This window comes from Glutamicibacter sp. BW77, assembly GCF_002332285.1.
GTDB lineage: Bacteria > Actinomycetota > Actinomycetes > Actinomycetales > Micrococcaceae > Glutamicibacter > Glutamicibacter bergerei.
The window spans coordinates 1-40,837 of the sequence record NZ_NRGT01000084.1 but is presented as its reverse complement, the minus strand read 5'-3'; the positions used below and the strand labels follow the sequence as shown (position 1 = coordinate 40,837).

At 55.3% G+C, this 40,837-nt stretch carries 34 protein-coding genes; 20 read left to right on the top strand and 14 right to left on the bottom strand.

All coding sequences use genetic code 11. From position 1 onward, the window contains the following. Positions 1-1,121 (bottom strand): hypothetical protein (locus CIK74_RS16950; RefSeq protein WP_096257552.1); only part of this gene is annotated, 1,121 nt, incomplete at its 3' end. 179 nt (positions 1,122-1,300) lie between these two features. Between CIK74_RS16950 and CIK74_RS16945 the strand changes: the two genes are divergently transcribed. Continuing rightward, the gene (locus CIK74_RS16945; RefSeq protein ID WP_096257551.1) at positions 1,301-3,148 is read left to right on the top strand and encodes a calcineurin-like phosphoesterase family protein; all 1,848 of its coding nucleotides are present in this window, start codon (positions 1,301-1,303) and stop codon (positions 3,146-3,148) included. Positions 3,149-3,259: 111 nt separating this feature from the next. Then, positions 3,260-4,234, top strand: coding sequence for a D-2-hydroxyacid dehydrogenase family protein (locus tag CIK74_RS16940; RefSeq protein ID WP_096257550.1), 975 nt, complete (start codon positions 3,260-3,262; stop codon positions 4,232-4,234). Here CIK74_RS16940 and CIK74_RS16935 read toward each other — a convergent pair. Continuing rightward, on the bottom strand, positions 4,200-4,916 hold the full coding sequence (locus CIK74_RS16935; RefSeq protein ID WP_170947927.1) for a phosphatase PAP2 family protein: 717 nt from the start codon (positions 4,914-4,916) through the stop codon (positions 4,200-4,202). The genes CIK74_RS16940 and CIK74_RS16935 overlap by 35 nt on opposite strands. Before the next feature lie 66 nt (positions 4,917-4,982). Here CIK74_RS16935 and CIK74_RS16930 point away from each other — a divergent pair, with 66 nt between their 5' ends. From CIK74_RS16930 to CIK74_RS16895, 8 genes are all read left to right on the top strand, one after another. Then, on the top strand, positions 4,983-5,441 hold the full coding sequence (locus CIK74_RS16930; protein WP_170947926.1) for a 23S rRNA (pseudouridine(1915)-N(3))-methyltransferase RlmH: 459 nt from the start codon (positions 4,983-4,985) through the stop codon (positions 5,439-5,441). A 63-nt stretch (positions 5,442-5,504) separates the two neighbouring features. Further along, a complete protein-coding gene (locus tag CIK74_RS16925) occupies positions 5,505-5,969 on the top strand; it encodes a hypothetical protein (protein WP_096257548.1) in 465 nt (154 codons plus the stop codon). A gap of 58 nt (positions 5,970-6,027) precedes the next feature. Beyond that, positions 6,028-6,492, top strand: coding sequence for a hypothetical protein (locus CIK74_RS16920; protein ID WP_141392984.1), 465 nt, complete (start codon positions 6,028-6,030; stop codon positions 6,490-6,492). After that, positions 6,476-6,778, top strand: a complete 303-nt coding sequence (locus CIK74_RS16915; protein ID WP_096257546.1) for a transcriptional regulator — start codon at positions 6,476-6,478, stop codon at positions 6,776-6,778. Before CIK74_RS16920 ends, CIK74_RS16915 begins: the two co-directional genes overlap by 17 nt. Positions 6,779-6,818: 40 nt before the next feature. Beyond that, positions 6,819-11,483 carry an ATP-dependent helicase gene (locus tag CIK74_RS16910; protein WP_096257545.1) on the top strand — a complete coding sequence of 1,555 codons (4,665 nt, stop codon included), beginning with the start codon at positions 6,819-6,821 and terminating at the stop codon, positions 11,481-11,483. A gap of 23 nt (positions 11,484-11,506) precedes the next feature. Next, positions 11,507-12,322, top strand: coding sequence for a DNA-formamidopyrimidine glycosylase family protein (locus CIK74_RS16905; RefSeq protein ID WP_096257544.1), 816 nt, complete (start codon positions 11,507-11,509; stop codon positions 12,320-12,322). A gap of 11 nt (positions 12,323-12,333) precedes the next feature. Next, the gene (locus CIK74_RS16900; RefSeq protein ID WP_096257554.1) at positions 12,334-13,341 is read left to right on the top strand and encodes a pseudouridine synthase; all 1,008 of its coding nucleotides are present in this window, start codon (positions 12,334-12,336) and stop codon (positions 13,339-13,341) included. A gap of 103 nt (positions 13,342-13,444) precedes the next feature. Further along, on the top strand, positions 13,445-14,344 hold the full coding sequence (locus CIK74_RS16895; protein WP_096257543.1) for a hypothetical protein: 900 nt from the start codon (positions 13,445-13,447) through the stop codon (positions 14,342-14,344). On the opposite strand, the gene CIK74_RS16890 is transcribed toward CIK74_RS16895, so the two are convergent. From CIK74_RS16890 to CIK74_RS16880, 3 genes are all read right to left on the bottom strand, one after another. Further along, a complete protein-coding gene (locus CIK74_RS16890) occupies positions 14,341-15,117 on the bottom strand; it encodes an SDR family NAD(P)-dependent oxidoreductase (protein WP_096257542.1) in 777 nt (258 codons plus the stop codon). The two genes, CIK74_RS16895 and CIK74_RS16890, sit on opposite strands and share 4 nt — an antisense overlap. Positions 15,118-15,336: 219 nt before the next feature. Continuing rightward, a complete protein-coding gene (locus CIK74_RS16885; RefSeq protein WP_096257541.1) occupies positions 15,337-15,795 on the bottom strand; it encodes a GatB/YqeY domain-containing protein in 459 nt (152 codons plus the stop codon). A 281-nt stretch (positions 15,796-16,076) separates the two neighbouring features. Then, positions 16,077-17,525, bottom strand: a complete 1,449-nt coding sequence (locus tag CIK74_RS16880; RefSeq protein ID WP_096257540.1) for a DHA2 family efflux MFS transporter permease subunit — start codon at positions 17,523-17,525, stop codon at positions 16,077-16,079. A 182-nt stretch (positions 17,526-17,707) separates the two neighbouring features. Between CIK74_RS16880 and CIK74_RS16875 the strand changes: the two genes are divergently transcribed. Next, entirely contained in the window at positions 17,708-18,247 is a 540-nt protein-coding gene (locus tag CIK74_RS16875) for an NUDIX hydrolase family protein (RefSeq protein ID WP_096257539.1), read from the top strand. Between the two features lie 11 nt (positions 18,248-18,258). Here CIK74_RS16875 and CIK74_RS16870 read toward each other — a convergent pair whose 3' ends face one another. Further along, on the bottom strand, positions 18,259-19,344 hold the full coding sequence (locus CIK74_RS16870; protein WP_240520579.1) for an FUSC family protein: 1,086 nt from the start codon (positions 19,342-19,344) through the stop codon (positions 18,259-18,261). 134 nt (positions 19,345-19,478) lie between these two features. Here CIK74_RS16870 and tgt point away from each other — a divergent pair, with 134 nt between their 5' ends. Then, positions 19,479-20,771: a tRNA guanosine(34) transglycosylase Tgt gene (tgt, locus tag CIK74_RS16865; RefSeq protein WP_096257538.1), complete on the top strand. Its 1,293-nt coding sequence runs from the start codon at positions 19,479-19,481 to the stop codon at positions 20,769-20,771. Positions 20,772-20,843: 72 nt separating this feature from the next. On the opposite strand, the gene CIK74_RS16860 is transcribed toward tgt, so the two are convergent. The 3 genes from CIK74_RS16860 to CIK74_RS16850 form a co-directional block, all read right to left on the bottom strand. Next, the gene (locus tag CIK74_RS16860) at positions 20,844-22,463 is read right to left on the bottom strand and encodes a hypothetical protein (RefSeq protein WP_096257537.1); all 1,620 of its coding nucleotides are present in this window, start codon (positions 22,461-22,463) and stop codon (positions 20,844-20,846) included. Continuing rightward, entirely contained in the window at positions 22,453-23,139 is a 687-nt protein-coding gene (locus CIK74_RS16855; protein WP_096257536.1) for an ABC transporter ATP-binding protein, read from the bottom strand. The genes CIK74_RS16860 and CIK74_RS16855 overlap by 11 nt, the downstream gene beginning before the upstream one ends. 64 nt (positions 23,140-23,203) lie before the next feature. Continuing rightward, positions 23,204-23,914: a queuosine precursor transporter gene (locus CIK74_RS16850; protein WP_096257535.1), complete on the bottom strand. Its 711-nt coding sequence runs from the start codon at positions 23,912-23,914 to the stop codon at positions 23,204-23,206. A gap of 341 nt (positions 23,915-24,255) precedes the next feature. Between CIK74_RS16850 and CIK74_RS16845 the strand changes: the two genes are divergently transcribed. The 5 genes from CIK74_RS16845 (at position 24,256) to CIK74_RS16825 (ending at position 31,265) form a co-directional block, all read left to right on the top strand. After that, positions 24,256-25,002: a TetR/AcrR family transcriptional regulator gene (locus tag CIK74_RS16845; RefSeq protein ID WP_096257534.1), complete on the top strand. Its 747-nt coding sequence runs from the start codon at positions 24,256-24,258 to the stop codon at positions 25,000-25,002. A 186-nt stretch (positions 25,003-25,188) separates the two neighbouring features. Beyond that, positions 25,189-25,803 carry a hypothetical protein gene (locus CIK74_RS16840; RefSeq protein WP_096257533.1) on the top strand — a complete coding sequence of 205 codons (615 nt, stop codon included), beginning with the start codon at positions 25,189-25,191 and terminating at the stop codon, positions 25,801-25,803. Between the two features lie 36 nt (positions 25,804-25,839). Beyond that, on the top strand, positions 25,840-26,664 hold the full coding sequence (locus tag CIK74_RS16835; protein ID WP_096257532.1) for a hydroxymethylpyrimidine/phosphomethylpyrimidine kinase: 825 nt from the start codon (positions 25,840-25,842) through the stop codon (positions 26,662-26,664). A 339-nt stretch (positions 26,665-27,003) separates the two neighbouring features. Next, positions 27,004-27,492: an FBP domain-containing protein gene (locus tag CIK74_RS16830; protein ID WP_096257531.1), complete on the top strand. Its 489-nt coding sequence runs from the start codon at positions 27,004-27,006 to the stop codon at positions 27,490-27,492. Between the two features lie 455 nt (positions 27,493-27,947). Then, positions 27,948-31,265 carry a S8 family serine peptidase gene (locus CIK74_RS16825; protein WP_096257529.1) on the top strand — a complete coding sequence of 1,106 codons (3,318 nt, stop codon included), beginning with the start codon at positions 27,948-27,950 and terminating at the stop codon, positions 31,263-31,265. 136 nt (positions 31,266-31,401) lie between these two features. Here CIK74_RS16825 and CIK74_RS16820 read toward each other — a convergent pair whose 3' ends face one another. The 4 genes from CIK74_RS16820 to CIK74_RS16805 all read right to left on the bottom strand — a co-directional run bounded on the left by CIK74_RS16820 (position 31,402) and on the right by CIK74_RS16805 (position 35,645). Next, positions 31,402-32,664: a glycoside hydrolase family 3 N-terminal domain-containing protein gene (locus tag CIK74_RS16820; protein ID WP_096257527.1), complete on the bottom strand. Its 1,263-nt coding sequence runs from the start codon at positions 32,662-32,664 to the stop codon at positions 31,402-31,404. Positions 32,665-32,689: 25 nt separating this feature from the next. Beyond that, the gene (locus CIK74_RS16815; protein ID WP_096257525.1) at positions 32,690-34,009 is read right to left on the bottom strand and encodes a Y-family DNA polymerase; all 1,320 of its coding nucleotides are present in this window, start codon (positions 34,007-34,009) and stop codon (positions 32,690-32,692) included. Next, a complete protein-coding gene (gene umuD, locus CIK74_RS16810; RefSeq protein ID WP_096257523.1) occupies positions 33,999-34,415 on the bottom strand; it encodes a translesion error-prone DNA polymerase V autoproteolytic subunit in 417 nt (138 codons plus the stop codon). The genes CIK74_RS16815 and umuD overlap by 11 nt, the downstream gene beginning before the upstream one ends. Positions 34,416-34,487: 72 nt before the next feature. Continuing rightward, the gene (locus CIK74_RS16805; protein WP_096257521.1) at positions 34,488-35,645 is read right to left on the bottom strand and encodes a glycosyltransferase 87 family protein; all 1,158 of its coding nucleotides are present in this window, start codon (positions 35,643-35,645) and stop codon (positions 34,488-34,490) included. Between the two features lie 290 nt (positions 35,646-35,935). Here CIK74_RS16805 and CIK74_RS16800 point away from each other — a divergent pair, with 290 nt between their 5' ends. Both CIK74_RS16800 and CIK74_RS16795 read left to right on the top strand, forming a co-directional pair. Next, the gene (locus CIK74_RS16800; protein WP_096257519.1) at positions 35,936-36,793 is read left to right on the top strand and encodes an NAD(P)H-binding protein; all 858 of its coding nucleotides are present in this window, start codon (positions 35,936-35,938) and stop codon (positions 36,791-36,793) included. A 67-nt stretch (positions 36,794-36,860) separates the two neighbouring features. Then, positions 36,861-37,805, top strand: coding sequence for an aminoglycoside phosphotransferase family protein (locus CIK74_RS16795; protein ID WP_096257517.1), 945 nt, complete (start codon positions 36,861-36,863; stop codon positions 37,803-37,805). 209 nt (positions 37,806-38,014) lie between these two features. Here the strand turns inward: CIK74_RS16795 and CIK74_RS16790 are convergent, their stop codons facing one another. Then, positions 38,015-39,292 (bottom strand): FAD-dependent oxidoreductase, encoded by a 1,278-nt coding sequence (locus CIK74_RS16790; RefSeq protein ID WP_096257515.1) that lies wholly within the window; start codon positions 39,290-39,292, stop codon positions 38,015-38,017. Between the two features lie 310 nt (positions 39,293-39,602). Here CIK74_RS16790 and CIK74_RS16785 point away from each other — a divergent pair, with 310 nt between their 5' ends. Further along, positions 39,603-40,799 carry a hypothetical protein gene (locus CIK74_RS16785; RefSeq protein ID WP_096257513.1) on the top strand — a complete coding sequence of 399 codons (1,197 nt, stop codon included), beginning with the start codon at positions 39,603-39,605 and terminating at the stop codon, positions 40,797-40,799. Positions 40,800-40,837 lie beyond the last annotated feature (38 nt).

Here is a 40,837-nt window from a genome sequence, read left to right as displayed (position 1 = left end):
TTGACTTGAAAATTTCCGCAACGACAATCTTCGTTGTAAGCGTCAAGACAGTTCCAAATGTCCGGCTCCGCATAAAATCTCAGCTCATCGGTGAACCAGTAGGTTTGATCGGGATCCCATCCGGCAATCAGGGTGGCAAAGTTTTCGTCTACGACCAAGCATTCTCCGGCGAGCGCCAAGTAACCGGCAATGCTCAGATGTACACCGTCATAGTCTTTGGATACCGCAAACCAGTCGGGCATCACCCACGCTCCGTCTCGTCCGGTGGTCCGATACCATTCGTGGCGTTTATGGGCGGTGACCTCGATGCCGTAGTCCCGGCATAGTTGCACCCAATCGTTGGCTGTGGAGATTTCTAGAACTTTGACAGAAGGAGGAACGCTAGCTTTCCGTGTGACTGCTTGCTCCCAGGTGAAGGCATCTTCAACGCAGCTCATTCCTATTGGTTGCTGGTTAGTGAACACCCCTGTAGTGGCCCGCAAGTCCCAACTAGGCCTGGACCACCATTCACCTCCAATCATGGCGGTGACCGGTGTTGGCTTTTCTGCGCGCGCACGTGCCTCGGTGAGGATCAAGTTCTCTTTCCATCGCAGCAGCTTGTCAAAGACGCTTGACCCGGTGCTCGTCATCGAGCCGGCGGGATCAGGCTGGTCAAATTCCACATGAAACTGTGTGCGCAGATCAACCGGGGCTAACCACTGCTGCGTGAGACCAGAGGCCACAATATACTCGGCGACCCGACACAAGGCGTTGCGCAGCGCGGGCGCAGCTAACAAGGTGTCCTCCCCATCTGGTTCTTGCCAGTATCTGGCATGGACAACAGAACTTTCCAGCGACTTTTGCAAGATCTGATCGGTGACCGGCAACAGCATGGTGGCGCTTATCAGCTTGGCAAGTTCCTCCACGCTCACGGTGACGGTGCGTCCTTCGTCCGCACCCGGACCAAACATGATGACCGAATCACCACGGCATGCCTCTACTTGGTACGACGCATAATACATTGCCGAATGCAGCGGGTGATCAGCGAATTCAGACAGCGCCTGGGCTTCACTGGCCAACACAAATTCCCAAAGCACACGCCGCCCCCGCCGACCACTAAGCAACAGCTCGACGATATCCATGGCTTACTCCTGCAATCGGCGAATCAAAACGATAAATCTTCCCAAGACACCGGGTTAGTTTTTACGAGATCGATTATTAGACATTACCCCAGAGCTCACTGCTATTTACCTCCGGCTGACAACGTTGGCTCTGGCTGGTCAACAGACTGACCGAATGTCACCACCCCGGAGGAACGTTCGTGAAATCATTCGCTCAACCCGGCAAGACCAATCGTTGCACCCCACTTCGGATCACCGCAGGTTCACTTGTCCTTCTCGCAACCTCGGCCGCCCTCACCGCGGCGAATTCCGCACCCGTTCCAGAACAAGCCAGTACTTCCGCCGCCAGCTGGAAAAGCACCGCCTACCGTGGCAGCGTCCAAGTGGTTCCCGCCAACGCTGAGCAGACGAATATCACTCCCGAGTCCATCGATGGCGTGGTGTTTGATGACCGTAACAAGAACTCCGCACGGGATGTTAACGAACCAGGCAGACCAGGTGTCACGGTGTCCAACGGACGCGAGGTGACCACCGCCGATGGCCAAGGCCGCTATGAACTTCCTGCATTTGAGAACATGACCATATTCGTTACCCAGCCTCGTGGCTATCAGGTCCCAGTCGATGAACATAACGTCGCGCAGTTCTTCTATACTCATCTTCCCCAAGGGTCACCGGAGCTCAAATACGGTGGGATCGCGCCAACCGGCCACCTGCCTGAAGCCGTCAACTTCCCGCTCACCCAAAGCTCCGCCACCCAAAACCCAGAACAGAGCTGCCTGATCGGCGCGGACGTGCAAACCTACAATCAAAGGGAAGTTGAGTTCGCTCGCAATGGTGTGTTCACCGATCTGGCGCAGCGCACCGACTACACCGGATGCGGGGCACTGTTCATCGGCGACTTGGTGGGCGACGAGCTGTCCTTGTTCACCGCGACGCGCGAACTAACTTCCATGCTCAACGGGCCGGCGCGTTTCCTTCCCGGGAATCACGACATCGACTATGACTCCTTGGATGGGGACCATGAATTCGATAGCTTCCGCGCCCAGTTCGGGCCGGAGTACTACTCCTATGATGCTGGGAAAACGCACGTAGTCGCGCTGAGCACCATCGCCTACCCCACCAAGGTCCCAGCCAAGAAGGGCGACTACACCTATGATCTTGGCGAAGAGCAACTGGGTTGGTTGCGTGCCGATATCGCTAAAGTTCCTCAGAACAAGGCCATCGTCTTAGCCGGGCATAGCCCGCTGCTGGAATTCTTCTACAGTGATGACCACACCACCAAGCAGATCAAAGAAATCTACAAGATCCTCGAAGGACGCGAAGTCATTTCCTTGGGCGGGCACACGCACATGTCGGAGAATCTGCGGGCCGGAGACATGCTGGCCGGATGGCAAGATGAAGTGGGCGAGGACGGTTTGCCCTTCACCCATCTGACGGTGCCAGCGGTTTCCGGACAGTGGTACGGCGGGCGGGTCACCGACAATGGATATCCAACGTCCATCCAGCGTGACGGTACCCCACCGGGAGTCTTGACCCTAGATATCAAAAACACCAAGGTCACCGAACACTTCACGATTACCGGAGGCGATACATCAAAACAAATGTCGCTGGGACTTAACACCCCGCTCTACCGCACGTGGTACGAGCAAAACATCACCAAGCCACGTGGCACCGTGAGCGCACTGGAAGATCCGCTAACGGTCAGCCAAGCAGATCTGTCCAAGGACACGTGGCTCACCACAAACTTCTGGATGGGAAGTACCGGCTCAAAAGTTGAGGTGAGCCTTGATGGCGCAACATCAGCCACTGCTAAACGTACCCAGCAATTGAACGGTGAACGTCCACGCGTAGGCGCCGAGTTCTCCGATTCGGTAGCTATCGCCGAACAGTTCGTGCATGGTGGCGGTCTGGCCGAGAAGACCACCCACCTGTGGCGGTTTGAAGTACCTTCGGATCTTGCGGTGGGGTCGCACATGGCAACGGTGAAAGCCACCGACGTCCACGGACGTACCTTCACCGACCAACTGACCTTTGAAGTCACTTCGTAAGCGAGCGTAGGTCTTCGCGGTGCCAGCTTAGGTCAGCTGGGCACCGCCATATTCATGACTCATAGGCTCCCTATCGGGCCCTAAGGGCCATGGGACGCATAGGATGAGACCATGCGTATTGCTATCTTGGATGACTATCAGAACGCGGCTCGCGACTTCGCAGATTTTGATGCACTGGCTGCAGAGCTCAACGCCGATCTCACGGTGTTCAACGAACACCTCGGCCACGAAGACGATGTGGTCTGCGCGGCGCTAGAACCCTTCGATGTCATCGTGGCGATGCGCGAACGCACCCCGTTCACCCGGGCACGTTTCGAAAAGCTGCCCAACCTGAAAATGCTTGTTTCTACCGGGCGACGCAACGGTTCGATCGATTTGGCCTCCGCAGGACTGCATAATGTGGTGGTTTCACATACTGGCTATTCACCAACCGACGCCGTGGAACACACCTGGGCGCTCATCCTGGCTGCCGCGCGCAGGCTTGACGTGGAGCTGTTCTCTGCACAGTCTCCACGTGGTGAGGCAGAGCCTTGGCAGTCAACCTTCGGCATGGGTTTGGCAGGCAAAACCCTCGGCGTTTACGGCCTAGGTAATCTTGGGTCGCGCGTGGCCAAGGTCGGTCTTGCCTTCGGTATGCGGGTTATTGCTTACAGCCAGAATCTGACCAAAGCTCGGGCTACAGAGGTGGGTGTCGAGCTGGTCTCGGAAGCTGAGCTCTTCGCAACTAGCGACGTATTGACCATCCACCTGAAGCTTTCCGATCGGAGCACCGGAGTGGTCAGTGCCAAGCAACTGTCTTGGATGAAACCCGAGGCCATTTTGGTGAACACCTCACGTAGCCGCATTGTGGAAACCCCGGCGTTGATCACCGCACTGGAGAACCGGTTGCTGCGTTTGGCTGCGGTGGATGTCTTTGACGTGGAGCCATTGCCGGTGCTTGATCAGCTGTCCCGTACCCGCGGGCTGATCGCGACACCGCATATTGGTTATGTAACTGCCGAACAGTTTGAAATGTTCTATCAGGATTCGGCTGAGAATATTCGTGCGTGGGCTAAGGGTTCACCGATCCGCGTGATGGGTCTCTAACCACGGGTTTCCGAGGCACAAAGTAGAAGTGCAAGATTGCGACTACCGCGGCCCAAGCGGCACCGATCAGCAGTCCTACCACTACGTCTGACACCCAGTGGTGCCCAATGTAGATGCGTGATGCGCCCATGGCGAGTATAAAGAGCGCCGCGATGATGCTGATCAGGTATGCGTATCTTTGCAGACCGTAAACAATGGCCAGGTAGCTGGCAATACCAATTAGCGCGGCCGCGTTGAGTGTATGGCCGCTGGGAAATGAAAACGATTCCGGCGGTGCAGGTCCACCGGGAATCCCCTGCGGACGGATGACTTGAAGGCTCGCTTTGAGAATGACCGTAAGCAGCACCGAGACCAGCGCGGTGAAAGCAACCGTTGCCAATGGCCATACGCTGCGCGTCCACCAACAGAGTAAGCCGGTCAGCACGAGCATGATCATCGTCATTCCGGGGGTGGACCCCCAGAAATATAGGAAGTCAGAAATACCTTGTAGTGCTGGAGTTTGATGATCTAAAACCCACTGGTATGTGGGTTGGTCCATGTCTTTAGCCCAACCACCGACATGCAAGGAAACTAGCACTCGTCGAGTGAAAAAGAACATCGCAACCACAAGACCAAAAATGATCCACAATATTTGTGTGCCACGAGGCTTTTGCCCCTGACGGAAGTTCCAAGACGATCTCATAGCTTCCATCGTAGTGGGCACGTCGGTACGCAACTTCCGCCCCGGGCTATACGGAACAATAGAACCATGACGATCAAGATCTTGGCCATCGGCAAAAAACATGAATCCTGGGTAGACGAGGGAATCGCTCGCTACGAAAAGCGCCTGAAGAAGCCTTTTGACCTGTCGTGGCAGTTACTTAACCATTCATCGCGTGAGAACGATGCGGCACGCATCGAGGAATCTGCACGAATCCTCGCGAAGATCGATGACCGTGATTTTGTGGTGTTGCTCGACGAACGTGGCAAGAACGTGGACTCCCCTGCTCTAGCGAACACACTACGAGCCCCAATTGATTCTTCACGCAACGTCGTCATCATCATTGGCGGGGCTTACGGCGTAGACGCCTCGGTTCATCAGCGCGCGAACTTTGAGTGGTCCTTGTCTAAGCTGGTCTTTCCGCATCAGCTGGTGCGACTCATCCTCACCGAGCAGCTCTACCGGGCCCAAGATATTCTCGCCGGTGGCAAATACCACCACGTTTAAGCACGCCCCTTGACTTTCCATGATGGAAAGACAAGACTTTCCATAACGGAAAGTGAGAAAATCATGACTGGTGAACAAGAGCGGATCGATAAGCTGACTGCAGCTGAGCTTTTGGTAACCGCTGATCGAGCTTCCCATACGATGGTTTCTACTGGTGGTTCAACTCGTGTCGTCCTGCTTGTATATGTCTTGATCGGCAGCACGGTGCTGAGCCTTGCGGACGTTATTTCAGGAACCGCCATTCTGTGGCTGGCAGCTTTGATCATCCCGGTCTTGCTGGTGCAATTTTTTTCCACGCGTAATCGAGTCAAGGCTCGCCCTGTGCTCGATGGTTCAGCTATCTACGGCTGGTATTCCTTTATGGCGATGATTGCCATATTCTGCTTGCGCATGTGGACGGCCGTTGACCCATGGGCTATCGGATCCAAATGGATCATTTCGTGTTTTGTCATGTGGCACCTGCTCTCTGCGGCGCAACGAAGCCTGGATAAGGATCGGGTGCAGGACGCGCAGGAACGAGCCGCATGACTTGCTAAGTCACCCCGCAACCAAAGCGTCCGCATCTATCCACGAAGAGGAGGCAACTTTGAACCCGGCATCGCAGAATCCGCCAACGCATGATGCTCAAGCACTTCTCGCTCAAGCCGAGGAAGCATCCACTGCCAGCGTGAGAGCTACAGAGCCACCGCTCGGATTCCTACTTAGCTTGGCATTGACCTACGCGGGCATCTTCTCACTTCACGGAATCATCAATTCAGCACTCTGGTACTGGTCCTTGTTACTCTTCTTGCCACTGCTGGTTTGGTACATCTATTGGTCTCGCAAGCGCCCAAAATCCCGACCGGCGCTGAAGCACTCCGGCAAATACATGCTCGGAGTATTTCTCATGATCGGTGGGATGCAGTTCGGTAATTTCTGGATTCCGCAGACTTGGCTGCTAATCGCGCTCAAGTTCATGGCACTATTCGCGGTGCTTATCACCGCACTGTGGGTCATGCGCCGAGAAACGATCACCTCTCGCATCAAGGATGGGAATGAACAAGCAAGCTAACACGGCACGCTTCGACGAGCTGATCCATGCACCGATTAGGCTGCGCATCTGCGCCAGTCTTGCGCCCGTGCAATGGGCAGAATTCGCCCATCTCCGTGATGCTTTGAACATTGCTGACTCGGTGCTCAGCAAACATCTGAAGCAACTTACCGACACCGGTTATATCCAAATCGAACGATTCACAAAGCTAGGCCGCAGCCATATGCGGGTCTCCTTAACCAGGGCCGGTCGGGATGCCTACGTCGGACATGTGGCAGCCTTACGCGAAATTACGGCTGGCGAATAATGCCACTTCTTGTCGGTCCCCACGACGTAGTATCAATTCCATGAACGAGATTCTTTCCAGGTTTGGCACAGCGACCCGTCAGTGGTTCACGGACGTTTTCACCGAACCAACGGCAGCCCAAGTAGGCGCCTGGGATTCAATCTCCAGCGGCCACCACACGCTAGTCATCGCGCCCACTGGTTCGGGTAAAACCCTAGCGGCGTTCCTCTGGGCATTAGACCGACTACACCAAGCCGAAGTTCCCAAACCAGCACTGCCAGGGCTGGAACCTGAAACCACGCAAGGCTCTGGTGCCGGCACTAAAGTGCTTTATATTTCACCGCTCAAGGCCCTGGGTGTGGACGTTGAACGCAACCTGCGTTCCCCACTGGCGGGGATCCGCGCCACCGCGCATGAATTGGGGATCACTCAACCCTCGGTTTCCGTGGGGGTGCGCTCCGGTGATACTCCCCCGAATGTGCGCAGGCAGCTGTTAAAGAACCCGCCGGACATCCTGATCACGACACCCGAATCTTTGTATCTGATGCTGACGAGCCAGGCACGGCAGACCTTGACCAGTGTGCACACCATCATCATCGATGAGGTGCACGCAATCGCTAGTTCCAAGCGCGGCACCCACTTAGCTTTGTCCCTAGAACGCCTCGATTCGCTCTTGTCGGTGCCTGCCCAACGCATTGGGCTTTCGGCCACCGTTGAGCCACCCGAAGAGGTAGCTAGATTCCTTGCAGGTTCTGCGCCAGCAAATATTGTGCGCCCAAAATCCACTAAAAAATGGGAACTAGCGGTCCGCGTTCCGGTGGAGGACATGACAGACCTTCCTGCTGCGGCAGGAGCCCACGATCTCGGTCCAGGTTCCTCGCCCACAGCAGGGGCAAGTATCTGGCCGCATGTGGAAAACCAACTCGTTGATCTGGTCCTGGAGAACCACTCGACAATTATCTTCGCCAACTCGCGCCGTCTGGCCGAACGGCTCACCGGCAGACTAAATGAAATTTACGCCGAACGTGAGGGATTCGCTGCCGAAAACGCCGCAACTTCCAGCCCGGCAGCAATGATGGCTCAGGCAGGATCCAGCGCGGCCAGCGACCCTCAAGCACCACTGCTCGCGCGAGCGCACCACGGTTCGGTGTCCAAGGATTCTCGCGCCCAAATTGAGGAAGACCTCAAACTTGGCAGGCTACGTGCGGTAGTTGCCACCAGCTCACTGGAATTGGGCATCGATATGGGACTGGTTGACTTGGTCATCCAGGTCGAATCCCCCAACTCTGTCTCCTCCGGATTACAACGCGTAGGACGTGCCGGACACCAGGTGGGTTCCGTTTCCAAGGGTATTTTCTTCCCCAAACACCGCGCAGATCTGCTCTCTACCGCGCTTGTAGTCACCCGTATGCGAGATGGCGCCATTGAAAAAATGGTCATCCCCGCCAACCCGCTAGATGTGCTGGCCCAACAAACCCTCGCGGCGGTCGCCATGGATGAACTGGACGTCGAGGCCTGGTTTGATACGGTTCGCCGGGCAGCCCCCTACCAGCAGCTGCCACGCAGCGTCTACCTCGCCACCTTAGATATGCTCTCGGGCAAGTACCCCTCCGATGAGTTCGCCACGCTGAAGCCACGACTGGTCTGGGACCGTGACGCCGGAACCCTCACCGCCCGCCCCGGGGCCCAACGCCTTGCAGTGATTTCCGGAGGCACCATTCCGGACCGCGGACTGTTCGGTGTATTCCTCGCCGGCTCGGAAGATGACAAAGCCCCCAAACGAGTGGGCGAACTTGACGAAGAGATGGTCTATGAATCACGGGTGGGAGACGTCTTCGCGCTCGGTGCTACCAGCTGGCGTATCGAGAACATCACCCACGACAGGGTGCTTGTCACCCCAGCCTTCGGCCAGCCAGGCAAACTACCGTTCTGGCATGGCGATGGGCTAGGCCGCCCGGTAGAGCTGGGCGCCGAACTAGGCAAATTTACCGCCGGGCTGCTCGCCGAAGAACGCGGGGAGGCCGCCTCACGGCTGGAACATAGCGGACTGGACTCGTACGCCGCTAATAACCTGTTGAATTATTTGGGCGAACAACAACGCGCCACCGGTCAGGTGCCGAACCATCAAAACTTTGTCATCGAACGCTTCCACGACGAACTGGGCGACTGGCGCGTGATACTGCACTCCCCCTTCGGGCTGTCCGTCCACGCACCATGGGCCTTGGCCATCGGCGCCCGAGTACGTGAACGCTGGGGGCTGGATGCCTCGGCGATGGCAGCCGATGACGGGATTGTTTTGCGCATCCCCGCGATGGATGATGAACCGCCAGGGGCTGAACTCTTCGCCTTCGAAGCAGATGAAATCGTTGACGTAGTTACCTCCCAGGTAGCGAACTCCGCGTTATTTGCCGCCCGCTTCCGTGAGTGTGCCGCGCGTGCTTTGTTGCTGCCACGGATCAATCCCACCAAACGCACTCCCTTATGGCAGCAACGCCAACGCGCCAGTCAGCTACTAGACGTAGCGCGTAACTACCCGGACTTCCCGATCATCTTGGAAACCGTGCGCGAATGCCTGAACGACGTCTATGACCTACCTGCGCTGCGTGAAATTCTCTCCCACGTTTCTTCCCGCGCCATCCGGCTGGTGGAGGTACAAACAGAACTCCCGTCCCCTTTCGCGCAATCCTTGCTCTTTGGCTACGTAGCTCAATTCCTCTACGAATCCGATGCGCCTTTAGCTGAGCGCCGTGCCGCTGCACTCAGCCTAGACCCGGTACTGCTTGGTGAACTACTAGGCCGCAACGACGTTCGCGAGGTCCTCGACGCACAGGTGATCGCGCAACTTGGCGACCAGTTGCAACATTTAGCGCCAACCCGCCGCTTCAGCGGCGCTGAAGGAGTGGCGGATCTGTTGCGTCTACTCGGACCGATGAGTGCAGCCCAGCTTGCACTGCGCTTACGCCATCCGGAGCACGAGGATGAAGCACTTGATGAGCAGACCGCCCGAATCCACGCCGAAGCTTTGGTGGCCACCCGCCGCGCATTCACCCTACGTTTGGGAGGCAAGCACTCTTACGCAGCCATCGAAGATGCCGCTAATCTTCGTGATGCTTTAGGCACCCCGCTACCCACTGGAATTCCCGCCTCGTTCTTGGAACCCGCAACACAACCGGTTCAGGACCTGGTCTCTCGGTACGCGCGCACTCACACCCCATTTACGGCCGGCGAATTAGCAACAGCATTGGGGCTGGGTGTTGCGATGCTGCGTCCGGTGATGGACCAACTCGTGGCCGCCGGACGATTATCGCTAGGAGCTTTCCGTCCTTTAGAGCTAGTCCCGGACGGTGTTTCGGGGGATGAATATACCGATATCCAGGTATTGCGCACTATCCGCACCCGCTCGTTAGCGGCTTTGCGTGCCGAGGTGGAACCGGTAGACCAAGCCACCTATGCCCGGTTCTTACCCACCTGGCAGCAGGTCGCCTCCCAGCTGACCGGAAGCGATGGAGTCTACGAAGTGATTGCTCAATTAGCTGGCGCAGATCTTCCTGCCTCCGCGCTTGAGTCCTTCATTCTTCCAGCCCGACTACGCAATTATCAGAGTGCTTGGTTAGATGAATTAACTAGCTCCGGTGATGTTCTGATTTGTGGTGCGGGAGCCGCCGGAGGCAACGACGGATGGCTGTCCTTACACACCGCCGAACATGCGGCGCTCACCCTGCCCGGGGGAAATACCAGCGAGTTGAGCGCGCTGGACTTAAAGGTGCTGAACTCATTTCAAAGTACCGGTGCTTATTTCACCGAAGAAATTGCGGCGCTACTACACCACAGCGAAGAGGTGCCACCGAGCAACCAAGAAATCACCGAGTCCTGTTGGAACCTGTTCTGGGCCGGTTTCATCTCCCCGGACACACTCACTCCGGTGCGTGGTTACCTTGCAGGTGGCAGCACCGCGCATAAAATCGCTAAGCCTGCCCCTCGAGCACGCGCGGCAAGACTTAACAGGTTATCGGGATTAAACCGCTTGGCTCGCGAACAAGCAGGGCAGTCCGCTCGTTCGGTCCGTGGTGGTGCAAGGTGGGCTTTACTCCCGCCTCCGGTCACGGACCTGACCATCGCCGCCCATGCCACCGCCGAGGTGCTCCTAGAGCGCTACGGCGTTCTCACCCGGGGTTCGGTCGCTGCCGAAGCTGTGCCCGGAGGATTTGGGCAGCTGTACCGCGTGCTGTCCAAACTCGAAGAAGCAGGCCACGCCCGCCGCGGATACTTCATCGAGAAACTCGGTGCCGCCCAGTTCTCCACTTCCAATACCATCGACCGTTTACGCGGTTTTGTGTTAGCTGATGATCCACGCCGCAAACCCACGGCCACTGTCTTAGCTTCCACAGACCCGGCGAATCCCTATGGTGGCGCGTTGCCTTGGCCGGTGGGCGATACCGGGCACCGTCCGGGACGTAAGGCTGGCGCTTTAGTCGGATTGCTCGACGGTTCGCTCTGTTTCTATTTGGAACGTGGGGGCCGAACCGTACTAACCTTTGGTGAGCATTCAGAAGATGCGTGGCAGCTGCTCGCATCTGAACTTGTGACGACGTTGCGCACCGCAAAGGTAGACAAGATTGCCATGGCCACGGTCAATGGCGAATCGGTCAGTTCACATCCTTTGGCAGCTCCGCTACTTGCCGCAGGATTTTATTCCACTCCACAGGGAATTCGGTTCCGCCGCTAACCACTACAAGTTCAGGAGGGTTCATGCCCGAAGGCGATTCCGTCTATCGTGCCACCGCTCGGTTGCATCATGCCCTGGCCGGCCACAAGCTACTACGCAGTGACTTTCGAGTTCCTCAGTTAGCCACCACGGATCTGAGAGACTATACGATTGACGCGGTCCGCCCGCGAGGCAAACACCTGCTGATGCGCCTAGTCCCACCTGCCGGTAGCGATTTTCAGCCGGTGACGCTACATTCTCATTTATTAATGGAGGGCCGTTGGGATGTGTATTCTCCTGCCGAGCGTTGGAAACGTCCAGCGCATACGGCCCGAGTAGTTCTCTATACCGAATATGCCACCGCCGTCGGTTTTGATATTGCTCAGGTGGATTTGATTCCTACCGACCAAGAGCAAGACCTAGTCGACCACCTTGGACCGGATCTGTTAGGCGCTGATTGGGATTCTAAGCAGGCGAGAAAGAACCTATTGGCTGACCCCGAGCGAAGCATTGGCGACGCATTGTTGGACCAACGTTTGCTGGCCGGAATCGGTAACGTATACCGCTGTGAAGTGCTGTTTCTAGCCAGGACCCACCCGTTGACGCCGGTAGGTAGGGTCAAGAATTTAGCGCGGATTGTTGAGCTCTCCCACCGGCTGCTACAGGTTAACAAAGATCGTGGCAAACGGGTCACTACCGGGGATCCGCACAGCAGAGAGCCGCTGTGGGTTTATGGGCGTGCAGCAAAACCGTGTCTACGCTGCGGAACTAAAATTCAGCTGTTTAAACTTGCCGCACAGAATACCGGGCTAGAACGAGACTGCTATTACTGCCCCGCGTGCCAGGAAATGAAAGAATAGCCCTTATGGCTATGCTCTCCCCACTCCCGGTACGTAACGGCGTCAATGCAACACGTTTGCGTGTGCCCAAGGTTGGGCCATGGGACACCGTCGCAGACTACCTGCTGGAACGCTTCGGCCATGTGGATCCGGACGGTCTCATGCGCCGCTTTGACGAGCAGGAAATCGTTGGTCTCGGTGGGGTTCCACTGAACATCAACACCACACTGGGAGAACACGAGTTCATTTGGTATTACCGGTCATTGCCGGCAGAAACTCCGATCCCCTTTGAAGCAAAAATCTTGCATCAAGATGAACACCTTATAGCCTTGGATAAACCGCATTTTTTGCCTTCCACTCCCGGAGGTCGGTTCATCCAGGAATCCGCGTTGGTCCGCCTGCGCAACCAAGTAGGGAACCCGGATCTGGTTCCCATGCACCGATTGGATCGTGCCACCGCCGGCGTGATCTTGTTCGCGGCAAACCCGCAAACTCGCGGCGCCTATCAACTGCTTTTTGAAAATCGGAAGATCTCCAAAAAATATCAGGCGGTCGTTGCTCTAGAACCTGGGACAGGCCTAGAGACCGGTCGGGTGCTCGAAGCTAATGGAGAACACCCCAACGTCCGTACTGCCCAAGAATTAGATGCGCTGTTGCAGTCAATGCCTTTGGTCTTTGAAAACCGGATGGCCAAGCTTAAGGGCCAACTTCGTTCCTCGGTTGAAGAGGGCGTATCCAACGCACAAACCAAAATTTCTTTGGGGGCCATCGGCACTAGCAAGGGTCACCATACGGGCCTGAAGGTAGCCATGATGGATCTGGACCCGCTCTCCGGCAAAACCCACCAGTTACGTGTCCATCTAGCTTCTCTGGGGCTGGGCATCATCAATGATGCGTTTTATCCGCGACTGTGGGATTTGGCTCCCGATGACTACTCTCGCCCATTACAGCTGCTGGCCCACACAATTTCTTTTACCGACCCACTCACCGGAAAACCGCGTAGTTTCAGCTCGCAACAACGTCTAATAGAAGCGCCATAGACCAAGCCCCTCTTCTAAAAGCCAGTGGATTATCCTAGGCTGTTGCACACACCTGACGAGTAGCGTCAGGGGTCTTGAAGCACACAGCTAAGGACGGTAACCGATGGCAGAGCCGCAGCCCACCGAGAATTTACGTTCGCTAGTGGACTCAGCCCAACAGGCTATTGCCGCCGCCTCACAAAAGCAGAGCCTGCAATTGCCCTACGCCGCTCCTGACCGTCGTCCAAATCCTGCAGTAGAAACCTTTGACAAGGTTCGTTCCGGACTTTTTGGACTAGCCGCAGTCCTCTTACTGATCACTTCCTTAAATGCTGCGCTGGATACCAGCTTTGGTTCCCGAACAAACATTTTGGACACCTCGCAAATTTTGGCATTCATCTGGCCAGCCATTGCGGTGCTGATGATCGCCAGCGCCATTTATTCGGTGTTGCCGCATCAGCTTTCCTCACGGAGGCAACGAGCCATCACCGTCTATGGCCTCTCCGCCGCAGCGTTGATGGCCTGTGGACTGACCTTTACCGCCGGTTTTTTGCTTTGGCCAGGAGCGATACTTGCAACTTTGGCTACCGGCTTCGGGTTGTATGGGATGCTCCAAATGAATCGACATACCGCGCGTAATCATTTAGAGCGCATCGCCACCGATCTACCCGTGAGCTTATTCAGTGGTTTTTCGCTGGTATTCACCGTGCAACTGTGGCTCTCCGCCGCCGGTTGGAACAGCTCAGGACACTTACTGGGGATCAGTATCGTAAGTGTTGTGGTGACACTGCTGGCGGCAGCATTCGCGCAGACAGAACGCGGCCGTCACGCCTTCGCCGCAGGTTTCGGCCTCGGCATGTTATCGGCCGCGTTCAGTGCTTGGCGCCAAGAAAGCGCACCTCTATGGTTTGCCGCGTTATTGGTCTTCATGGCAATAATCGTCTTTATCTGTGCCGAAAGCCGACGGTTCCACATAGCTCACGCAGAACATCGAATCCAGCGTGGGCTACGCGCCGAAGCTTAACGTGGGGCCATCCGAATGGCACCATCGAGTCGGATCGTTTCACCGTTGAGCATTGGGTTGGCAACAATGTGCGCCACTAGATCCGCGTACTCGTCGGGACGTCCCAGCCTAGACGGATGAGGCACCTGTGCGCCCAACGAATCCTGAGCCGCTTGCGGTAGTCCATCCATCATGGGCGTGTGGAAGATTCCCGGTGCTATAGTCATCACTCGAATTTGGTGAGCTGCCAGTTCGCGAGCCAAAGGCAGCGTCATTGCGGCCACCGCACCCTTCGAAGCAGCATAGGCGGGCTGACCAATCTGACCATCAAAAGCGGCCACCGACGCGGTATTGATTATCACTCCGCGTTCACTGGTGCCGTTTGCGTCGACAACCGCTTCGCTGTGTGCCATAGCTTCAGCCGCCAGACGCACCACGTTAAAGGTACCGGTGACGTTAATTTCCAAGACCTTAGCGAATTTCTGCAGTGGAATAACGCCCTCGCGTCCGAGCACCTTTCCTGGAGTGGCGACTCCTGCGCAGTTCACCACGGTTCTCAGGTGTCCGAGTTCGGTGGCTCGTTGCACCGCAGCAGCCACATCTTCTGCCTGGGTCACATCAGCAGGAACATAGCGAACATTTGCAGCAATCTGTGCCGCAATTTCATCACCATCTTCACGAGGAAGATCCAGCGCCACCACGTGCGTGGCCCTCTCGGCAAGTTTTTGTGCTGTAGCTCGTCCCAGACCGGATAGTCCTCCGGTGACGAGCGCGACGGTATCTCGCAGTTCCATCAAATCCCCTTTTGAGCGTTGTTGACGTGAAATTTAGCCTAACCTTCGCGAGGAGATTTGAGAAGTATCCGTTAGTTGAGATGGCAAAACGCCGAAGCCATCGTTGGATCCCTAACGGTTGCACAAGATCCTCAACAACTACCGGCGCATACCCCAGCCCTCAGGTTAACCAAAAAAATTGGCGGTCAGAAGTTTACCTTCCGACCACCAATTACATGTTTAGGCGAGTTTTGCGCGAACAAGCGTTGAAAGAGTTTTACCATCGTAGCGACCAGCGACCTGAGCGTTGATTAGCTTCATTGCGGAGCCCATATCTTTCATCGTCAGCTCACGTTCGGCAGACAACTCAGCCATCACCGAATCAACAATCGAACGAGCCTCATCATCACTCAAAGCTTGAGGTAAATATCCTTCAAGGAACGTTGCCTCAGCTATTTCAGCCGCAGCTCGATCGGAGATCCCCTTGTCGGTGTAGGTCTTCGCGGTTTCATGGCGATTAGCAACCTGTTTGCGGATGAGCGCTTCCACCTCCGCGTCGTTCAGTTCCGTAGGAGTCTTGCCAGACTTTTCACGAGTTTCAATTTCGCCCAAGACATTGCGCAAGGTGGTCAGTTCCATCTTGTTACCTGCCTTCAGCTGCGTGATACTGTCTGTTCGAAGCTGCTCTTTGAGTGACATTTTCTTTCCTATTCCTCAGAGTGTGACGCCGGTGTATACGTCAACACTATTCCTGTTCATCAGGTATTTTGGTACTGCCATTCAAACTCGTTCCTGAGGTACGAGCGAGCTCCAGCACTAAACACCTAAACTGCCCGCTTGAATGAGCCTGGCCGCTTTTTCATCAAGCCAGACTGTCCCAGTGGCGTCTAGGATACCTAGCATTTGTTCAGACGGAAATGGCCACCAGTTTCCGGGAAACCCGGAATCCGATGGCCATTGGCACCGCCATAAAAACTGAATTAGTGCATTGCCGGAGCGTTTTCAGGCTCCTGAGCCGCAAGCTCTTTTTTGCCACCCATCAGGAAACCGATGACCAGGATTCCCACGCCGCAAGCAGCTCCCACGAAGAAACCAGGAGCGAATCCCTCCACCGTTGCGACAAGCTCGTCGCTTCCGGCAGCAAGCTTTGAAGCTGTGGTCGCAGCAACCACGCCGACTACCAACGCGGTACCCATCGCGCCACCGAGTTGCTGCAAGGTTGAGAGCAGGGCCGAACCATGGGAGTGCAAGTGGTGTGGCAGTGGGTTGAGCGCCGTGGTGAAGGCCGGGGTGAAGATCAGTGCCATACCTAGGCTCATCGCCAGGTGCAGCACTACCAATAGCCAGATTGGCGTGGTGGAATCCAGAATCAATGCATAGGCAAATAACACCGCGGTGAGCACCAGCGCACCGGGAACTACCAGTGGACGAGGACCAACTTTGTCATACATTCTGCCGACAAATGGAGCCAGAATACCCATCAACAAGCCACCAGGAAGCATGACCAGTCCGGTAGTCAGAGTCTCCATTCCAAGCACATTGGTGAAGAACATTGGAAGCAGAATGATTACGCCGAATAATGCCACCATCGCAAACATCATCAGCACCAGCGACAGCGTGAAATCGCGGTAGGTCAGTGGGCGCAGGTCCAATAGCGCTTTATCTTCGCGCTGCAATCGGCCCTGCAAGAATGCGAATGCTGCCAAGCACAACACCGCAAGAATAAGGATTCCCACATTTAGTGCCGAGGCGCCACCGGCAGACAACCGGCTCAGCCCGAAGACTAGGCCACCGAAGCCGGGTACCGCCAATAAGATTGAAAGCCCGGACAATGGGGTCTTTGCCTGCCCGGATTCATTACCCAATCGTGGGGTGCCGATAACCAGCGCCAAGATAGCAATTGGGATGATCACGATGAACATGAAACGCCAGGACAGGTACTGCAGAATCAAACCGGACAGCGTCGGGCCAATGGCTGGTGCCACGGAAATGACGATGGAGACGTTGCCCATCAGTACGCCACGTCGTGCTGGCGGAACCAGATCAAGAATCGTGGTCATCAGCAATGGCATCATCACCGCGGTACCGCAGGCTTGGATGACGCGGGCTACCAGCAGTACTCCGAAACCTGGCGCCAACGCGGCCAGTGTGGTGCCTAAGGCGAACATGCCCATCGCCAAGAGGAAAACCTTGCGGGTGCTCAGCACCTGCAAGAGGAAACCTGTCATTGGAATGACTACGGCCATGGTGAGCATGAAGATAGTTGCCAGCCACTGGATCGCGTCAGCGGTGACATCAAATTCGACCATCAGCACAGGCAGTGCCACATTCATGATGGTCTCGTTGAGGATGACCACGAAGCTAGATACGATCAGTACCGCAATCGTGGTGAAATTCTTTTTGCTCAAGCGCTCTGGGGCGTTCGTCAAGGCAGGACACTGCTTCCGAGGGAAGTCGGGGGAGAGAAGCCGCCAAATTTGATGAGACGACTCAACTAATCCTACAGTTCACACTTTTTACGCACTAGAGCGGGTGGTGCGCATTGGCAGTGAATTACGCAACACAGCGCCAAGTTCACCACACACAAGCAATTATGTATGAAGATGGTTCTATGAATGTGCGTACGCCCGACCCATATCCAGGCTGGCTCAACGAAGAAGACCTCTACGAAGCCCGCCAACGTCTTCCGATGCTCTATGTTGAGGCTATCCCCGTGCGCCTCGATCCACTGGGCTATGTCAACGAGGTGGGCCTGCTACTGACCGGGGATGAGTCCGGGCAGATGTTACGCACCTTCGTTTCCGGCCGTGTGATGTACCGAGAAACGATTCGGGCGGCGTTGATCCGTCACATTGAAAAGGATCTGGGCACCATGGTGCTCCCCCAGCTCCCAGCGTCTCCGGTACCTTTCACCGTTGCTGAGTATTTCCCCTCGCCCAGTGAAACTGGACTGACTGACGACCGTCAGCATGCCGTAGCGATGTGCTATATCGTTCCGGTACGTGGTGAATCAACTCCGCGTCAAGACGCCCTCGAACTGACTTGGCTCTCCCCCGCCGAAGCGCTGAGCGAAGACATTCAAGGTGAGTTCGCCGGGGGTCGAGAAAATATTCTCCGACAGGCATTAGCCCATGTCGGAATCAATATTTAAGTAGATCATTATTAACCCTGCTCGGAAACACCTAGGCGCGGGCGCATGCGCTTGCCGAACCAGCTACCAACGAGCACACCAAGGATGCCCACCGCGGAACCGATGACCGTTTCAACTACACGGTCATACATCACCGCGGTGGACAACCCGGTGATCAGACTCGTGCCTACCAGAGCCAGTGGGGTAATAAATACCTGAGCAAGGAAGTAGTTGCGCATTACCAGCATTTCGGCCAAGAACTGAAATAGCCCAATGAAGACCACGAGGATCCACACGGCTGGGTTCAGCACGATAAGCAGCGCGATGAGCAGCATGCCCGCCAACGTGCCGAGCACACGGTGTACGCCGCGACGTACGCGCAGAGCCGTAGTGTGCCCTGCCAACGGCACCACAGCGGCGACCATTGCCCAATAATTGTGGCCAGCTTCAAGTTGACTACCGACAATATTCGCTAATGCGCCAGCTACGCCGGCGGTGAGCACATAGAACAAACCCTCCCACCAGATCGCCTTGCGTACGTTATCTGACAGCGGTGGCAAGGGTGTGCGTTTCCACAGACTTGACCACTGACCCAAGGCCCCACTGGCGCCAATGAACAGCGCCAACAAAATCGTAGCTGCCGCAGCAAACATGGCTTCGCCAAAGGGCGCCGGCTTAGCAATCGAGGCAATTGCGGCGAAGGCGAAGATGTGAAACAGAGAGCCGCCTGGACGCAACCGCAGATATCCCGTAATTACGGAGCAGATACCGGCTACCAACGTGGTGGCTCCGACAATCTGCCAGGCCTTGAACTCGGGGTTATCGTGGTCGATCCAGAAAGTGGAGGCACACAGCGCCAACCCAATCACGACGAAGAAGAGCAGTCCGGAACGGCTCTGCATGCGCAACCGATTCCAGTACCCATCAACACGACCGTAAACGCCGGTGAACGCACCAAAGACCACAAAGACCATCAGGTCTAACCGGTTGATGAGGAGTAAAAAAATCAGTGGCGCGAAGACGCCGATACCTGTGCGTAGACCGATCCAGTGATCTTTCCGAGCAGGACCCAAGGTCACCAAGGAACGTGCGGATTCCTTAAAATTTTGGAAATTCACTAGATCCTTCCGTCGTTTACGACACAGTGCCGTTAACAGTATTATTCGTCTTTGACCAAGTCGAACGCTAGGTTTTGGCTCACTTTTGGGCTGTCGTTTTCCTCACCCGGCACCTGATACGGCACACTGGTTACGTGTCCGAGAAGAACTTTAACCCCAGCACCCCGCATTCCCGCCAAGCCGAGTTCGGTTTTGAGGTGGGTACACGCCTGACCTCTCCGGAGGGTGAGCCGATGTTGGGCCGTACCGGCGTGATCAATACCCCGCATGGTCAAATCAAAACCCCTGCCTTTATTGCGGTCGGCACCAAAGCCACCGTCAAGGCGCTAACCCCGGTACAGGTTGAAGAGCTCGGCGCGCAAGCGGTGCTTGCCAATGCATACCACCTCTACTTGCAGCCCGGTTCCGACATCCTCGACGAAGCCGGTGGCCTAGGCAAGTTCATGAGCTGGGAAGGTCCTACCTTCACCGATTCCGGTGGTTTCCAGGTAATGAGCCTCGGGTCGGGTTTCAAGAAGGTCATCGATATGAAATCCGTGGACCAATCTGGCCCGGATGACGCGGTTGCTCCAGGCAAAGAACGCCTAGCAAATGTTGATGATGATGGGGTCTGGTTCAAGTCCCACCTTGATGGCAGCAAACACCGTTTCTCCCCAGAAATTTCGATGAACGTCCAGCACCAGATTGGTGCCGACATCATGTTCGCTTTTGACGAGCTGACCACCTTACAGAACTCCCGCGGTTATCAGGTGGAGTCCTTGGAACGCACCCGATTGTGGGCTCAACGTTGCATTGCTGAGCATTTTTCCCTGACCGATTCACGTGCGGGCAAAAAGTACCAAGCTCTGTTTGGTGTGATTCAAGGTGCTCAATATGAAGACCTGCGCCGTAAGGCCTGCCAAGATCTCGGGGCAATGGCTTTTGACGGTTTCGGTATTGGCGGCGCCCTAGAGAAAGAAAACCTTGGCACCATCGTGGGGTGGTGTTCCGAAGAACTTCCGGAAAACAAGCCACGCCACCTGTTGGGAATTTCCGAGCCAGATGACATTTTTACGGCTATCGAAAATGGCGCAGACACTTTTGATTGTGTTTCTCCCACTCGTGTGGCCCGGAACTCCGCCTTCTACACGCCACACGGACGGTTTAATCTCTCCGGTGCCCGGTACAAGCGCGATTTCAGTCCGTTGGTTGAAGACTGCTCCTGCTACACCTGCCAGAACTTCACTCGCGCCTACATTCACCACCTGCACAAGTCCAAAGAACTGCTCAGCCACACGCTCATTTCGATCCACAACGAGCACTTCACTGTCAGCTTGGTAGATTCGGCACGCAACGCTATTGAAGACGGTAGCTTCTTCGAGCTGAAGGCAAAGGTCATGTCGGAGTACTACGCCGGCAACCCCGATCCACAAGGACTGCCTGCCTAACTTTTAACTGCATTCTTTGATAACGGCGGGTATCGATGAAATTTAGTAATCATCGATACCCGCCGTTGCGCTTTATTGGCCGTTAGTTACCGGATGTGAGGTTGCTGATTCACCGGCTCGTCGCAGCGCCGCGTAGCCCGGGTAAGCGCACAGCAATCCGAACGCCCAGATTCCCCATGGCACGGTTGAGACTGGTGTTAGCAACAGTAGGATCAGGGGCAGCCCCGAGGCTACCGCTTGGAGGAAATACCTGAGTTCGATAAGCATCAGCGAACCGGTGTTTATCTCATTGCTGGCACCAAGAATCAGTGCTTCCCAGTCACGTTCTCCACGCGTGGCTCGGCCCCAGGCAGCAGCACTCGTACCGCTGGCGGCCACCAATACGCCAAGGACCCAAAATCCAAGGTTCGCTGTGGGGATCATGCCTAGTGCTAACGGAAGCAACGAACAGATGCTCAAAATTACGAGAATCATGCAGAGCGTGAATCCAATGGCCGGGCGGACTAAGGCGGTGCGCGGCTGGCTCAACATCTGTGCCAACCCTGGCGCGCTGGCCAGTGGGCGGTTCAACCGGCCGAAGCTCTCCGTCAGCACCCATAACAGCAACACAAAAAATCCGGTCACTGCCAGTGTGTTAGCGATGGAACGTACCGCTAAAACCAGTGCGACAGTCAGCAATACCAAGTTTCCTGGTGCACGCCAATATCCTCCGCGCAGATATCGCAATAGAAGAATCTGGAGAACCACTGGCAGGTGGCGCAACGGCCGATGCCAAGAATTTCTTGATCGGGGACCTACGGATTCTGTAGCCGGTAGCATCCCGCTCAATTCCATTTGAGCCAAAGAACCGACAAGCTCATTCTGTTTCTGCCCCGCCAGTCGTAGGCTATTGGCCTTCACTTGGTCTATTTTGCGCGTTGCCTGCCAAATAACTATGGTTGCCAGCAGCAGTGCCCCCACGCAGCCAGAGGCCCAGAAACCTTGGTCAAAGGCCAGGTCTCCAAGCAGCCCATAAGCACCTTGGGCCCATGCGTTCTCAGTTAGTAACAGGCTCCACGAAATGCTCAGTCCCATAGCAAAGAGCGTCAAGAGCAGACGGCAGATTCTGCGTACTACCCGCGCCTGCGCAGCTATTTGCGCATGAGTTGCAATCGCGCTGAGCAAAGTTCCCGTCACGGCGAAGAAAACTAAACCAAAGAAGAACACCTGAACTTCAAAACGACCAGAAAGAGTAAAGAGGCCTGCCAGCCACAAGATTCCGATAAAGCTGTTGAGCAGAGCGCCGAGGATGAGTGCATTATAAAATGAACGTTTTCGTATCCCTCTGAGATCCACCGCTAGTGGTAACCACCAGGCGGCTTTGTCGGGCCGCAGACCACAGGGGCCCAGATATAATAGTCCCCTAAAACAACTCAGCAGCATGACTGGGAGTAGGGCCACCGTCAGTTCCTGTAAATCCCAGACGGCGCTGGGCAGTCGCGTTGCATTTCCCGCTGCACCTTGCAGCGCGAAGATCACCCCGGAAAGTGCGCTAAACAAATAGACCAGTGCGACAACCGCTAACAGCACCCAGATATACCCATCGGAGAATGCGTCGATGCGGGCTGAGCGATCCCGAAGTTTCTTGACTGTGCGGATCAGTTCTCTGGGGTCATAGGTTTGTTCTACCTCGGAGGCTCGTTTAGCGTTCAAGCCACAACGCCCCTGACTGCGCGTCAATCGTTTGCACCTGATCGCCATCCAACAGCACTACTTCGTCAAGACATTCACGAATCAGCTGGGGGTCGTGGGTAACCACGAGCAGGGTTACCTGTTTGGCACGCAATTGACGAAGCCTTCGATAGAGCTTAGTTCGAATGCGCTGGTCTAGCCGTTGCTCCGGTTCATCCAAGATGAGTAAGCTCGCCGGGCGGATCAAGGCGGCCGCCAACAGTAGTTTGCGCCGTTGGCCAGACGATAACTCCTGAGGTAGATGCTGCGTCACTTCAGTGAGTTCAAAAAATTCTAGCTCGTTGTCGACCGCTGCCTGCCACGCTTTGATCCGATGACCACGGGCCACCATTTCAAGATGTTCAGCCACCGTCAATTCTTCAAAAAACACACCGTCGGTGACCTGGACGGCGACTGCCTGACGAAACCGCGCCGAACCTTCATCTAAGGGGGAACCACAATAAATGACAGTCCCGGAAACCGCTGGTTGCAGTCCTAACACGGTTCGAATGAGGCTCGATTTACCGCTCCCGTTTGGACCGATAATCCCCAACCCGACTCCGGTTTGCACGGAGAAACTAATTGGTTCACAAAGAGCCTGCCCTGCATAGCCAATCAGCAGTTCGTCGGTTTCGATTTGCCTGTCGCCTGAGCTCATTTATTTAGCTTAGCGAGCACGAGGTTACTTGGCTGTCATCCTAACTGCTGATTGAAAATCGAGTTTAGACACCTGGTGCGGGTGCTGCATAACTTGGTTCACGCTTCTTGAACCAACGAATTACTAGCGAAGTGACCGGTACAAAGATGATTTCCACCGCCGTCTTGTAGACGAATCCGACCACTACATAGTTGATGAAGTTAGGCATATCGGTGATTCCGATGACAGGTGCCGCCACGGCACAAAAAATCAAGGTATCAAGGAATTCTCCGACACCACTTGACCCGATGAGCCTGCCTACCAGTCCACGTTCGCCAAATCGTTGCTTCATACGGACCAAGACCCACGAGTTGGCCAGCTGTCCGACGAGAAAGCCCAAGCCTGATGCCAGAACAATCTGCCAGATAGGTCCTAGCGTACGTTCGAGAGCTTCTTGCCCGTCGTAAAATTCGGCCGACGGCAACTGAATCATGATCCAAAAGGCGAACACCGCAAAGAACGCTAGTACAAACGTGACCAGGATAGACCACCTAGCAGCTTTGAGCCCATAGACTTCCGAAATCACATCGCCAAGAATGTAGGCCAGGGGAAAAAGGAAGAAACCGCCATCGGTGATGAACGGCCCGATAGTCACGCCCTTTGAGGCTCCGATATTGGAGAGTATGACTATGGCGCCCATGAGCGCGAGCACTGCAGAAAAATATGGAGATCCGGCGCTGGCAAATATCGCTTTGGAGGCTCGGGTACTTATTGGTTTGGCGTTCGGTTCGCCCATAAAAATTTCCTCGTTAAAAGTGGTTCGCCAAGACTCCGCATGGACCGACACCTGATTAATCAACAATAGTTTGCTGACCTGTCATGATGTGCCGGAGCGCTGTCCCGCTGTATTAGCACTTACCTAGTAAGTATCCCATGAAGACCTCAACCCACTCCAGTGACCTACTTCACGGTAACTAGGTTTATTGAAGCACAAAATACTTAATCTTCCATCTCACCTTGCACTCTTCAAAATATGAATTCGAGGAAAGAAAAATGGTCGTGACTCGACCCGCATCATTTGCAGCAAATTGGAGAGCTTTTTGAACGCGTTCAATATTTAGATACACTCAATAGAGTATGGGAACTCTTAGCCAGCCAACTCCGCTGAATCAGCCACGCACCGGCAAAGGACAACAAACCAAAGCCAAACTACTGCGCACGGCTTTGGACGCGTTTGCCGAAGACGGATATCAGGCCGCCAGCATGCGTGCTATCGCGCTGCGTGCCGGAGTTTCACTTTCACACGCTTATTACTACTTCGGGTCAAAAGAAGACATAGTTCTTGAACTGCTCATCGCGCTGCGGACCGAGCAATTTGAGTTATGCAGTGCACAACTCGACGAAGGCAACACCTTAGAGGCGAATATCCGCATTGCCTTCGACGCCAGCGTGCAGGTGATGGAGAAATACCACGATTTCGGGCCATCCTTTCTCAAGGTTTTACTCTCAAGAGACCTCGAAAATAGCGAACTCACACAGATCGAGATGACTTTATGGGAAAGCGTTGTTGTTGGAGCACGTCCGCTTCCCCCGCTGGCAATCCGGCGTGATTTACCCCGATTTCTCTGGCTGCTGTCACGGCAGATCTTTTCGACTTGGGCCTACGACAGTTCTCCCAATCAGCGCCGTTCACGTGCGCTGATGCGCAGCATAGCCCCGGTTATTGGCAAATTCGCCATCCTCTGCCGACTGCCGGTAGTACGTTCGCTCTTTGAAGATGTGCTCTCCCTAATGGATTCAGGTGCGAGTTCCATACAGGAACGAACAACCTCGACCGTTGAATCTGCCTATGAACATCGGTCCAGCAAAGCCAAAGCCTCTTAGCTACCATTTCCGTAGGCGCACACGGGTCTTCCCAGCTACCTGCCCCTTGCGCAATAGACCCTGCGCTAGCTCACGATAAGTACCTATCAGCACGCGGGCTTCGCCGTTGCATATTCACGATCTTTAAGGCGTAAAGTCGAAGGTACCGATCCATTATTTTCAAGGTGTTTAGGAGCTAATGTCACTATGAGCGGAAACGCGACTCCCCTGCCGCAGTGGACCGAGAGTTATGCCCTGCTCCGCGATCGCATTGCCACATTCCCGAGTACCGGTCAGCTACGCTCCGTTGACATCAATGGTGAAGACCCGGAACTTCTACGTTATTGGCCGACCAGCGGTTGGAGCCCAAGTAGCGAGTACCGTCGTCTGATCTTGCTCGGGGCACCAAATACGGAGGTTGCAGAATCGCTTAAAGCGGCAGGCTGGAATGAAACTTCCGCGATGAATCTGCTGGCTGCAAAACCAGATGATGTTGAGCAGGTAGTCAAACTCGCGGAAACCTCAAGCGTTTTTGAAGCGCCCATGGACAATTACGACGTCGTGGAAGTCGCTGAATTCGACCGCCCGGTAGCCCGTGGACGCATGCATTACGGATCAACTTATGGGCTTCTTTCAGACCCTGATTTGCAGGCGCCAACCAATCCGGACTTGGTACGTCGTGCGGTACTTGCAAACTTTGCCGGGGCTGCCTACAGTCACGGACTGCCGTGGATTTTGCTCGTTGCTAGTGCGGACCAGCTGGGTTCGATGACCGAGGGCTGGTCAAAAGCTACTAGTATCAGCATCTGGCAGCAAAGCTAAACACCAATACATTCCGTACTATCTTCAAATGGGACTATGACTACTTCATCAAATACCTCAGGCCCAGCCCTGACCTTGACTATTGCCGGTTCGGAAGCAACCGGAGGCGCCGGAGCGCAAGCAGATCTGAAAACCTTTCAGGAGCTCGGCACCTTCGGCATTGTTGCGCTGACATGCATCGTTTCCTTTGATCCAAAGGACTCTTGGAACCACCGCTTCGTTCCAGTAGATCAGCAGGTCATTGCAGATCAGCTCGAAGCCATTCAGACCTGTTACGAAGGTCAGCTTGGCACTGTCAAGCTCGGCATGATGGGCTCGCCAGCCACGATCAACACCGTCGCCACCGCGTTGCAGTCCCAGAAATGGAACAACGTACTTCTTGACCCAGTGTTGATTTGTAAGGGTCAGGAGCCAGGCCATGCGTTAGATACTGACCAGGCCCTGAAATCGACGTTGCTTCCATTGGCTAGCTTCGTCACCCCGAATCACTTCGAAGCCGAACAGCTCTCCGGGCTTTCGATCGATAACGAGGATGACCTCATTGCCGCTGCCAAGAAAATCCATGAGATTTCGGGGGCAGCCGTACTCGCCAAGGGCGGCGTACGCATTGCCGGCGAGGACGCTATTGACGTCTTCTACGACGGAACCACGCTCGAAGTACTCCGTGAGAAAAAGATCGGCGAAGTTGCTGTGTCCGGAGCCGGCTGCTCACTGGCCGCCGCGGTTACCGCCGAATTAGCGAAGGGTGCAACTCCGTTGGAAGCTGCACGCACCGCGAAAGCCTTTGTCACCGAGGGTATCCGAAACCGCGTCTCAGGAAACACCCCCTTTGACGCGCTATGGCAGGGCGGCCGGCGCTAAGGCGCCTGATATCGCAAGCGACAAAGGCCACATCCGGTTGGGTGTGGCCTTTGTTATGATTAAAAGATCACGACTCCAGATTTAACTCTGGAGCTCACACTGTCAAGACGTTGTGTGCCCGGGCACGCGGTAGGGAGGTCGGCTATGCAAGCCACTTTGACACCTGCCCCGTTCGTCCCCTCGACGGACGGGTAGCTTCCAAAACTCCACTGCCAACGCCGCCGGCGTTGCTGGTGCTTATTTGTGCTACCTTTTGTGAATTCGTTGCTGATGGGACATTCTTCTTCCACACAACTTTCCTGCGCCCTGAGTGCGCGCAGCACATTTTAAGGACCTGCCTTGCAGCCACTGTCAGAAAAAACCATTCGCTCCGCCTTCGTTAATGCCTCTCGCAGTGAAACGAAGAAGCTAACGTTGCCAGAAAATTTTGCGACGTTGGACTGGGAAAATCTTGAGTACCTTGGATGGCGCGATCCCAAAATGCCACAGCGTGGTTATCTTGTCCACAGCAACGCTGCTGGCCAAACGCGGGCACTATTGCTGCGTTCAGCAGATGGGACACGAAAGCGTAGCAGCCTGGCCATGTGCGACATGTGCCGAGACGTGAATATTCCTTGTTACGTCGGGGTGTTCAGCACCCGGCGGGCAGGCCAACCAGGACGCGACGGTGACACCTTGGGCACCATGATTTGCTCCAACTTTGAATGCTCAACCAATGTGCGCATTCCACCTCCAAAGAACGCGATTTACCCTGACCCGATGGTAGTTGTTGCCGAACGTATCGAACTGCTCGACGAAAGAGTGAACAGTTTTATCGGCCGTGTTTAACCGCCACTTCAGTTAGCTGATTTAAGTTCATTTAGCGGGCGCAGCATGCTCTAGCGGAGTATGTGGCGCCCGCTATTTCTAAATTCACGACCCCGCCCCGCGATCTCTGCGCACATTTGAACGCGACTAAGCAATGAAACCATTACCCACTGGTAACAATCGATTAAAAATATCTAAAAAGTCCTCGACCACTAGGTGCTGAGTAGGCGCTGTTTTGCTTGGTGATTCGCGGTTTTGAATATGAAGCAAGTGCAGAATACTTTTCTTTCCCAAAGATCACTATTCAATAACCCCTTGATATATGACGTGGGTCACCTAAGATTCCACAGTAGGAGACTCGGCGTTTTAGCGGACGTCGGCTCCGGTCATCACTCAATACGCACCTTCATGCTGTGAGTGGAAACCGTTGCATCTTCACATGAAAGCATCCCGCTTTCAGCTCAGCTAGGAGAATCATGGTCACTCGGCGCAATCCACGATTGCCGCGGCTCATCTTGGGCTCAGCCACCGCTTTAGCGTTGGCTGTCACAATGACAGGCCCGGCATCAGCTGCCAACATCCCCCAACCGTCCGACGGTGAAAATGCAGCCTCACTGCCCATCGTCAAAAGCCAGACACTTTCAGGACTAAAAGTCAGCGGGCAACTAGCCAAGGCCACCGGCGAGGTCTCGGTATTCGTTCAGCTCGAAGGCGACGGCGCATACAAAGAGGTCAAAAAGTCCGGTAAGAAAAAAGACAAGGACAAGGTTAAATCTGTCCGTGCCCAGGTTAAGTCCAAGGGTAAAGAGCTGGCCAAGGAAGCTAAATCCGAGGTTATCTACACAACTTCCAACGCATTGAGAGGCGTTGCACTCACCGGTGATGCCAAAGAGCTCCGTGCGCTAGCCGAACGTACAGATGTCGCGAAGATCAGCGCCATCGTGCCCAAGTCTCCTTCTAACCGCGGTGCGGTCATTGACACCGAAGCGTTGGACGCATGGACCGCGCTAGATACTACCGGTGAAGGCGTGAAGATCGCAGTGCTCGATACGGGCATTGACTACACCCACTCAGGCTTTGGTGGACCAGGCACCATTGAGGGCTACAAGAAGGCGCAGGCTTCCAAAGAACTGCCTACCGCGGATTCCGGATTGATCGACAGCAAGAAGTTCATTGGTGGCTGGGATCTTGTCGGCGACGACTACAACGCTGACCCCGACGCCCCGGATTACCAGCCAGTCCCTAACCCAGACCCGAATCCACTGGACTGCGAAGCTGCAGGTCACGGTTCGCACGTTGCAGGCTCGGCGGCCGGCTACGGCGTTAACGCCGACGGTTCCACCTTCACAGGTGACTACTCCTCACTGACCGCCGATGAAGTCGCCAAAATGAAGGTTGGCCCGGGCACCGCTCCCGAAGCTCAACTAATTGGTATCCGCGTCTTCGGTTGCGGTGGTTCATCCTCGGTGGTGGGGCAGGCACTGGACTACGTGCTTGATCCAAACGGTGACGGAGATTTCTCTGACCGCGCCGATGTGGTCAACATGTCCCTCGGCTCGGATCATTCACCGGTTCAAGACCCAGAAAATGACATTGTCGATGCCCTTTCTGAAGCTGGAATCCTTTCGGTCATCGCTTCGGGTAACGCTGGTGATGTCACCGACGTTGGCGGCTCACCTGGTAACTCTCGTTCCTCGTTGACCGTCGCAAACACCGTGGGATCCCAGGTCACCTTGGATAAGGTCCAAGTAGATGCGCCTGACGATGTTGCCGGTACCGCCGCAGGCCAGTACTCGTCAAACTTCAATTACACTTCTGCTGACCCGGCCGACTTGAGCGGTGACGTAGTAATGGCTCCGGCCAACAACGCTTTTGGTTGTACAGAATTTGAATCAGGTTCGCTGGAAGGAAAGTGGGTTTGGCTGCAGTGGAGCGAAGACGGCGAGTTCCCTTGTGGATCCGGCGCACGCTTCAACAACGCCGAAGCCGCCGGTGCCACCGGTGTCCTGTTAGATGCTGAAACTAACCTCTTTGATGCTGGCATCGCAGGCAACGCGAATATCCCAGGTGCACAGTTCACCTTGGACTACTCGAATAAGCTACGCCCAGCCGCCGAGGCAGGAGACCTGAAAGTCACCTTAGATGCTTCCTTCGTTGGCGCTGCTTCCGGCGAATCAGGCGTCAAGGACACCTTAAATTCGTCCTCCTCACGAGGCGTGCACGGCTCTAACGGCGTAGTAAAGCCCGACGTTGCAGCACCTGGCACGCAGATCGGCTCGGTTGGCGTTGGAACCGGTAACGGACCAGCGGTCATGTCCGGCACTTCGATGGCTACCCCAATGGTTGCCGGCGTGGCAGCACTGGTCATGCAGGGCAAGAACCTCACCGCAGCCGAAGCCAAGAGCACCATCATGAACACCGCAGCAGCGGATGTTTTTGCGGCTAATGGCGAGGCTTACGGTCCAAACCGTGTTGGCTCGGGCCGTGTCATGGCCAAGGCAGCACTTGATACCCCAGCCATTGCCTACGATTCGAAGGCAGCAGATCTGACCAGCGTGGTCTTCGGTGTCCTTGAAATTGACGGTAAGAAGAAATTCTCCGACACACGTTCAATCACCGTAGAGAACACCAGCGACAAGGCCCAGACCTACAAGGTCAACTACGTGCCCGCTACGCAGATTCCTGGCACCAGCTTTTCGTTAGATCGCAACAGCGTGCGCTTGGCACCAGGTGCCAAGACTCGGGTCAAGGTTACTCTGCAGGTGGATCCCAAGAAGTGGGTCAAGACTTTGGACCCAACTATGGAGACCGCCCAGCAGGGTCTGGCCCGCGCCTGGGTATCAGATGCTAGTGGCCGCGTTGAGTTGACCAGTTCAACGGCTCCCACCTTGCGTGTTCCAGTGCAGGCAGCACCTAAACTCGCAGCCGATATGACCGCTTCAGTCAAGAAGCTGAAGAAGGGTGCAAACACCACCGAGCTGAAACTCAAGGGTAAGGATATCCGTGTAGGCGAGGGGGCCACCTCGGTCACTTCCCTCCTGGGTGCCTTTGAACTTGGTGCTTCGAGCGAGCGCGGTCCTAAGTCGATGGACAGCGTTCCAGCAGCCCGCGCGATGGATTTGCAGCACGTTGGCGCAGCCAGCACCGCATCGGTAACCGGTATGGCCGATGGACTACTGAACATCGGCATCTCCACCTGGGATAACTGGGCACACCTTGCCGGCGGTACCGAGTTGGACGTCAACATCGATACCAACGGTGACGGCAAAGCCGACTTCGTGACCTTCACGACCGCACTTGACGGAATCGACCTTGACCTAGCAGCCACCTTCGACCTGACGACCGGTGCACAGGTAGACCTGCAGCCAGTCAATGGAGTGCTCGGAGATGTTGATACCAACAGCTTCGACACCAACGTAGCGATCCTGCCGGTATCACTTGCCGCACTGGGACTGGATGAGACTTCAGCCGAAATCTCTTACAGTGTTTCGAGCTACTCCTGGTACCACACCAACGATCAGGGCGCGATGATCCCCGTGGATCAGACCGACTGGGTCAAGTTCAACGTTGCCGAACCTCAGGTTGATTTTGGGGCTCAGGGCACCGTCTTCACCGATCTGAAGGGCACCAACATTCCGGTGACCGTGGCGGATCCATCCGTTGCCTCCAAGGCACTGCTGCTGCACCTGCACAACAGCACCGGAAAGCTCGGAAAGAAGAAGAACGAGACCGGCGACCGCGCACAGGTCTTGGACATCACCAAGGGTGATAAGAAAGGCAAAGGAAAAGGCTAATCTTTCCTGAGCTCAGCGTCTGCGTGTAAGCGTGCAGACCAAAAAGCTAGACCCGGGCGTTCCCTAGCGAGTAGGGATCCGCCCGGGTCTTCTCTTTGCCCAAAATAGCTTTATCCGGCAACAAGCCAGACAAAATTTATGAGTTCTCGCGAAGCTTCTCGGCCAGAATCAGCGTTGCCGCCTCGCGGACCTGCGCCGCCAGCTTGTCATCTTTTGCTGCCTGCTTTGCTAGGGCGCTCGCCATGGTCAGCGACTTATTCTCATCCACGCATAAAGGCATCGTGCCTCCGGCTTGAACAAATTTAATCGCACGTTGTCCTACCGGCACCGCGGAAACCTGTTTCGCATCACACAGATCATCGGAGATGATCAAGCGTTCATACCCTAAGTCTTCACGCAGCAAGCCGGTGATGATTTTCTTTGAAAAAGGTGCATCATTGTCTTTATCCAGTTGCGTATATTTGGCGTTTGAAATCATGATCCACGCGAGGTCCTGCTCAATGGCGGCCTTAAAAGGTTCTAGATCGGTGCTTTCCGCCCCGATTTTTGTGTCGGTAACCTGGGCATGGGTATCGGTGTTCAGGCTTACTCTGCCCAATCCCGGGAAGTGTTTGACCACCGGGTGCACTCCGGCATCTCTGAGTTCTTGGTTCACTACCAAAATCGCGGACGCAACATCCGCGGAATTATCGGCGTACTGCCGTCCAAATTTCCCGATAGGTGCGTTGCCCGTGCCCAAACTCTGTGGCACCACGTCGGCTACCGGGGCAAGGTTGACGTTGATCCCGGCCTCGGACAACTCAGTACCGAGCGTGGAAATATTCGACCGTAGTTTTTTCTTGGACCAAGTACCCTGTTCTAATGCGGTGGGTAGCTTGGTGAATCCGGTCCCTTGAAGCACCCGGACAAAGCCACCTTCTTGGTCGGTGGCTACCCAGACAGGTAGTCCATCGGGAACGTTGGTTTCCAAACCTTCGTGGAGTTTGCGCACACTGCCAGAAATCTTGGAGTGCGAGAGCTGCGACCTGCCACGAAGGAAAGCATTAGAGATTCCCGACTTCTTCAGCGAAGCGATGTGTGCCGCTGAGGCGCCGTCTGCCGAGACACCCGCCATGACCAAGCTCCGCGCCTGTTCAGATAGGCTCATCGAGTCGGCGAGCGCCACCGCTTGCTGTTGTAGTTCAGCTTCCGGGTCCGTTTGTGTGGGGCTGGCCGAGCTGGCTGTAGCCGAAGGCTCAATAGCCGATCCGGAGCTCGAGGGGTTTGGTGAACTGGGCTGAGTTGGCCCGGCAGTACTCGGAGTAGGCTGTTCCGCGTTTTCTGCGGGGGCCGTACAACCACTAAGTAGAAGTGTGCCGAGCAAGCTCAGCCCCACCATTCGACGCAGCACAGTAGACATGAACGTTATTGTGTCACCAAAACCTTCATGCTTGCACGGTAAAGAGTTCGTCCCAGTCACTGGTGTAGCGCGGTGACATGTGTTCGCGCTTCATAGACCATTCCGGCGCTTTGGCCAGGCCGGCACTGCCCAGGCCAATAGCCTTTGCGCCAAACCGTTGGGAGACCTGCTGCACGACATCACTGACGTTTACTTTTTCGGATTCTTCAGCCGATGTTGAGCCTAGTAGTCCTAGGTCTAGCTCATCGACTCCGGGGTGTTCGCTCAGCCCGGAGAGGATCACTCCGCCACGGACGTAGTCGATTCCTGGCTCCATCAACTCGTTCATCGCTGCTACTGCGATCTTTGTGAGCACAATTGGATCTCGGGTGGGCCTGACTAGTCGTATCTGGGCGCTAGGGAATGATGCGGCCGAGGTAGCAAAGCGGCTGGTTCCTGCGGTGACCGTGAGCAAGCTAGCGTAACGGCCTTCGCTGGCCAGACGGCTTGCTGCTTTCTGTGCGTAAATGGACATCACCTGATCCATCGCTTCACGTGTTCGCACAGGGGTGGAGAAGGAACGGGTGAACATTACTTGGCCCTTATCCGAACGCTCTTCCACCGGCCCGATACAGCGTTGCCCGTTGAGCTCCATCACCGTGCGTTGCAATACGACAGAGAACTTCCTGCGGATTAGTTGCGGGTCGGTGGCCTTGAGCTGGGCAATGCTTTGAACACCCATCCCAGTCAATTTTTGACCGGTCTTTTTGCCCACGCCCCACACATCTGTGGCGGGAACCTGCGACATGATTCTGGATACCAGCGCCGGCTCCATCAACTGTTCAATGCACACTCCGTCCATAGACGGATTGTGTTTGGCGATGTGGTTAGAGAATTTAGCAAGGGTTTTAGTCGCAGATACCCCTACGCAGACCGGCACCCCGATCGACTGAGTAATTGCGGCGCGGATCTGCACGGCAGTGTCACGGACTTGTTCCAGCGTTCCGTTAAGGCCGATAAATGATTCGTCGATGGAATACACTTCCTGCCAGGTGCCGAAGCGGCCCAGGAGTTCCATCACCCGTGCCGATATATCCCCGTATAGCTCGTAGTTACTCGAACGCACCGCAAGATTGTGGCTGTCCATGAGGCGGCGTACTTTAAAAAATGGCTCGCCCGTGGCTATTCCTAGGTCTTTGGCTTCCTGTGATCTGGCGACGACGCAACCATCATTATTGGAGAGCACCACTACCGGACGATTACGCAAAGAATAGTCAAAGATGCGTTCGCAAGAGACATAAAAGTTATTCACGTCTACTAAAGCAACGTGATCACTGTGCCCGGATGTTCGCGGTTCAGCGGACATAGTGCAGACACCTAGTGATCACGCCGAAGACCTCAACTTCGTCTCCTTCGGTGAGGAGCACCGGTAACGGTGACTCATCGCTGAGTAATCCCACTTGTGAGCCCTCTGTCTGCCACCGGCGTACCAGCATCTGCCCGTTCAAGCTCACCACAATCATGGTGCCGTGTTTAACCGGCAGGGAACGGTCCACGATGATCTCATCGCCGTCATAAATTCCGGCAGAGTGCATCGAGTGACCCGATACCCGCATGATGAACGTGGCAACCCGATCATGAACGAGCAACCTATTCAGATCCAGCCCGCCATCAAAATAGTCACGCGCTGGGGATGGAAACCCCATCGCGGAAACGGCCTGCACCGGCCCTTGGGCTGCTCCTGGAGGCATCACTGATTCGGCATCCCGCATCTAGACACCACCCTTAGCTAGAACAAACATTCGAATACTAAGAATTGTACAGTGCGTGTGTGATAACTAAACTCAGCTGAGGGTTGGCGCCGAAACAGGCTTGCTGTTCACGATTCTTTTGGTGTTCGCCAGAGCAATCACAAGGCATAAGAGTTGGGTGAGCACCGGCACCGCGGGTAATACATAGCACCAGGCGGGCAGTTCTCCATCCGGGAAATATCCGGCAAAAGCCACAATTTGTTTAGAGCCAATCGACAGAATCAGGTAGCTCAGAGCCAACGCACCGAACATCGTGCGTCGCAGTACCGGCTTGAGCTCCAACGCTACGACAACCCACGCAAACGTGATGACCGGCAACCAGACCCAGTGATGGGACCAGCTCACCGGGGATACAAGCAAGGGGCAGGCGGAAGCAATGCCGAGCAACACCACAGGTTTTTGGTGCCCATAGAGTTTCCACAGCAGGGCAACAAAAGAAAGCCCTACACCGAGCGCCAAGATGAGCCACACCAAGGATGGTGCGTTCAGCCGCTCAAGCAGTCCTTGCAGAGATACGTTGTCGATATACCCCACGTTTCCTACCCGCGATGGATCCTGCACCACGTCCAGCCAATAGTCCAAGGTGTTCTGTGTCTGGAAAATTAGGCCTACAAGCTGGGTGCCTATAAAAGTAGCAATTCCAACGAACATCGCACGCCATTTACGCATGGCAAAGGGCAGGATCAAAAACGCGATCGGCGTCAGCTTGATCCCGGCACAGATTCCTACGGCAATCACAAACGGCATCAACGACTTGTAACGCACGAAGGTGAGGTAACAGGCACCGAGAATCAAGATGTTGATCTGTCCAAACCATACGGTGTCGCGGAAGGGAGCCGACATCAGCATTAAGCTGGTCAAGGTCAGCGGCGTGAGCACCGAATCAAGTGCAGGCCATTTTCCCGCCACTCGTGTGGCCAAGTCTTTGGCAACAAAAAAAGTCAGGATAATCGAGGCAGCCATGGTGAGCGTAACCGATACCCAGTAGGGGAAAAATGCCATCGGCAAGAACAAAATAGCCGCAAATGTCGGGTACGTAAACGGTAGCCCAGGCGAATTCACCGGACCCACGAACGGCCCATAAAGGGCTTCGGGTTCACGCAATAGCGTCAACGCACCTTCGCGATATACTGATAGATCCCACCCGGTCGGTTCAATGGCAACCAGCACAACAACTAGTGCCGCAACCATCAGAATTTCAAGGACTGCCGTGCCTGGATGGACCTTACGAAAAATTGAAGAACGAATCTTCTTACACCCCTTATGGTGATCGTTTTGAGCCAATCCGCCCGATTCGGCTTTTTACCCGCACCCCGCGATCATTCGACCGGCGGCCAAAGGCATACAACCACCCTATTTTATCGATTTATCGAGTTTTGTGTTGCACCTTCGGCTTCTTCACGTTTAACGCGCGCCACGTCACGCTTTATGGTTAGAAGGAAGGCACCGTTTCGGGTGTCTCGCTACGTTGGAGGTGCCAGATGAAAATACTTTTGATCAGTTGTGGAGATGTCGCGACCGAGGCAGGACTACGCTTTCATGCCGCCGGACATCAAGTCACCGCGTGGCGTCGTGATAGCTCGAAGCTCCCGGCGGTCTTCACCGGATATAACGTCGACCTACTCAAAGCGGATTCTTGGCCTCAGATTGATCCAGAAACTGATCTTGTCCTCTTCACCCCGGTACCTGCCACCCGTGATGTGACCGGATATGAGCGAGGCTATCTGCATACAGCGCACCGATTAATTGATACTTTAAAAGTCTCCTGCCCACGCCTCAAACGACTCATTTATGTGTCCTCTTCGGCGGTCCTTGGCGGTTCCGAGGGGCAACTGGTCAATGAGACCGCGCCCCTTGCACCGGCCCGTCCTACCGCGCAGGTGCTCGCCGATACCGAGACGTTGCTGGCCGCAAGTGGTTTGCCACTGACAATTCTGCGCGCTCCAGGAATTTATGGGCCGGGACGCACCAGACTGATCGATCTGGTGCGTTCAGGTTCGGCCCAGCTACCGACGCAGTCTCACTGGACTAACCGGATTCACCGCGACGATCTTGCCCAAGCCATCGTCCATGTGGCTTCGCTAGACCAAAAGGCCGAAGCACTGTATTTGGCTACCGACAGCGAACCAGCGCAACTCGCAGACGTTTATCGCTTCCTCGCCGAGGAACTTGGCTCAAAAATCCCCGAAATCTCAACGGAACCTCCAGCGTCGCGAAACGCCTCGGACCGTCGACTAAATAATGCGCGGCTTCTAGCGTCGGGTTTCATTCCACGTTTCCCAAGTTACCGCGAAGGTTACAAATCAATTCTTGCCAATGATTCGTCTCGTCATGCCTAGTTGAACAAGGCCTATGGAAACAATGAGCCCGCTAAACTCGAAGCCCCAGTGAAAGAAGGATCGCAGCGTGAATACTCTGTGGACACCGCGAATCAGCTGGGCGCAGCTTCCTGAACATGTCCGTAATGCGGTTGAAGTCATACTTGGCTCACCGGTCGTTGAAGCGCACGGCCAGCAAGGCGGGTTTTCTCCTGGCACGGCCGACAGGGTGCGTACCGCCGACGGACGTAGGGCGTTTGTTAAAGCCGTCGGTACCTCACTAAATGCTGTCACGCCGCGGCTGCTTCGAGCCGAAGCGAAGATCTCTGCCCTACTACCCGGAAGATTGCCGGTCCCGAAGTACCTAGGATCATATGACAAACAGGGCTGGGTGGCACTGGTCCTTGAAGATATTCCGGGCTCCCATCCCAAGACACCGTGGACACGTGTCGAACTTGAACGGGTACTCGATTCGTTGCATGTATTAGGAAGCCATCCGGTACCGAGCACTTTGACTCATCTGCCCGCGTTGCACACCGAGGTGGCTGCTGAGTTCACCGGGTGGGACCGCATCGACATCGATATGCCATCGAACTTAGATCCGTGGATTGCTGATCATCTCCCGCGACTTCAGGGCAGTGCGCGCACCGGATTATCTTGCCTCGAAGGGCAGTCTTTGGTGCACTCAGACATTCGTTCAGACAATCTTTTGCTGACCGAAGAAGGCGCCTACATCGTCGATTGGCCTTGGGCGTGTATTGGGGCTCCATGGTTTGATGCGTTATCGGTACTCATAAATGTGCGCTTGCATGACGCCGGGTTCGATGTAGCATCCGTCCTGGGTACCCACCCAGTTTTCGTAGGGCTATCGGCAGAAAATATTGATGGGTTTCTTGCCGGGATGTCCGGATATTTCATAGATGGTGCTCGGCAGCCCGCGCCGTCTGGTCTGCCCACCCTACGCAGTTTCCAACAAGCACAGGGTGAAGCGACCATCGGTTGGCTCCGTGAACGCTGGGAACCAACTGCCTAGTCTTCAATGAGTCGTAGCAATACCATTGAAGATTTTGCGCCATCACTTGCGGTTTCGAAAGCCCCGGTTGTAAGTCCACGCTGTTCTGTACAGTTCCCGCTAGTAGGCTCCAGGAATTACCGGACCTAAAATCGCAATGCAAAAGGCTCGGTTTATCATCGATCAACAATGAAAAACCGAGCCCTCAGCGATCAGATGTTTGCGCGGGGTTAGAAACCCTTACGCAAAGGGTTGAAGTGACGCGCCAAGGTGGAAACGGCCTGCCCGGTAATCTGCTCGGCGAGGATCTTGCCGGTCAATGGGCCTAGCGCAACACCCCACATGCCATGGCCACCGCCCACCGAGACGCGTGGAGAGGAGGTCTGTCCAACCAACGGCATGCCGTCGGCGGTGCATGGGCGTCCTCCCACCCACTCTTCTTTGCGGTTTTCCCAATTGATTCCTTGGTATACCGGTGCTGCAGCGGCGACAATTGCTTCGATGCGCTTTGGCTCCAGTTTGTGGTTCACGTCGCGGAACTCCATCGTTCCGGCAATGCGGAACCGATCCCCCAATGGCGTGCAAGCAACGCGCTGGGAAGGGAAGTAAATCGGGTGCGTTGGCATGCTTTCTGGCTCAACCGTGAACGAGTAGCCGCGGCCCGCTTGGACCACCACGTTAACACCAAACTTCTTAGCCAGATCGGTCATCCATGCACCGGTAGCCATCACCACATGATCTGCGGTGATCGCCCGTCCCTCGGAGCCAATAACGGTCACCGATCCACCGTTATCGCGCACATCGGTGACGTTGAACGACCCGATGATGTCTCCACCCCGGGCCACAACGGATTCGGCCAGTGATTCCATGAACTTTGGTGGGTTGAGGTAGCGCTGGTTTTTGATCGCTACGCCAGCTGCAACATTATTGGAGAGAGTCGGCTCGATAGCGCGTAGTTCATCACCGCTTAGCAACTCATAGTCCACGGAACCACCGGTCTTCTGAATCATCTCGAATTCATGCAGGAGCGCATCGCGGTCCTTGAACGAGGTGAAACCGGTAAGAAAAGGATCTGCTGGCTTGGTTTTTTCTGCCACACCAGGACCAGCCGAGGTGCCTTCGGCAATCTCGTCAAAAGCATCCAACCCGTGGGTACCAATTTCGGAGTAAATACGCATGGCTTCTTCCCACTTTTTAGGAGTGGAGTGCCAGGTGAAACCAAGAAGGAAGCGCAGGAGCTTTCCATCAGCCTTCAACGGAATATATAGGGGTGAGGCCGGGTCAAACATCATCTTCAAACCATTAGAGAAGATTGATGGTTCTGCGATAGGCAAGGTCAATGCCGGAGTCAACCAGCCCGCATTTCCCCACGACGAACCCGAAGCCACACCACCACGGTCCACTACGGTAACTTTGACGCCGGCTTCCTGCAGGTACCAAGCCGTCGACAATCCGACGAATCCGGCACCAACAATTACGACATGATCCGGTGCTGGTGTTACCGTCATGGGCTACTCTCCTCAAAAGACTTTTATAGCTCATCAAAAGAGCCTTATGTCTTCACTGTCGCGCGAACTGCAGGGAAAATCAACGAGCACTGAGGATTCAACGGTGACGGCGACCACATATCTGTGTGACTTGTATTTTTAACTGCAATTCTCACTTTTTGCCGTAGAAAATACGGGTCTTTGAAAGTATCCCCTTGCTATCCCCGGCTCGCGATTACGCTGGCTCCCACTGAACAACGTCGATTTGAGCGTCCTGCGTAGACTGGAAGTGACGACCTTTTCCCGTTTAGCGAAGGAACAACAACAGATCATGGCATCACGCAAGCCCGCCAAGAAAAAGGCCTCCTCGGGCCATCCAGCACGCCAAGCTGGGGCTAGTAGCGCACCGTTTGAATCTGAAGTTCGACAGGCCTTACAGCCGTTCAAATCTCAGCTATTCCGCCACTTTCAAGCTGACGACCAACCATCAAGCGAAACACGCGCCGGCTTGGAAGGTCTCACCACCTTGTTGGTCGCTCATGCACAACTACGCAAGAGCGTAGATGTCACCACATTGGACCCCACCATTCTTGGTGAACAGCTGGGGCACCTAGCTTCCATAGGCAAAGAAGTCTCCGAGGCTAGCGCCGCCATCCTCAAGCACTACCTAACTTTCTTGGGCACCACCGCGAATTTTGGCGGCAGCGTTGAGGAATTCAAGGAAGTTTTTGAGTTTCTCTCTCGCATGGCCGGCGATTCACCCATCGTTGTTCCATTCATGGACGACGAGGAAGCCAACTCGGTCTTAGAATCCATGCCATTCGTTTATGCTGCACGTGAACTGATTGAATGGGTCGGCGAAGGCAAGCCGAGTGATCCAACAGGAATGATCAGTGGGCAAACGCTCCAAGAAGCAGCAGAAGCTCTGGGCCTCATGGTCACCGTTGATGAATCCAGTACACCAGAAGCGAATCCGTGGGAGCCCGAAGACGGAACCGTGGTAGCGGACTTGGCATCAATTCCCCGCTTGGCCGCTTACTGGGATGCCTTTATCGGCACTGCCATGCTTCGCTACAGCTCACCGCAGGCTGTACCGACCGATTCACTTCGCGAGGCACTCCTTGCATCCAGCGGAGCTGGCGCTCGTCTGATCAAGGAACTGCTCGCCGAGATCATCTACTCGCATGTGCTGATCAATACCTTGCAGACCCCCGGACAGGCCCAGGTTGCGGAGATGGTCGCCGGACTTCTCACCCACGCTGCCTCTTCGAAGCCGCCGCGGACCGAATTTGCTTTGCACATCCCCTCCGAAGACGACCTGCCGGTTGAGCAACACCACCTCATTTCGAGCCTTGAGGTCGCGGTCCCACAGGTTGAAATCATCCTGCGCACCTTTGAACGCGAAGGCCTACTGACTCTGGCAGAGGAAATCACCGTACCGGTGATCCTGCGGGCTGCACTTGAGCGCGCGCTTTCTAAGGTGTCGGACCACGTTCTTGAAAATGACTCGTCGGGAGCTGGCGAGTAGCCCTCGCGCAAAAGGCCAAAAGGGGGTCCTGGGCAGCA

What these genes read in the sequence shown, in the direction of transcription:
- CIK74_RS16940 (WP_096257550.1), top strand. Translation starts at nt 3,260, where the DNA reads ATGCGTATTGCTATCTTGGATGACTATCAGAACGCGGCTCGCGACTTC.
- CIK74_RS16935 (WP_170947927.1), bottom strand. Translation starts at nt 4,916, where the DNA reads ATGAGATCGTCTTGGAACTTCCGTCAGGGGCAAAAGCCTCGTGGCACA.
- CIK74_RS16930 (WP_170947926.1), top strand. Translation starts at nt 4,983, where the DNA reads ATGACGATCAAGATCTTGGCCATCGGCAAAAAACATGAATCCTGGGTA.
- CIK74_RS16925 (WP_096257548.1), top strand. Translation starts at nt 5,505, where the DNA reads ATGACTGGTGAACAAGAGCGGATCGATAAGCTGACTGCAGCTGAGCTT.
- CIK74_RS16915 (WP_096257546.1), top strand. Translation starts at nt 6,476, where the DNA reads ATGAACAAGCAAGCTAACACGGCACGCTTCGACGAGCTGATCCATGCA.
- CIK74_RS16910 (WP_096257545.1), top strand. Translation starts at nt 6,819, where the DNA reads ATGAACGAGATTCTTTCCAGGTTTGGCACAGCGACCCGTCAGTGGTTC.
- CIK74_RS16905 (WP_096257544.1), top strand. Translation starts at nt 11,507, where the DNA reads ATGCCCGAAGGCGATTCCGTCTATCGTGCCACCGCTCGGTTGCATCAT.
- CIK74_RS16900 (WP_096257554.1), top strand. Translation starts at nt 12,334, where the DNA reads ATGCTCTCCCCACTCCCGGTACGTAACGGCGTCAATGCAACACGTTTG.
- CIK74_RS16895 (WP_096257543.1), top strand. Translation starts at nt 13,445, where the DNA reads ATGGCAGAGCCGCAGCCCACCGAGAATTTACGTTCGCTAGTGGACTCA.
- CIK74_RS16890 (WP_096257542.1), bottom strand. Translation starts at nt 15,117, where the DNA reads ATGGAACTGCGAGATACCGTCGCGCTCGTCACCGGAGGACTATCCGGT.
- CIK74_RS16885 (WP_096257541.1), bottom strand. Translation starts at nt 15,795, where the DNA reads ATGTCACTCAAAGAGCAGCTTCGAACAGACAGTATCACGCAGCTGAAG.
- CIK74_RS16875 (WP_096257539.1), top strand. Translation starts at nt 17,708, where the DNA reads ATGAATGTGCGTACGCCCGACCCATATCCAGGCTGGCTCAACGAAGAA.
- CIK74_RS16855 (WP_096257536.1), bottom strand. Translation starts at nt 23,139, where the DNA reads ATGAGCTCAGGCGACAGGCAAATCGAAACCGACGAACTGCTGATTGGC.
- CIK74_RS16850 (WP_096257535.1), bottom strand. Translation starts at nt 23,914, where the DNA reads ATGGGCGAACCGAACGCCAAACCAATAAGTACCCGAGCCTCCAAAGCG.
- CIK74_RS16845 (WP_096257534.1), top strand. Translation starts at nt 24,256, where the DNA reads ATGGGAACTCTTAGCCAGCCAACTCCGCTGAATCAGCCACGCACCGGC.
- CIK74_RS16840 (WP_096257533.1), top strand. Translation starts at nt 25,189, where the DNA reads ATGAGCGGAAACGCGACTCCCCTGCCGCAGTGGACCGAGAGTTATGCC.
- CIK74_RS16835 (WP_096257532.1), top strand. Translation starts at nt 25,840, where the DNA reads ATGACTACTTCATCAAATACCTCAGGCCCAGCCCTGACCTTGACTATT.
- CIK74_RS16825 (WP_096257529.1), top strand. Translation starts at nt 27,948, where the DNA reads ATGGTCACTCGGCGCAATCCACGATTGCCGCGGCTCATCTTGGGCTCA.
- CIK74_RS16820 (WP_096257527.1), bottom strand. Translation starts at nt 32,664, where the DNA reads ATGTCTACTGTGCTGCGTCGAATGGTGGGGCTGAGCTTGCTCGGCACA.
- CIK74_RS16815 (WP_096257525.1), bottom strand. Translation starts at nt 34,009, where the DNA reads ATGTCCGCTGAACCGCGAACATCCGGGCACAGTGATCACGTTGCTTTA.
- umuD (WP_096257523.1), bottom strand. Translation starts at nt 34,415, where the DNA reads ATGCGGGATGCCGAATCAGTGATGCCTCCAGGAGCAGCCCAAGGGCCG.
- CIK74_RS16805 (WP_096257521.1), bottom strand. Translation starts at nt 35,645, where the DNA reads ATGGTTGCGGCACTAGTTGTTGTGCTGGTTGCCATTGAACCGACCGGG.
- CIK74_RS16800 (WP_096257519.1), top strand. Translation starts at nt 35,936, where the DNA reads ATGAAAATACTTTTGATCAGTTGTGGAGATGTCGCGACCGAGGCAGGA.
- CIK74_RS16790 (WP_096257515.1), bottom strand. Translation starts at nt 39,292, where the DNA reads ATGACGGTAACACCAGCACCGGATCATGTCGTAATTGTTGGTGCCGGA.
- CIK74_RS16785 (WP_096257513.1), top strand. Translation starts at nt 39,603, where the DNA reads ATGGCATCACGCAAGCCCGCCAAGAAAAAGGCCTCCTCGGGCCATCCA.